The following is a 56,380-nucleotide window of genomic DNA, read 5'->3' on the forward strand; positions in this document are numbered from 1 at the left end:
TATTTGCTTGAGTGGCTGCAAAAGCGTTGATACTTAAGAAGGTAACAATAGAAAGTTTAAAACAAAATTTCTCTATACCCCGCCCCCGTGAAGTTAAAAAGCTTAATAGCTGGCATAGATGTCCTTGGAAAATAAAATTAAAATAACAATGTTTTGTAACATCGCAAAAAACGAGTGCAATTCTAATTAAATTTAGCTTAATTATAAATTAAATTAAAATTTATTATTTTATTCTCATTGAAATATAATATCCATATTTTAAACAAAAAAATAAATACATGATTGGCTTTTAAATACTATAAAAACTACATTTAAAAGCCCTAAATAAAATGATTTATGTAATAAATATTACTTTTATATAAAAATTTAGGGTAAATGAAAAAACAATATCTAAAAGCCTAATTTACAATACTTTGAGAAATTAAAAAATAACAATTTCAAAAATAAAAAAGAAATTTGTGATTTTTTTATTTTTTTAAAGAAAATAGTATAATTTTTTTGCAAAGTGATAAAAAAATTAAATTAAAATGTAGTTTTTTAGCTTAAAATATCTTAAAATTTCTTCTTTAGCTTTTAAAATATCATCAGTATTTAACTCAAGATCAATCTTATCTGGTTTTTTATAAGTTTTATCATAATACTCCAAAAGCATAGTAATAAGCCTTTGCCATTCTTTTCTCTCATAACTTTGAAGCAAATCTTGGCGTAAATTTAAGCTGATATAAGGGCTGATTTTTTGCACACATTGTTGAAATTTTAAAGGAGTCATTTTCTCTTGATAAATTTTTTGTATTCTTTTAACGCGATTTTCCAAAGAACAAAAACAATAAATTTTAAAAGCCTTTTGCATTTTTTCATAAAATTTCAAAGGTAAGATGATATCCCCTATTTTGCGACTTTCACTTTCTATGAAAGCAAAATTTTCTAAATTTTGCATATTGTGAAAAAGTTCTGCTTCAAAAGCTTTTTGCGTAGGTTGTTTTCCTAAAATATCACCAAAAGACGAGCCTAAATGATTTGCTATTTTTTCCAAATTTATAGCTTGTGGGAGTTGTTCTAAAAGCTCTGTTTTTCCACAGCCTGTATTGCCGCAAAGAGTAAAAAAATCAAAATTTATTTCATTTTCAAAATAATGCGTTACAAAAGTTCTATAAGCTTTAAAGCCACCTTTTAAACGCACCACTCTAAAGCCAAGCTCACTTAAAATCACTGCGATAGACTTTGAACGCAAACCCCCACGAGAACAATAAATCCCCACCTTTTCTCCTATGCGAAAATTTTGGGTGATTTTTAATATATGCTTAGCGGTATTTTGACAAATATAACTCGCACCCCTAGCCTTGGCTAAAGCTTGATTTTTCTTATAAATCGTTCCTATTTCTTGATATTCTTCATCATTGAGTGCATAAAAATTTAAAGCTCCTATCAAATGAGAATGCAAAAATTCTCTAGGGCTTCTTGCATCGATTAAAAGAGAGAAATTTTCTTTTTGAAACTCTGCAAATTCAACTTCACTGAGCATTTTTAAAAGCCAAAACAAGTTTTTGATAAACTTGCTCGATATTAGTACCACAAACCCTAGTTTCTCCTATGGTTGTGATAAAATTTGTATCTCCTGCCCAGCGTGGCACTAGATGATAATGACAATGAGGTGCTATGCCAGCTCCTGCATCTTTGCTTAAATTCATACCGATATTGACCCCATTTGCATGAATTTGCTCTTTTAAAATTTTCACTCCCAAACGCACAAAATGGCTCATTTCTTGCCAAATTTCATCGCTTAAATTTTCTATATGCTCTTCATGTACATAAGGAATCACCATAAAATGCCCCACAGAATAAGGATAGCGGTTCATCACTCCAAAACAATGCTTTGCTCTAAAAATTACGCCTAAATCTTCATCGCTTTTGATCTTATTAGCACAATCACAAAATGGACAAATGCTTTTTTCTTTTTCAAAATACTCACTCCGCCATGGTGCATACAAATACTGCATTTTCCCTCCTTAAAGCAAAGCTTTTAAAGCCTTTCCTTCATCTTTTTCGCGCATAAAATATTCGCCGATTAAAAAAGCATCAACGCCTAAATTTTGCAAATGCTCTAAAAATTCTTTATTTTCTAAACCACTTTCTGCGATGATGATTTTTGAATTTGGGATTTGTGGGATAAGTTTTTCGCACAAACTCATATCCATAGTAAAATCCTCTAAATTACGATGATTGATACCGATAATATCCGCTCCAGCAAAAATAGCCTTACTCAAATCCTCTTTATCATGAATTTCAACCAAAGCCTCAAGACCTAAATGTCTTGCAAACTCAAGCAGTTTTTTAAGCTCTTTCATGCTTAGCATTTTAGCGATTAACAATACAAAGTCTGCCCCATAAACCAAAGCTTCTAAAATTTGATACTCATCAAAGATAAAATCTTTTCTAAGTAAAGGAATTTGTGTATAACGGCGTATAAGACTTAAGTATTCTAAAGAACCTTTAAAAAAATGTGGCTCAGTCAAAACAGAAATCGCCGCAGCTTTGTTCTTCTCATAATTTAAAGCAATACTCAAAGGATCAAAGTCTTCTCTAATGACTCCCTTGCTAGGGCTTGCTTTTTTTACTTCTGCTATGATTTTAACTTCTTTTTCTACTCTTTTTAAAGCTTTAATCACATCTTTTGGAAAGAAAGGATTTGAAGCTAAAGAACGCCCTAACATATCATAAGGAAGTTTTAGTTTGCGTTCTTTTAAATCTTCTTTTGTTTTTTCAAAAATTTTATCCAATATCATGGTTTTACACACGCCTTTATCGCTTTTATATGAGCTTTACTCTCATCAGAATTTGCAAATTCTTTATCATCTAATGTTTGTTTTAAAATTTCCCATGCTTGCCTACAATCGCCTAGTTTATAATACCCCCAAGCTAAAGAATCTAAATAATACAAATTCTGCGGATCTTTTTCTAAGGCAAGTTTCACAAGCTCTATACCTTTTTTAACATCTAAATCATAATCTATAAGCAAATATCCATAGTAGTTTAAATACAAAGCATTGCTATCTTTATCGATAGCTTGTTCGAATTTTTCTTTTACAGAATCAATTACTTTCGGAGTGATTTTTTTAGCTTCATTTGCAGCTTCAAATTCAAAAACTGCCGCTCGTAGAAGATATTCTTTATTTTTTGTTTTATGATAAAGAGCTAAACTCATTTTTTTAGCATCATCAAAGCGTTTTAAATTCTGATACAAAGCGAGTTTAATATCATCATCTAAATCATACTGCAAAGAAATTTTTAAAGCTTCTTCTGTTTTGCCTTGAGAATTTAAAAGCTCAACCAAAGCCAATGCAAAACTTTTATTTTTGGTAAGTTGATAAAGCTCTTTATATATACTTTTTAAAGCTTCGATATTTTTTTCATCAAAATAAATTTTAGCAAGCAAGACGCAAGTTTTGAGAGTGCAACCATTGGTTTTTCTTGAAAATTCTAAAACATTTTTAATATTTAAAGTATCATTTAAAATCGCATAAATTCCTATGAGTTTAAATAAAATTTCTTCATTTTGCACTTGATTATAAGCAGATCTATAGTATTTTGTAGCATTTTTTAAATCATTTTTTTTAACCAAAATATCCCCGTAAAGCTCTAAATTTCTAGGATCACTATCCTTTTTTGTTAAAAGCTCTTTCATAAGTTTTTGAGCATTGTTGATATCATTTGAATTTAAAGCATAAAGAGCACTAAGTCGCTTAAGATTGTCATTTTGATTTAAATAAGGCTTTGCTAGATTATTTAACTCTGCTTGCTTGTCAAGATTGTTTGCTAAAGTAAGTAAAAATGCATTTTCTAAAAAATTAGTATTATTATAATCTTGATAAAGACTTAAAAATTCATCTCTGGCTTCTTTGTATTGTTTATAATACTCATAATTATAAGCCTTCATAACCCTTAAATCAAAATCATTGCTTTTATATTTTGTATAATCAGGATAAACAACATTGATTTTTGAACTTCCACAAGCTGCCAAAAAAAAGGCTGCTAAAACAAATAACAAATACCTATACATTCTTTTTCTAATTCCTTTTGATGTGTTTTAAAATATTCCCAAAATGGAAAAGTTCTGCATTGTTTTGGACGAAAATCGTAGATACTGCAATTTCTTTTTTGAGTATCAAAAAAAATGCAAGCAAAGCCATCTTCAAATTCGACTTCCTTAAAACTCATTTTAAAGCCCACTTTTCTCAAGTATTTTTCAGCAAATTCTTTGCTTTCTAAATTTAAATGCTTTCTTAATGCTTCTAATTCTTCTTTGCTTGCAAAAATATTGCCACTTTCTCCAGTGCAACACTTTCCACCGCATTTCTCACAAGCATTTTCATCAAAAGCATAAGAAAAATTTTTATCAAATATCATAACTTTTTAACCTAAATCTTAAGTGAATTTCTTGCATTTGTTTGCTTAAAATTTCATTTTCATATACAAAAAAAGGAGGTAAAATCTCACAAGGCGATTTTGAACCTTTTTTTACCTGTATCAAAACAAGTCTTGCTTTTTTGTTTTGATGTGTATGTACAAAGCAAAGCTTTGTTATTTTTATTTTTATATCTTTTAAAATAAAACAAATTTCATCTAAAGCTAAAGCTTCATAGCAAAAATACAAAGTACCATTTGGCTTAAGCATAGAATTTGCTTTAGTTAAAAAGCTATGCAAGGGTAAAAATTCCTGAAATTTACTTATAGCTTTATGCTGATCTTCACTCTTGTAAGCTCCTTGTCTATAAAATGGAGGATTGCAAACTATGAAGTCAAATTTTTTTATGCTTTGAAATTGATTGAAATCATCATGAAAAATATCGCCTTGTATTTGGTTGGATTTTAAATTTTTTTCAATCAATTTTATATTTTCTTTTTGAATATCAATCAAAGATAAACTTAAATTTGCAATATTTTTTTTAAGTAAAATACCTATGATACCACAGCCCGCACCTACATCAAAAACAGCGCCTTTAATTCCTTGTTTTAAAATAAAATCAGCTAAAATTAAAGAATCACTATTATAACGATACCCTTGTGATAATTGTGCTAGCGTAATCAAATCTGACATATATTTTAATGCGTTGGAATTTTAATGCGTTTTGGAGGTTGTTCTTTAAATATATTTTGTTCTTTTGTTATATTATTATCTTCTTTAAAATTTACTGGGCTTTGTGCTGTCAAAAAAGAAATTACAAAAGTTATAAAAAAAGCAATTTTTATCATAATAACACCTCATAAAATGGTGTCCACGGCGAGATTCGAACTCACGGCCTCAAAATTAGGAATTTTGCGCTCTATCCTGCTGAGCTACGAGGACAGAAAGCGGGAAAAATCCCGCTAAAAATTTAACCGTTTCTTTTTTTGATGATTTCATCCGCAACATTTTTAGGAACTTCATCATAGTGATCAAATTCCATAGAATAAGTCGCACGACCTTGAGTTTGACTTCTAAGATCAGTAGAATAACCAAACATTTCAGCCAAAGGACAAAATGCTGTGATGATTTTATTTCCACCACGCTCATCCATGCTATTTACTTGACCACGGCGTTTGTTAAGATCTCCAATAACATCACCCATATAATCTTCAGGAGTTTCTACTTCAACTTTCATCATAGGCTCTAAGATCACAGCACCTGCTTTTCTAGCACCTTCTTTAAAGCCCATAGAAGCAGCAAGTTTAAATGCCATCTCAGATGAATCCACCTCGTGATAACTTCCATCATAAACAGTTACTTTAACATCTTCCACAGGATAACCTGCTAAAACACCATTTTGTAATGCTTCTTGAACACCTTTATCAACTGCAGGAATGTATTCTTTTGGAATTACCCCACCTTTGATATCATTAACAAATTCATATCCACTACCTGGCTCAAGTGGTTCAAGGCGTAAGAATACATGTCCATACTGACCACGACCACCTGATTGTTTAGCGTATTTGTATTCTTGTTCAACAGTTTTTCTAATAGTTTCGCGATAAGCAACTTGTGGTTGACCTACTTCAGCTTCAACTTTAAATTCACGAAGCATTCTATCAACGATAATTTCAAGGTGTAACTCACCCATACCTGAAATGATAGTTTGACCACTTTCTTCATCTGTAGAAACTCTAAAACTTGGATCTTCTTGTGCTAATTTATTTAAAGCAATAGACATTTTTTCTTGATCAGCTTTAGTTTTTGGCTCAACTGCAACAGAAATAACTGGATCTGGAAAATCCATTCTTTCAAGGATTACCTTATCTTTTTCACTTGCAAGAGTATCCCCTGTTAAAGTATCTTTAAGTCCTACAACAGCACCAATTTCGCCTGCGTAAAGCACTTTAATCTCTTCTCTTTTGTTAGAGTGCATTTTTAACAAACGACCAATTCTTTCTTTTTTATCTTTAGTTGAGTTATATGCATAAGAACCGCTTTCTAAACAACCGCGATAAACACGCACGAAAGTAAGTTGTCCTACAAATGGATCTGTCATGATTTTAAATGCAAGCCCTGCAAACTCGCCATCATCAGTTGATTTTACAGAAACTTCTGTGCCATCTTCATATTCACCCTTGATATTTGCCACTTCATCAGGAGCTGGCAAATAAGCCACAACAGCATCAAGTAAAGGTTGAACCCCTTTATTTTTAAACGCTGTACCGCAAAGCATAGGAACGATAGAAAGACTTAAACATCCTGCTTTAATCCCTGTTTTAATCTCTTCAAGGCTTAATTCTTCTCCGCCTAAATATTTTTCCATCAACTCATCTGAAGTTTCAGAAACTGCTTCTATCATTTTTGTGCGATATTCTTCTGCCTTTTCTTTAAGTTCAGCTGGAATTTCTTTTTCTACATAATCCGTTGGCTTAGTATCATCTTCCCAAACTAAAGCTTTCATAGTTACAAGATCGATTACGCCTTTAAAATTATCCTCAGCACCAATTGGAATTTGAAGTGGAACTGGATTAGCTTTTAAACGGTTGCGAATTTGATCTTCTACATTATAAAAATTTGCACCGATTCTATCCATTTTATTTACAAATACTATTCTTGGAACACCGTATTTATTTGCTTGTCTCCAAACTGTTTCACTTTGAGGCTGCACCCCACCCACTGAACAAAATACCGCAACAGCACCATCAAGAACACGCATAGATCTTTCAACTTCAATTGTAAAATCCACGTGGCCTGGAGTGTCAATAAGATTGATTTGATGATCTTTCCAAAAACAAGTTGTAGCCGCAGAAGTGATAGTAATCCCACGCTCTTTCTCTTGTTCCATCCAGTCCATAGTTGCAGCACCATCATGAACTTCACCGATTTTATGACTCATACCTGTAAAGAAAAGAATTCTTTCAGATGTAGTCGTTTTACCCGCATCAATGTGAGCAGCAATACCGATATTTCTAACTTTTTTTAAAGGAGTACTTCTTGACATACACACTCCTTCTTACCAACGATAGTGAGCAAATGCTTTATTTGCTTCAGCCATTTTATAAGTATCTTCTTTCTTCTTAAATGAAGCACCTTTGCTATTTGCTGCATCTAAAAGCTCAGCTGCAAGTTTATCAATCATAGTTCTTTCGCTTCTTTTTCTTGCAAAAGAAATAATCCAACGAATCGCCAAAGCTTGTTGTCTAGCAGGACGAACTTCAACTGGAACTTGATAAGTTGCACCACCTACACGACGAGATTTTACTTCTAATAAAGGCTTAATATTTTCAATCGCATCATTAAAAATATCAATACCTTTTTTCTCGCCACCTTTTTTATCAATAGCTTCCAAAGCACCATACATAATTGTTGTAGCTGTGCTTTTTTTACCATCATACATTAAAGAATTAATAAATTTTGTGATTACTTTATTACCATAAATCGGATCAGGCAAGACTTCTCTTACCGGAGCTTTTCTTCTTCTCATTATTTTTCCTTCAAATTTTAAATTTTACTCAAACAAAATCAAATCTAACGGATTTGTCTGTATGAATGATTATTTTGCAGTGCCTGCTTTAGGGCGTTTAGCACCATATTTAGAACGAGAAACTGTTCTTTTTGCAACACCTGCTGTATCAAGAGCACCACGAACGATGTGATATTTAACCCCTGGTAAGTCTTTTACCCTACCACCACGCACTAAAACAATGCTGTGTTCTTGCAAGTTATGACCTTCACCGCCGATATAGCTGATCACTTCAAAGCCACTAGTAAGTCTTACTTTGGCAACTTTTCTTAACGCTGAGTTTGGTTTTTTAGGTGTTGTAGTATAAACCCTAGTGCAAACTCCCCTTCTTTGTGGACAATTTTTAAGCGCTGGAGATTTAGATTTTTCTAAAACTTTTTTGCGCTCTTTTCTAACCAATTGATTTATGGTAGGCACAATAATTCCTTTCTTTAAAAATGTAATAAACTTTGGATGATATCTAAATTTTGCTTATATTTTAGTTAAAAAGATTGAAAATGAAGAAATATAGCCCAGAAGGGCTATAAAATAGAGTTTTATTCTTGTTCTTTAAGTTTTAAATTTTGTTCACCATAAAGCCCTGTTCCAACAGGTATCATTCTACCTAGAATAACATTTTCTTTTAAATCTTCTAAGTAGTCAAATTTACCCGCTATACTTGCTTCGGTTAGAACTTTAGTAGTTTCTTGGAATGAAGCTGCAGAAATCACACTATCGCTTCCAATCGCTGCTCTTGTTACACCTAAAAGCACAGGCTCAGCAATAGCAGGTTCTCCACCCATTCTAATGATTCTTTCGTTTTCTTCACGGAATTTACGTCTTGAAACCAAATCACCCTCGATAAATTTCGTATGTCCACTATCTACAACTTTTACTTGTCTTAGCATTTGAGAAACGATAACTTCTATATGTTTATCAGAAATCACAACACCTTGTCCGCGATAAACTTGTTGAATTTCAGAAATCAAATAATAATGCAAGGCTTTTTCACCCAAAATTTTAAGCACATCATGACTTGAAACAACTCCATCTGTAAGTTTTTCACCTGCATGGATAAACTCGCCATCTCTTACTTGAATATGTTTTGATTTATCGATTAAATACTCAGCGCTTGTTCCATCTTCTGCTTGGATAATGATTCTTTCTTTAGAACGCAAAGGTTTATCAAAACGAACAACACCATCAATTTCTGCAATCACAGCCGCATTTTTTGGTTTTCTTGCTTCAAAAAGTTCAGAAACTCTTGGAAGACCTCCTGTAATATCTTTTGATTTAGCTGCAGCTTTTGGAGTTTTTGCTAAAATATCTGCTTGAGCGATTTTATCACCATCATGAACAAAAATAACGGTTTTTGGTTCAAGCTGATAACGCACAGCCTTATCACCTTTTCCTGCGATTACCAAAGTTGGTCTAACTCCGCTTGGCAAATACTCATTAATCACTAAAGAACGCTTACCTGTAGCTTCATCAATTTGCTCATCAGCACTATAACCTGCTTCAATATCCTCAAAGCTTACAACACCATCAATTTCTGCAATGATAGTATTATTATAAGCATCCCATTCTGCAATCACTTTTCTTTCTTTTTTAGGAGCACTTGCAATGATAGTATTTGCATCATCGATTTTTTCACTATCGTTAAATTCTATCTTAGATTCTCTTGGAATATAGTGTCTTTTTGCTTCTCTATCATTTTCATCAGCAATCACTACAAAGAATCCTTTTTCTTTAACAATATCGCCTTTTTTAACATTTTTTACCCTATCTAAACCATCGCCTTTAAGGATATAAAATTTAAGCGTTCCTTTTTCGCCTGCTTTGATATTTTGAACTACAGGCTCACCATCTTCTACTAAAATTTCACTCGCAAAAGGGATACGATTTGGTACATTCCAACCCTCTTTAATCACTTCTACGATACTTTCATTTTCTTCTACTTGCATACCACTTTGATATGGCAAATAAAGTTTTCCATCTATACTGCCACTTACACCTGCTAATTCATTTGGTTTAGCAAGATCGTATTTTCTTAGTATGTATTTTACTTCTTGTTTTTTATTTTTAATAGAAACAATCACATCTTCATGAATATTTTCTATATTAATCACACCTTTAAATGGAGTTTTGATTTTTGGCTCCACAAGTAAAATTGCCGCATTTCTACGATTTGCTACGATATTTTTACCTTCTTTATTTTTATAAGTTTTAAGATTATAAAATCTGATAAAACCTTCTTTTTGTGCGCTTACTTGTCTATCTTGTAAATCCGTACTTGCAGTTCCCCCACTGTGGAAAGTTCTTAGAGTTAGCTGCGTTCCTGGTTCACCGATAGATTGAGCGGAAATAATTCCTACTGCTTCGCCTGGTTTTACCAATTTACCTTCACCAAGATTGATACCATAACATTTTGCACAAATTCCTTTTTTAGCTTTGCAGGTAATAGGAGTGCGGATATTGACACTTTTTATACCGCTTTCTCCAAGAATTTTTGCTTTTTCCTCATCCATTAAAGTACCTTCTGCAAAAAGCACAGAATTTGTAATAGGATCAATCACATCTTCAGCTAAAACCCTGCCTAAAATTCTTTCTTCTAAAGTTTCTATAATAGAGCTATCTGCGGTAATTTCATTGATTTCAACACCCTCATGCGTTCCACAATCTTCAATGGTAATTTTTACATTTTGCGCAACATCGATGAGTTTTCTTGTCAAATAACCCGCATTTGCTGTTTTAAGAGCGGTATCTGCTAGACCTTTTCTAGCACCGTGAGTTGAAATAAAGTATTCAAGAACATTCAACCCTTCACGGAAATTCGAAATAATAGGAGTTTCGATAATAGAACCATCAGGTTTAGTCATAAGTCCTCTCATCGCAGCAAGCTGAGAAATTTGAGCCGCACTACCCCTAGCACCAGAATCTGCCATCATATAAATAGAGTTAAAACCTTCTTTATCTTTTTCTACAAGCTTCATCATCTCTTTTGAAAGGACATTATTTGTACTCTTCCAAATATCGATGATTTTGTTGTATCTTTCCCCTGAAGTAATCAAACCAAGATTATAAGAATTTTGAATTTCTCTTACTTGTTTTTTTGCTTCATCTATAGCTTTTTGCTTGTCATTAGGAACAATAATATCTGCAATTGAAATTGAAATACCTGCTTTAGTTGCATACTCAAAACCTAAATTTTTGAGTCTATCTAAGAAACTTGCTGTAATCTCCAAACCACCTTGTTTATAAACATAATCCACAAGCGCGGCAATGTCTTTTTTCTTTAAGACTTTATTCCAGCTATTTTCAGGCACAAAATCAGGTAAAATGGATTTAATAATCAATCTTCCTGCTGTAGTGGTAATCTTTCTACCATCTACCATGGTTTGTATACTCGCATGAATATCTAAACACTTACTTTCAAGTGCCATCATCACTTCATCAATGCCTGTACAAATTTTATGCGAACCTTTAGCACCTGCTTTTTCTAATGAAAGATAATAAATTCCTAAAACCATATCTTGCGATGGAACGGTTACAGACTTACCGCTTGCTGGCAAAAGAATATTCATTGATGAAAGCATAAGCACTTTACATTCTGCAATAGCCTCTTGAGAAAGCGGTACATGCACTGCCATTTGATCCCCATCAAAGTCTGCATTAAATGCTGCACAAACTAAAGGATGAAGTTGTATAGCCTTACCTTCCACCAAAACAGGATGAAAAGCTTGAATAGAAAGTTTATGTAAAGTAGGTGCACGGTTTAGCATAACAGGATGCCCTTTTACCACTTCTTCTAAACATTCCCAAACTTCATTAGTTTTATTTTCTATCATTTTTTTAGCTTGTTTTACTGTGGTTGCATAACCTTTTTCTTCAAGTTTAGCTAAAAGATGTGGTTTAAAAAGTTCTAAAGCCATTTTTTTAGGCAAACCACATTGATCCATTCTAAGTTTTGGACCCACAACAATAACGCTACGACCTGAGAAATCCACCCTCTTACCTAATAAGTTTTGTCTGAAACGTCCCTGTTTACCTTTAATAATTTCACTTAAAGATTTCAATGGGCGTTTATTTGCTCCCTTTACAGCATTAGCACGACGACCGTTGTCAAAAAGTGCATCAACAGCCTCTTGAAGCATTCTTTTTTCATTTCTTATAATGATTTCCGGTGCATCAAGTTCCATAAGTTTTTTAAGACGTGTATTTCTATTGATAACGCGACGATATAAGTCATTCACATCAGAAACTGCAAATTTTCCACCATCTAAAGCCACTAAAGGACGCAAATCTGGCGGTAAAACTGGAAGATTTGTAATCATCATCCATTCAGGACGATTTGGTACGGCTTCATCGCTATCGGCATTGGCGTTTAAATTTGAATTTAAGAAATTTTCTACAACTTTTAAGCGTTTAATGATAGTTTTTTTCTTAGCCTCTGAATTTGTAGCCGCCATTTCTTCTTTAAGCTGATTTAAAAGTGCTACAAGATCTAAATTTGCAAGTAAATCACGAACAACTTCTCCACCCATTCTTGCTTTAAAGCCACTATTTTCATAGCGTTGCATTAAATTTTGATATTGCTCTTCGTTTAAAACATCACAATATTCTACTTTTTTGGTGCTTTCATTATCATAGAAAGCATCACCTGGGTTTTCAACGATATAAGCTTCATAATAAAGCACACGCTCAAGATCTTTCATCTTAACACCCAAAAGCGTTCCTATACGACTTGGAAGAGAATTAACATACCAAATATGAGCCACAGGAGTTACAAGCTCGATATGTCCCATTCTAGAACGACGCACTTTTGAATTTGCTACTTCAACGCCACATTTTTCGCACTTAACACCTTTAAAACGCATTTTTTTATACTTGCCACAAAGACATTCATAATCTCTTATAGGTCCAAAAATCTTTGCACAAAAAAGCCCATCTCTTTCAGGCTTTAAGGTTCTATAATTGATAGTTTCTGGTTTTTTTACTTCTCCATAAGACCATGATTTGATTTTTTCAGGACTTGCAAGTCTTAGTTGAAACGCTTCGAAATCCCTAGGTCTTGCATCTTCTTTGATTTCTATTACTTTAAATTTACTCATTATCTTCATCCTTATCAAAAATCTCAACATCTAAAGCAAGAGATTTAAGCTCATTGGTTAATACAAAAAATGTTTCAGGAATTCCTGTTGCTGGAACATTTTCACCTTTTGTCAATGCTTTATAAGCACTAAATCTACCTTCTACATCATCTGATTTGATAGTTAACATTTCTCTTAAAGTATGAGCCGCTCCATAAGCTTCAAGTGCCCAAACTTCCATCTCCCCAAATCTTTGTCCCCCAAAGAGTGCTTTACCACCCACAGGTTGTTGGGTAACTAAGCTGTAAGGTCCTGTACTTCTTGCATGAACTTTCTCATCAACTAAGTGGTGGAGTTTTAGCATATACATACATCCCACATGAACACGCTCTGCGATTTTCTCACCCGTGCGTCCATCATAAAGTTCTGTTTTGCCGTCCATATCTATCTTGGCCATTTCAAAAAGCTTGCTAAATTCTTCTATATTTACACCTTCAAAAACAGGAGTAGCAAATTTAACTCCTTTACTCCAGTCTCTAGCATAGTTTAAAAGCTCTTCATCGCTTAAGCTTTTAATAAATTCTTTTTCGCTTGCAAGTCTTGGAATAGAACAAATTTCAAGCATTTTTGCTCTTAATTCTTTAAGAAAATCTTTTTGCTTTCTGTCAAAAATTTCTTGAATCTGATCTCCGAGTCTAAGTCCAATTAAACCCAAATGGCTTTCTAAAATTTGGCCTATATTCATACGACTTGGAACGCCAAGTGGATTAAGCGCAATATCCACGCTTTTGCCATTTGGTAAATAAGGCATATCCACTTCAGGAACTATAGTTGAAACTATACCTTTGTTTCCGTGGCGTCCTGCCATTTTATCACCGACTTTAAGCTTTCTCTTTGTAGCAATATAAACTTTAACAAGCTTAATTACCCCACTTGGTAAAATATCATCTTTTTCTAAAATTTCAAGCTTTTCATCGTGTTCTGCTTTTAATTTTTTCTTCTCATTTTGGAAATGATTTTTTAAATCATCGTATTCTTTTTGAATCTCTTTAGAATAAGCTTTAATCAAAGTTGTTAAAGTAAAACGATTGATTTTTTCAAGTTCGCTAATATCTGCAGTTTGTCCTTTTTTATAATTTTTATCTCCAATTTTTTGATCACTATTTAAAGGGGCTTTGGAAAGAAGAGCGCAAACACGAAGCATTTCTTCTCTATCCATCATCAAAAGTCTATCATGATGTTCTTTTTCTAAAGCCATTTTTTCTTTATCATAAGATTTTATTGCGCGATCATCTTTTTCATAGCCTTTTTTAGTGAAAATTTTAACATCCACAACAACACCCTCTAAAGAAGCGGTTGCATAAAGGGATTTATTCACAACATGTCCTGCTTTTTCTCCAAAAATAGCTCTTAAAAGTCTTTCTTCAGGAGTTGGTTTAACCTCACCTTTTGGAGAAACCTTACCCACCAAAATCATACCTGGTTTGATATGAGTACCAATTTTTGCAATACCGCTCTCATCAAGATGTGCAACATCTTCTTCTTTTACATTTGGGATATCTTTGGTAATTTCTTCTATACCGTCTTTTAGTTCTCTTGCTTCAATTTCTTTTTCATAAATGTGCACGCTTGTAAAGGTATCTTCACGAATAATTCTCTCACTTACAACTATAGCATCCTCATAGTTATAACCATTCCAAGGCATAAAAGCGATTAAAGCATTTTTACCTATAGCAAGTTCGCCTTGATCCATAGAAGGACCATCTGCGATAATTTGTCCTGCTTTTACTATATCACCTTTTTTAACAATAGGATGTTGAATATAATTTGTATTTTGATTGGTTCTTAAATTTTTCTCCATAGTATAATGGTCAATAAATGGACCTTTATCATCTTCACCTAAAATGAAAATGCTTTTATTATCCACTTTCTCAACCACACCGCCACGCTTTGCTTTAACAGCTTCCCAAGCATCACGTGCAATAATTTGTTCCATGCCTGTTCCTACTATCGGAGCTGAAGCAGTAAGAAGTGGCACAGCTTGACGTTGCATGTTTGAACCCATTAGCGCTCTGTTTGCATCATCGTGCTCTAAAAACGGAATCAAAGAAGCCGCAACCCCAACAACCATACCTGAGCAAAGATCAATTAATTGCACTTCTTCGCGTCTTGCAAGTATAGTTTCACCATCTTGTCTAGCCTCAACAAATTCTTCTACTATATTGCCTTTAGCATCAACCTTAGTTGAAGCTGGTGCGATAAACAAGCCTTCTTCTTGTGTCGCTGTAAGATAAACAACTTCATTAGTCACTTTACCATTTACAACTTTTCTATATGGCGCTTCAACAAAGCCAAGTTCATTTACTTTTGCATAAGTAGAAAGAGTGTTAATCAAACCAATATTTTGACCTTCAGGTGTTTCAACTGGACAAATTCTACCATAATGTGTCGCGTGAACATCACGCACTTCAAAACCTGCTCTTTCTTTTACAAGTCCACCTTCACCAAGCGCTGATAAACGACGCTTATGAGTAACCTCGCTTAAAGGGTTGGTTTGATCCATAAATTGCGAAAGCTGACCTCCTGTAAAAAATTCAATGATAGTTGTAGTAATCATTTTAGGATTGATTAAATCATAAGGCATTACTTTATCAAGATCCGCATTTAAAGAAGTAAATTTATCTCTGATCGCCTTTTGCATTTTTGCAAGACCTAAATGAAGTTCATTGGCCAAAAGTTCACCTATAGAACGGATACGACGATTTCCTAAATGATCTCTATCATCAATATGTCCTTTACCATTTTTTACTTTAATTAAATATTTTGCAGTTTTAATAATATCTTCATTAGTCAAAACAGTAACATACTCAGGTACTTCAAGACCTAATTTATGGTTCATTTTCATACGACCTACCTTGGTAAGATCGTATCTTTCAGGATTGAAGAATAAATCATTTACAAAAGCCTTCGCTGCATCTTTTACCACAGGTTCACCTGGGCGCATAACTTTGTAAATTCTAATCGCAGCTAAATCATTTTCATCATCGATATTTTCACTTTGTTTAAGAAGTTTTAGAGTTTCTCCATCTTGAGCAAAGGAGTTAATAATCGCTGCATCAACGCCATTAGCCAAGTCATTTGCTATATCAAAACTTTTTTGCTCTTTAATCTTAGCAAGCTTACTCTCATCTAACAAAGTTAAAGAATCAAATAAAACCTCTCCACTTTCTTTATCAATAATAGGATTTGCTAAATAACGATTAAGTAAAATTTCTACAGGATATTCTATCCATTTTAAACCGTCTTTAATAAGCTGTTCTGCTTTTTTCTTTGTAAGTCTTTTTCCAGCTTGATGAACGATTTTTCCTTTTTCATCTTTAATATCATATTCTATTCTATCCATAAAATCATTTGGATTAAATTCTGTTAAAAATTTATCTTTTTTCACATGTATAGTCTGAATAGGATAAAACAACTTAATAATATCTTGTTTTTTATACCCTAAAGCTCTAAAAAGCATAGTTACAGGAACTTTTCTACGCTTGTTGATTCTTACATACAAAACATCTTTGGCATCGTATTCAAAATAAAGCCACGAACCACGATCAGGAATAATTTGTGCTGTATAAACAAGCTTATTTGCAACCGTTGAGCTTTCTTCTTCTTTAAAAATAACACCAGGGCTTCTATGTAATTGATTTACAACCACCCTCTCAACCCCATTAATGATAAAAGATACACGATCTGTCATTAAAGGAATTTCGCGGATATAAATTTCTTGTTCTTTAATATCTTTTACGCCAACTTTTTCCCCTGTTTTTTCATCTTTTTCATGCAGAGTAAGACGGATTTTCATTTTTAAATTTACAGAATAAGTCAAACCTCTTTCCATGCATTCGCGAATGGTATATTTTGGCTTGCCTATTTCACTACTAACATATTCAAGACTCAATCTATTTTGCGGATCATGAATAGGAAAAATTGATTTAAAAACTTTTTCTATACCACTTTCACCATTATCAAGATTTAAAAAATAATCAAAACTCTTTTTTTGTAATTGTAGAAGATTTGGGATTTCTATTTGTTTTGAAATGTTTGAGAAGTCTACTCTTAAACGATTTCCTAATTTATTATCTAACATATCGCACATACCTCATGGTAAATTTTGTAAATTTAAAAAAGAAGACCTAAAAATTAGGTAAAAATAAAAAAAGAAGACTTGCCTTGACAAATCTTCTTCTAACTTTAAAGCTTAAAATTACTTAAGTTCTACTTTAGCACCAGCTTCTTCAAGTTGTTTTTTAGCTTCCTCAGCTTCAGCTTTAGCCACACCCTCTTTTAGAGTTGAAGGAGTTTGCTCAACTGCATCTTTTGCTTCTTTAAGACCAAGGCCTGTAAGAGCACGAACGATTTTAATAACTTCAATCTTTTTAGCACCGCCATCAGTTAAAACGATATCAAATTCAGTTTTTTCTTCAGCAGCAGCTGCAGCACCACCAGCTGCAGCACCACCAGCTACCATTACAGGGGCAGCAGACACACCAAATTTTTCTTCAAATTCTTTTACAAGTTCTGATAACTCAAGAACACTTAAATTTGAAATATATTCTAATACATCTTCTTTAGAAATTGCCATTTTTTATCCTTTTATTTAATTTATTCAGATTCTTTTTTATTTTTAAGCGCATTTAAACCTATTGTGAAATTGGTAATTGGCGCATTCCAAACTTGCAAAAGCATAGCAAGCAACTCATTGCGTGAAGGCATTTTAGCAAGAGCTTTAACCTTAGCAACATCTGCAACTTCGCCTTCAATATAAGCTGTTTTGATTTCAAATTTATCGTTATTTTCTTCAAATTTAGCAGCTACTTTTGAAACACTTAGCTGATCTTCGCCCCAAAGATAAATATTTGTATCTTTAAGAACTAGACCTGTTTTACCGGAATTGTTAAGAGCAATGTTAGCCAAAGTATTTTTAACAATTTGAACTTTTACATTGTTTTCTCTTGCATTATTTCTAAGCTCTTCTAGTTTTTTTGTGCTAAGACCTCTGTAATTACAAACTACAATAGCTTCACTAGCTTTAAAACCTTCTTCAAGTTTAGCAATAATCTCAACTTTTTCGCTTCTAGTCACATTTTCTCCTTTCCGATTGAGATTTCAAGTAGAGTGGAAATCCAATTAAGCTTACGCCTCGACTATCTTCAATCTAAAATAAACATCTCAAAAAATCAAAAATTTTTTCAAATGTTTATTTTAGAACAAAAGAGTTGCAAAAAAGCAACTCTTATTTCATATCAAGCAATTCTTGTGTTTCAAGCTTTACAGAAGGGCTCATTGTTAAAGATAAAGCCGCATTTTTAATATATCTACCTTTAGCTGCGGCAGGTTTATGTTTGTTAATTGCCTTTACAAAAGTGCTAACATTGTCCCATAATTGTTCTTTGGAAAAACTTACTTTACCAAGACCTGCATGGATATTTCCTTGCTTATCAACACGGAAATTTACCTGACCACTTTTTGCATTATTAACTGCTTGAGCAACATCCATAGTCACTGTTCCGGTTTTAGGATTTGGCATTAAACCTTTTGGGCCTAAAATTCTACCAACTTTACCAACAAGTCCCATTAAATTTGGAGTAGCAATCAAAACATCAAAATTCATATTACCTTTTTGAATTTCTTCTACTAAATCATCGCTACCCACAATATCTGCACCAGCATTTTTCGCTTCATCAGCTTTTGCGTCTTTTGCAATTACAGCAACACGAACTTTTTTACCCGTTCCAGCAGGTAAAACGACAGATCCTCTTACCATTTGATCTGCATGTCTTGGATCAACATTAAGTTTTAAAGCAATTTCTACAGTCTCATCAAATTTAGCAGACTTTAAAGTCTTTATTGTATCAATTGCATCGCTTAAAGCATACTCTTTATTTGAATCAATTTTTTGTGATAATTCTTTTAATCTTTTTGCTATCTTAGCCATTTATTTTCTCCGCATTTTAAAGTGCTACCGCCTTTTACCTTGGCGGTGAAAGGATTAATCTACGATTTCAACACCCATAGAACGAGCTGAACCTGCAATAATTTTAGCAGCTTGATCTCTATCTTTAGTATTTAAATCTGCAATTTTCTTATCTACTATTTCTAAAACTTGAGCACGAGTTAACTTACCCACCTTATTTTTAAGTGGATTATCCGTACCTTTAGAAATTCCAGCTGCTTTTTTGATCAAATCCGTAGCTGGCGGTTGTTTTGTAATAAAAGTAAAACTTTTATCTGCATAAACAGTGATAACAACAGGGATATTAAAACCTGCCATATCTTTTGTTCTTTCATTAAAAGCCTTACAAAACTCCATAATATTAACACCTTGCTGACCCAAAGCAGGACCAACAGGTGGTGATGGGTTTGCTTTTGTGGCAGCAATTTGCAATTTAATTTCGCCTACGACTTTTTTAGCCATAACAAATCTCCTTACTTGATATAAATTAAATTATTTTCTCAACTTGAGAATATAAGATCTCCACTGGAGTTGAGCGTCCAAAAATAGAAACATTTAATTTTAATAAACCACGAACCATATCATACTCTTCTACAATTGCAGTAAAGTTTGCAAATGGCCCTTCTGTGATTCTCACATTTTCCCCTTCTTCAAAAGAAATCTTTGGTTTAGGCGCTGCACGATTGTGAACTTTTTCCAAAATCAAATTAATATCTTTTTCTGTTAAAGGGGTTGGCTTTTTGGATTCTCCAATAAAACGACCAACCTTTGGAAGAGATTGAATGCGATGCCAAAGCTCTGTATTTAAATCAAGAAGTGCAAAAACGTATCCTGAATACAAACTTCTTTCGCTAATCTTCTCCTTTCCATTCTTAAATTCAATAACATCTTCAGTTGGAACAACAATTTCTTTAAGTTGTTCTTCAATTCCGTTATCTTTTACTAAATTTTCAATGGCTCTTTTAACTGCCATTTCACTGCCAGCATAAGTTTGAATTGCATACCATTTATGAGTACTCATTTACTCTCCTTATACGATCGCAGAAACAATAGAGGACATAAGCCAATCCACTAACGCCAAAAACAAAGAAATCACCGCAACAACCACAAAAACTGTAATATAGGCATTTCTTACCTGTTCTTTTAAAGGAAAAATTACTTTCCTTAATTCGGCTTTTGATAATTTAAAATAAGTTATTAATTTTTCCATTTATTTAAACCTTAATTATGGCAGGGCAAGAGGGATTCGAACCCCCAACCATCGGATTTGGAATCCGGCGCTCTACCGTTGGAGCTATTGCCCTAAGGGCGCAAGCTTAACTTTTTAGCTTAACTTCTTTGTGAAGTGTATGTTTTTTTAATCTTGGGCAATATTTTTTTAATTCTAATTTTTCAGTAGTATTTTTACTATTTTTATAGGTGCTATAATTAATATCACCACATTCTTCACACTTTAAACCAACTTTAATTCTCATTTCAATTTTCCTTAAAAAATTAAAGCCAAGCTTTTAACTTGGCTTTATTAAATTATTTAATAATTTTAGAAACAACACCTGAACCAACAGTTTTACCACCTTCACGAATAGCAAAACGAGTTCCTTCTTCAAGTGCTACTGGAGCGATCAAGCTTACAGTAATTCTCACATTTTCACCTGGCATAACCATTTCAACACCATCAGCTAATTTAATCGAACCTGTAACATCAGTTGTTCTTACATAAAACTGTGGTCTATAGTTGTTAAAGAATGGAGTATGTCTACCACCTTCATCTTTATTTAAGATATAAACTTCAGCTTCGAAGTCAGTGTGTGGAGTAATTGATTTTGGTTTAGCAAGAACCATACCACGGATAACTTCTTCCTTTTTAGTACCACGAAGAAGAACACCTACGTTATCTCCTGCTTCGCCTTGATCCATTTCTTTTCTGAACATTTCAACACCTGTTACAGTTGTTGTTTGAGTATCTTTAATACCAACGATTTCGATAGTATCACCTACTTTTACAACACCTTTTTCAATTCTACCTGTAACAACAGTACCACGACCTGAAATTGAGAAAACGTCTTCTATTGGCATTAAGAAGTCTTTTTCAGTATCACGAGTTGGAGTTGGAATATAGCTATCAACTGCAGCCATAAGATCCATAATTTTTGCTGACCATTCACCATCTTGTCCAGCTTTAGCTTCTTCAAGAGCTTTTAAAGCAGAACCAGAAATAATAGGTGTATCATCGCCTGGGAAATCATAAGAGCTTAATAATTCTCTAATTTCCATTTCAACTAACTCTAGAAGTTCAGCATCATCAACCATATCTGCTTTATTCATAAAAACAACAATATATGGAACGCCTACTTGACGAGAAAGAAGAATGTGTTCTCTAGTTTGTGGCATAGGACCATCTGCAGCAGAAACAACCAAGATCGCTCCATCCATTTGTGCAGCACCTGTAATCATGTTTTTAACATAATCTGCGTGACCTGGGCAGTCAACGTGTGCATAGTGACGATTGTCTGTTTCATATTCAATATGAGAAGTAGCAATAGTAATACCACGCTCTTTTTCTTCTGGAGCATTATCGATATTATCATAATCTTTAAGCTCTGCTAAACCTCTTCTAGAAAGAACAGCAGAAATAGCAGCTGTTAAAGTAGTTTTACCATGGTCAACGTGACCAATAGTACCAATATTTACGTGTGGCTTATTACGTGAAAATTTTTCTTTAGCCATTTTTTTCCTCCGTATAAAAAATAAATTGAGCAAAGCAAGTCTTATATCTATATAATTTTTTCAATTCATGGAGCTCATAGCGGGAATTGAACCCGCGACCTCTCCCTTACCAAGGGAGTGCTCTACCTCTGAGCCATACGAGCGCTCAGAAAAATTATACATAATAATAGACAACAAAAACTCTTAAATGGGATATATACTGTAAGTTAAAGGTTTTAAAATACAGCTCCCAGTTCTTTTAAATTGTTGGAGCGGGAAACGGGACTCGAACCCGCGACCCTCAGCTTGGAAGGCTGATGCTCTAGCCAACTGAGCTACTCCCGCAAAGCATGGTGGTGAGTCGTGGATTCGAACCACGGAAGGCGAAAGCCAGCAGATTTACAGTCTGCCCTCGTTGGCCACTTGAGTAACTCACCATAAAAATATTGCTTTTTCAATATTCTGGTCAAACACTGCTAAAATAAATGGAGCTGGTTAAGGGACTTGAACCCCCGACCTGCTGCTTACAAGGCAGCTGCTCTACCAACTGAGCTAAACCAGCAAAAATAAAAGTGAGATTATAACTCAAAAAAAAATTTTTGTCAAGACTTTTTTAGTTTTTCTATAAAATTTTAGTCTTGTAAAGTTTATTATCATAAACCGATATTATTTTTATCTATTTATGATAATCAAACAAATTTAAAAATTTCTTTGCTCTTTCGCTTTTTGGATTTTCAAAAAAACTTTTAGGATCATTTTCTTCGATGATTTTTCCTTCATCCATAAAAATAATTTTATCTGCTACAGCTTTAGCAAAACCCATTTCATGAGTAACAATAAGCATAGTCATACCCTCTTTTGCAAGATTTAGCATTACCTCTAAAACTTCTCTAACAATCTCAGGATCCAACGCTGCTGTAACCTCATCAAAAAGCATTAACTCAGGATTCATACATAGACTTCTTACTATGGCAATTCTTTGCTTTTGTCCTCCGCTAAGTTCTCTTGGATAAGCATGAATTTTATGCAAAAGCCCCACCTTTTCAAGCCAAATTTTAGCCTCTTTTAAAACCTCATCTTTCTTTCTTTTTTGCACTTTCATAGGCCCTAAAAGTATATTTTCTTCAACACTTAAATGCTCAAAAAGCTCATAAGATTGAAAAACCATACCAACTTTTTGACGCATTCTTGGCCATTCTTTAAAATCTTTATCTATTTTCTCATTATCAATATAAATATTACCACTTGCAATCTCTTCAAGCCCATTAATACAACGCAAAAGCGTAGATTTTCCACATCCGCTAGGACCTAAAATCACCACAACTTCTTTAGCCTTAACTTCTAAATTAATATCTTTTAAGGCGTGATGCGAACCATAATACTTTTGTAAATTTTCTATTTTTAGTATGCTCATTTTAGCTCCATTTTTTCTCTAATTTTCTTGAATATAAAGTGATAGGATAACAAAGTATAAAAAAGATAAAAAAAATCAAACCATAAATAATAAAAGGTGCAAAATCATTTCTATTATGAAATTCTATAATTTGTTGCCCTACTTTTACAAGCTCTACCGCGCCGATTAAATAAGCAAAGGTTGTACTTTTAATCATACGAGTAAGTAAATTCATGCTCATAGGAGTTAAACGACGCATAGCTTGTGGAATAATAATATAAACAAAACTTTGCACCGTATTTAAACCTAAAGATGATGCACTTTCATACTGATGTTTTGGAATACTCTGCAAGGAAACACGCACCAAATCCATCATCTCAAAACAACCCCAAATGCTAAAAACAATAATAGCTGCACTTACAGAACTCAAATCCCACCCAAACCATCTAGGAAAACCAAAATACACCACAAAAAGCCATACTAAAAGTGGCATAACACGCACAAATTCTAAACCCAAACGACAAAAAGCATAGATATAGGTATTTTTAAAACTCATTAAAATTCCTAAAAATAACCCACCTATCGAAGTAATAATAATGCTGATAAATGAAATTTCAAGAGTGACAAAAAGCCCTTGCCAGAGTCTTAAAAGCGTATCGGTATTTAAAAGTTCAAGCATGAAGCAACCTTTTTTCAAACTTTAGCAAAATAAAAGACAAAGGTAAGATAATACACAAATATCCCATAAACAACAAAAACAATAGCTCATCTGTCTTATAGGTTAAGGAATTTAAACTCTTCATTAAATTCACCAAATCTGGCAAGGCAATAATACTAACGACTGAAGTTTCTTTGATTAAAAATATAATATTAGCACTAATACTTGGCATAGAAATAGCCAAAGCTTGCGGCAAAATCACATAACGCAAATTTCCAAATTTTGAAAAACCCAAAGAAAGTCCCGCTTCAAACTGCTGTTTTCTTATGGCTTCAAATCCCGCTCTTAAACTTTCAGCCATATAAGAACCTCCTAAAAAACTAAGTCCTACTATAGCACAAGCAAAAGAAGGCCTTAAAGTTTCTTCTACGCTTAAGCAAATCAAATCAAGCGGTGGAATTTGCTCTAAATGTATATTAAATTTAGGTAAAGCATAATATAAGAAAAAAAGTTGAATTAATAAAGGCGTATTTCTTGAAAACTCTATATAAAGCTTGCAAATATTTTCTAAAATTTTTATTTTAAAATAACTCATTAAAATGCAAAACAAGCCTATTATCAAAGAAAAAATAATTCCAAAAAAGCTTAGTTTTATCGTAAGCCAAGCAGCCGTTAAAAAAGCAGGAGCTTGAACTAATATAAAATCAAAATCCATTCTCTACCTTAAATTTTTACCAAAGTTCTTTCATGATCATATCTTTATTTAAAATTTCAATTCTACCTTTTTTTGTATCAATAAGTTCTGAAATTTTAAGTTCTTTTAACACTCGAGATAAAGATTGTGCTCTAACATTTAAATCAATTGCAATTTGTTTTTGTGAAATTGTATCTAAATTTTTTTCATTTTCCAAAAGATACTTTAATAATCTCGTCCTTAAATCTAATGCATTTTGAGATAATTTCTTTTCTAAAATTTTAATTTTATCAAAAAGTGAACTGATAAGTAAAAAATTGAATTCTTTATTTTCACTGCATAAATTTTGAAAATTAATAAAATCAATTTCCAAAATTTCTCCATCTTCCTCAAATATAGCATTAGCAGGATAATTTAATTTTTTAAAAGCAGGCATTTCTGCTATAAAATTTGGAGGATTAAAATAATGCAAAGTAATTTCTTTATCACTTGCTGTACTTTTATAAATGCGTATTTTTCCCTTGAGTAAAATAAAAAATTTTTTAGCCTCTTCGCCCTCATAAAATAAAATACTATTTTTTTGAATTTTTTTTAATTTTCCTACACTAGATAAAAGTTCTAAATAATCTTTCATTATATACATTTTCCATTCTTAACTTATGTTAAATTTAATTTATCTTATTTTTGCTATATTAACGCCATAAAATTAACATTTAAGAAAGGCTTATATGAAATTTGAAACAATTAATCAAGAAAGCATAGCAAAACTCATGGAAATATTTTATGAAAAAGTTAGAAAAGATAAGGATTTGGGCCCTATTTTTAACAATGCTATTGGAACAAGTGATGAAGAATGGAAAGAACATAAAGCAAAAATAGGAAATTTTTGGGCAGGCATGCTTTTAGGAGAAGGTGATTATAATGGGCAACCCTTAAAAAAGCATCTAGATTTACCTCCTTTTCCTCAAGAATTTTTTGAAGTTTGGCTAGGACTTTTTGAAGAAAGTTTAAATATGGTTTATAATGAAGAAATGAAAGCAGTTATTTTACAGCGTGCACAAATGATAGCTTCACATTTTCAAAATATGCTTTATAAATATGGTGGACATTAATTTGGCAATTTTTTTGCCAAATCTTTTTTCACCTTTTCTAAAATCTCCTCATCCTTGGAAAAATCAAAAAATTTAAACTCATTTCCATGTTGCATAAAACCATCGAGCAAATCTCCACTCAAACGATTTTTAAGATCAAGCTCTGCTATTTTAAACCCATCTAAAGTGCTAGCAAATTCTTTTAAACGACTCGGAATTTCTTTAAGTTTAGTATAAAGATAGCAAGTACTTTTAAGCCCTACACGACCTACACGGCCACGAAGTTGATGTAAGGTAGCAAGTCCTAAACGTTCCGCCCCCACAATCACTATCATACTCAATCTTGGCAAAGAAATACCTACTTCCACCACTGTAGTGCTTAGTAAAATATTTCCCTCATCTCTAAAACGCTCTAAAATTTCATCTTTTTGTTTATCTTTTCCATGAGTTACAAAAACTTTTTCATAATGACTCTGCCAATATTCTTTGGCCTGCTCTAAAGAAAGATAAGGAATATTATCACTAGCACTCACTAAGGGATAAATAATGATAATTTGATGATTTTTAGAAATTTCTTCCTTGATCTTCTCGCTAAGCTTAGAAAAACCTTCATTTTGTATGCAATAAGTTGTAATATCTTTTTTAAAAGGCATTTGTTTAATAAAGCTAAAATTTAAAAGTTCAGATTGTATCATGCTTAAAGTTCTTGGAATAGGCGTAGCTGAAAACTGTATAAAATGAGGGGCAAATTCTTGCTTATTTAAAGAATGAATTTTTTCACGCTGAGCTGATCCAAAACGATGTTGTTCATCTATCATTACAAGCACGGCATTATGACTTTCTAAATGAATTAAAGCATGAGTGCCTATGATAAGATTTGCTTTTTGGATATTTTGTTCTAAATCTTTTTCTTTTTTACCCCCTTTAATAAACAAAATATTCATAAAATCAGGTAAAAATTTCTTAGCCTCTTCATAAAGCTGATACGCTAAAATACTAGTAGGTGCCATTAAAATAGCTTGCTTAGGATAAACCATCAAAGCCGCACCGAGTAAAACCAAGGTTTTACCACACCCCACATCACCCATAATCACACGCCTTTTGGCTTCTTTTGAGTGTAAATCTTTTTCTATGTCTTTTAAGGCGTTAAGCTGATCTTTAGTAAGAGAAAAAGGCAAATCTTTAAGCCAATTAGCTATATTAAAAACATTGATTTGATGAGCTTTAAAATGCGTTTGTTTAGCTTTTAAACGCTTTAAAAAATTATATATTTCTATATATTTTAAATCTTTGCTAAAATTTTGCAAATTTTCAAACATAAAAAAACTTTTTTCATCATAAGCATGTAAATTTAAAAGAAAATGTATATATTTATCCTCTATGCCACTTTCTTTTAAATTTTCATAATTAAGATATTTATGTATAAAAGCGGCAATTTTTGTATCTTTTAAACCTAAAATTTGATACTTTGGACTAAAACCCTCAAAAGAAGTTAAAATTTTAGGATTGTTAAATTGCCAAGTGTGATTAAAACGCGAGAGTTTAGCATTAAAAATAAGCTCTTTTCCTACCTTGCAAACCCCAAAATGCCAAGCTCTAGGATGAAAAAATACAAAAGAAATATTTTCTTGCCATTCTTCACAAAAACCTAAACCAAAAAGTTGATTTTTTCTTGAACTAACGCTTTTTATAGTGATTTTTTGGGTGCAAATTTCATTTTCTTTGGGATTTTTACTTGGATTTAAATTTTCAATTTTTTTAGGTAAAAGAAGCGCTAAATCAATAGCACTTCTAATTTTTAATTTTTTAAAAAATTCAAAATCACTTTCTTTAATTTTCATTTTGTATGCTTGCAAAACTTATATTTAAAAGTTCTTGATGTTTTTTAATATAAGCATTTATGGTTTCAAGCTTAACCTTTTCCATAAGTTTTAATTCTTCTTTATAGTATCCCAAATTTAAACCTTGATAAAATTCATTAAAGGCTATAGATAAACGCTTACTTAAGCTTTCATAACGCAAAGGAGTTGATCCTATGAGAAAATTTTTAGCTTGATCAAGTTCGTTTTGAGTCATGCCATTTTTTATAAAATCTTCAAAGAGCTCTTTTACGATTTTCTTAGCTTCTTTAGCGCTTTCATTTTTAGTTTGTAAATATCCAAAAACTCTAGAAAAAGACATATTCATATCAAGCATAGCATAAGCTGAGTATGCAAGACCTCTTTTAACGCGAATTTCTTCCATAATCCTTGAACCAAATCCTCCTTGCCCTAGAACAAATAAAGCAATTTTTGCAAGATATAAATCCTTATCTTTAAAATCAGCAAAAAAAGGCGTAGCAAAATAAATATAAGCTTGTTCACTTTCTGGGCGTACCAAAATTTCATCTTTGATGTTTTTGCTTAACTCATATTTTTTTGGAGTATTTTTTTTACCTATTTGAAGTTTTGATAAGAGTTTTAAAAGATCTTCCTTGGCTTGTTTTTCTTCTAAATCTCCTCCTAAAATCACAACCAAATCACTAAGATGGATAAAATTTTTATAAAAATTTTGCAAATCTTTTAAAGACAAAGTTTCTATACTTTTTTCATCTCCATCATTTGGACTTTGAAATTCTTTACATTTAAAAATTTGAGCATTGAGTAAATTTTTTGCTAAATAATCAAAATTACTATTTTTACTCGCGAGCTCACCTAAGGCATTGATTTTTAATTTTTGCAAAGTTTTTTCTTCTATTCTTGGTTTTAAAAGCAATTTTTCTAAACTCTTTAAAGCAAAATCAAAATTTTCTTTCAAGCAAGAAAGATTGATTTCCAAACTTTCAAAACCACTACTTGCCTCTAAATTTATCGCTCTAAATTCTAAATCCTTAAAAAATTTATCATCCACGCCTTCATTTAAAATGCGTGAAAACATTTTAGCCAAACCTGCTATTTCATCATAACTTCTAGCGCAATTTCTAAAAACAAGCTTTAAAACAACAATAGGAAAATCAGAATTTTTTTCAAAAATAAAAGGGATTTTAACACCCCTACTCTCTAAATACTGCATTAAAACCTTTCTAAAATTTCATAAGCGGTATTGCGTTTAGCTGGATTTTCGCCTAAACTTCTAATCAGCCTTATCATCTCATCTTGATTCATTCTATAACTTGCTCCTGCAGCACTTACTACATTTTCTTCCATCATGGTTGAGCCTAAATCATTAGCCCCAAATTTTAAAGCAAGTTGACCTATAAGCGAGCCTTGAGTTACCCAAGAACTTTGTAAATTTTTAAAATTATCTAAATAAAGTCTTGCTAAAGCTAAAAGTCTTAAATACTTGTTAGAACTTTGTTTCATAATCTCTGGATGTTTTTGGATTAAAGCAGTATTATCACTTTGAAAACTCCATAAAATAAAAGCTCTAAAACCACCTGTTTCATCTTGTAATTTTCTTAAATGTTCAAAATGATCGATGATTTCTTCATCATTTTCAACCGTTCCAAACATCATAGTAGCTGTACTTTTCATACCGATTTTATGAGCTTGGCGATGTACTTCTAACCAAGTAGCTGTATCACATTTATTGGGTGCAATGATATCACGCACCCTATCGCTTAGCACCTCAGCACCTGCTCCTGGTATAGAAAATAAACCCTTAGCTTGTAATCTTTGAAGCACTTCAGTAATTGAAATTTTAGATGCTTTTGCAATATAAGCGATTTCAACCGCTGAAAAACCATGTACAGTGATATTTGGATAATGTTCTTTTATCCAAGAAACTAATTCTTCATACCATTCTATTTTTAATTTTGGATGCACCCCGCCTTGAAAAAGAATTTGTGTACCCCCAATAGCTTCAAGCTCCTCTATCTTTTTATCTATTTCTTCAAAACTTAAAATATAAGCATCATCTTCTTTATGATGACGATAAAAAGCACAAAAAGAACAATCAATACAACAAACATTAGTATAGTTAATATTTCTATCTACAACAAAAGTAGTGATTTTTTCAGGATGAAGTTCTAATTTTCTTCTATAAGCCATTTCTCCAAGCTCTGTTAAACTTGCATGATGTAATAAATCTAAAGCTTCTTTTTTATCCAGTCTTTTCAAAATTTTTCCTTGTTTTTTGCATAAATTAAAATAATTATAGCATTTAAAATATAAATTATGCTATAGTTTCGCTTATGAATTACATTGAACTATTAAAAAATAATAAAAATATCAGAATATTAGCTTCGGTTCAGTTTATAGTATATTTTGGAGCATGGTTTTCTCAAACAGGAGTTTTTACCCTTTTGGTTGAGCTTAATGCTCCTACTTGGGCAACAGCTACAAGTGCTATGCTTGCTTTTTTACCTGGAGTTTTGCTTGCTCCTATTAATGGCGTCATAGTAGAGAAAAATAAACCTAAAAAACTTTTACTCAATATGATTAGTATAGAATTAATTTCTATTTTTTGTCTTATTTTTGTCACAAGTCTTAGTATGCTTTGGCTTTTATTTATTTTAATTTTCATAAGACTTTGTGTTGCTTCGATTTATTTTCAAGCTGAAATGAGTTTATTGGCGAAAATTTTAACCCCTCAAGAACTTAAACTCGCTAATGAAATGCACAGTGTCATTTGGGCGATTTCTTATACAGCAGGTATGGCAAGTGCGGGAATTTTTATTTATTTTCTAGGAGTTAAAACCGCTTTTTTATTTGACTGCATGCTTATACTCATAGGCATTTCTTTTTTAGTAAGATTAAGCATTCCTGATTTTCATCAAAAAACACAAAGTCGCTTTTTTATCATGATAAAAGAAGGATTTTTCTATGTTTTAAATAATAAAATAATTTTTCATCTTATCTTGCTTCACGCTTTTATAGGTTTAACTGCTTATGAAACCTTAGTTACGCTTTTAGCGCAACATCAATATAAAGAAGTTTTATCTGCTGCTTTAGTAATAGGGTTTTTAAATGCGGTACGTGCTTGTTCTTTGGCTATAGGACCTATGGTTTTAAGCAAATTTATCAATGATAAAAATTTATTTTACATGTATCTTGGTCAAGGTTTTGGTATTATACTTTGGGCTTTAACTCAATTTAATTTTTATATTTCTTTTTTAGGATTAATTGGTGCAGGTTTTTTTACCTCAGCGCTTTGGGCTTATACCTACACTATGATACAAAAAAATGCCGACAAAGAATATCATGGTAGGGTGATCGCTTATACAGATATGATTTATCTTAGTTTTAGTGCTATTATTTCAATGCTTATGGGCTTTTTGTTTGAAATAGACCTGAGTTTAGAACTGATTACAGGCTTATTGGGTATGATTTTTATCTTTGCGGCATTTTATTGGAAGTGGTTTTATAAAAAATATTTGTGAAAATTCACAAATATTTTAAATTTTAAATAAATCTTGAAGATTTTTCATTGCTTCTTCATTACTGATGGCATTATTTAGCTGCGATGAGCTTAATTCATTGAGCTCTATTTCATAACCACTTAACATAGAAGCAAGGCGAATATTAATACCATTTTTTCCTATAGCTTTGCTTTTTTGTTCGCTATTTAAACTTACAATAGCTTTTTTATCTTCAATTTTTACAGAATTTACAATAGCAGGAGCCAAGGCACGAGAAATTAAAATTTCACTCTCATTTGTAAATTCTATACAATCAATATTTTCATTATGAAGCTCTTTGCTTACTGCATTAATTCTTACACCTTTAACACCTACTGTAGCACCTACAGGATCGATATTTGCTCCATTGGCCTGAAGAATGATTTTTGCTCTTTCACCTGGAATTCTAGCACATCCTATAATATTGACATAACCATCTTTGATTTCTGGAACCTCAGCTTCAAGTAAACATTCTAAAAATTTAGGACTTGTACGACTAAGCTCGATTTTAATACCCTTATCTGTATAAACACGGCGTATCACAGCTTTTGCCACATCACCTATTTTAAACTTTTCCCCTTTAATGCGATTTTTTCTCGGTAAAAAAGCTCTTAATTCATCTATTTCAATAAAAGTATTTTCTTCATTATCCACTCTAACAACTGTACCAAAAACCATTTGCCCTACTTTGTTTTTATATTTTTCAAAAATAGTTTGTTCTAATAATTTTTGTATATGATATTCAAGTTCTTTATGCAAGGTATTTACCGCAGTTCTTCCTAAATTTTCCAAAGAACATTCATAGGTTAATTCATCTCCTATTTCAACATCTGGAGCTTCTGATTTTGCCTTACTTAACGCGATAAAACTCTCACTTTTATTTTGCAATCTCTCGTCATTATCTGCTACTATGGTAATTTTTTGATAAAGATTTAAATTTTTAGGATCCACAAAAAACTCATATTCTTGTCCATAAATTCTTTTTGCAGTATTGATTAAAGCGGTAGCTACCTTTTCTCTTACATTCTCTAAGTTTAAATTTTTTTCATTAGCAATAGATTCGATAATATCTGCTATCTTTTCCATATTTTATAAAACCTTTTTTGTGGGAAATTTAAAAATGTAGATAAAAATTATATCCTTAATAAGTTTAATTAAAAGTAAAATTTGCTAAAATTATAGATTAAAATGAAAATTCTTAAGGATTTAGCTATGGAATTAAAATTGGCAAGAACTTTGATTAATGAAAAACCTAAAAATATTAGCCTAGAAAAAATCGAAGAGGCTATAGAAAAAGAAGGACAAAAGTTTTTTTATTTTGATAAAGATAATACACACAAACAACTCATTGCCCTTGTAAATCATTTTGAAAAAAAAGGAGTAAGCATTTATCATAGAACCGTAAAATACGGACTTGATGATAATGATTTTATGTATGAGGTACATATTCTTTGAGTGCTAAAAAACTTTTTATCCAAACTTTAGGTTGTGCGATGAATGTCAGAGATTCTGAGCATATGATCGCAGAATTAACACAAAAAGAAAATTACGCACTAACAGAAGATATCAAAGAAGCAGATCTTATTCTTATCAATACCTGTTCAGTGCGTGAAAAACCTGTGCATAAACTTTTCTCAGAAGTGGGTGGCTTTGAAAAAGTTAAAAAAGAAGGTGCTAAAATAGGAGTTTGTGGATGCACTGCATCACATTTGGGAAATGAAATTTTCAAACGTGCTCCTTATGTGGATTTTGTTCTAGGGGCAAGAAATATTTCCAAAATCACTCAAGCTATAAAAACTCCAAAATTTATGGGGGTGGACATAGACTATGATGAAAGTGAATTTGCTTTTGCAGATTTTAGAAATAGTATTTATAAATCCTATATTAATATCTCCATAGGTTGTGATAAACACTGCACTTATTGTATAGTGCCACATACTAGAGGAGATGAAATTTCCATACCTTTTAACATCATCTACAAAGAAGCTCAAAAAGCCGTTGAAAAAGGCGCTAAAGAGATTTTCTTGCTAGGACAAAATGTCAATAACTACGGCAAAAGATTTAGAAACGAACATAAAAAAATGGACTTTTCAGATCTTTTAGAAGAACTTAGCACTATAGAAGGTTTGGAACGCATTCGCTTTACAAGTCCACATCCTTTGCACATGGATGATAAATTTTTAGAAGTTTTTGCCAATAATCCAAAAGTTTGCAAATCCATGCATATGCCTTTACAAAGCGGTTCAAGTGAAATTTTAAAAGCCATGAAACGTGGCTATACTAAAGAATGGTATTTAAATAGAGCTTTAAAACTTAGAGAACTTTGTCCAAATGTTAGCATTTCTACAGACATTATTGTAGCTTTTCCAGGGGAAAGTGAAAAAGATTTTGAAGAAACTATGGATGTTTTGGAAAAAGTGCGTTTTGAACAAATTTTTTCTTTTAAATACTCCAAACGCCCTTTAACAAAAGCCGCAACCATGCCTAATCAAATCGATGAAGAAACAGCTTCAAGAAGACTTAGCACCTTACAAAATCGTCATAGTGAAATTTTAGATGAAATTGTAAAAAAACAAGAAAATAAAACTTTTAAAGTTTTATTTGAAGAATTAAGAGCAGGCAATAGCATTGCTGGAAGAACAGATAATAATTTTTTAGTTCAAGTTGAAGGTAGCGAAGAACTTTTAGGGCAATTTAAAGAAGTAAAAATCACTAATGCAAAGCGTATGGTTTTATATGGGGAAATCGTTTAAAATCCATTGCTTAACATATATAATTTTCATCTTGCAATGGCTTATTTTTTTAAGCTGTAAAAAGCACTATAAAGGTGAAAAAGTTGACCGTAAAGCTAGTGTGATACTTTTTTGGCATGGAAAATTAGCACTCATGCCTTTTGCGTTTAGACATTATAGACAAAAAAATAAAAAAGCCTATGTCATGATCTCCCACCATAAAGATGGAGAACAAATTGCAAAAATCATCAAGCTTTTCGGTCTTGATACTGTAAGAGGAAGCACTTCAAGGGGTGCTAGCAGTGCACTTAGAGCTGCATTTAAAGTTTTAGAACAAAATGACGATATAGTTATCACGCCTGATGGTCCACGTGGGCCTTATCATAGTATTTCAGATGGTTCTATCATTTTGGCTCAAAAAAAAGAACTAAAGATAAGAATTTTAAACTATGAAGCAAATCGTTTTTGGGAATTTAAAAGTTGGGATAAGATGATCTTGCCAAAACCTTTTAGTAAGATTACTTATAGTCTAAGTGAACCTTTGGATATTTTATCTTTAGATAAAGAAAAAGCTAAAGAATTTCTAATGGAACAATTTGATAAAATTAACTTAGCTGATCAATTTAAGGAATGAAATGTTATTTTTACTTAAAAAAATATTTCCACAACTTTTTATTAGTATTATTTTAGAAGATAAAAAAAATATTGTAAAAGCTTCTATTTACAGAGGAAATAAACTAATCAGTAGCAATGAAAAAACTTTTGATAAAAGTGAAAATTTATTAGAATACATAAAAAATTTAAGCAAGCATTTCTTATTTTACCACACTGCTTTATTTTTAGACGCCAAAGAACAAGGATTAATACCTAGTACAAATATTCAAGATTGTGAGCACTTTAATATAGGAAAAATCAGCTTACAGCATATTTTATTTAATAATGCCCTTGTTTATACGGCTACCGAACATGTGGAATATTATAGCGAGCTTTTTGAAGAATATAGAGGTTTAGATTTTTTATATTCCCCTTTTGCCCTTCTTTACTACAATATACAAAAAGAAAAACAGCCTGATGATCAAATTTTACTTTATGGATTTAAACAAGGACATCTTTTGGCAATTATTGTTGCTAAAGGCAATACTATTTTATACGGTGATTTTAAAATATTTGAGCAAGAATTAGGTTTAGAGCTTGAACTTCCATCAGAAGATAATCAAGAAATTGAAAACAACAACGATGATACTGAAGTTACCTTAGATAACTTCAATGAAGCCTTAAATAATAAATTTGATCTACTTGATCAAGAAAATAATCTTGAAACTTTGGATAATAATGATAATTTTAATCTTGATGAATTAAATCAATTTAGCAATGATATGGAACTTTGCCGTTATATTATTACGAGCATTGAAAAATTTTACAATGATGATAAATATGCTGGGGTATTTATCAATGGTATTTTATTATATAGCGAATCAGATATTAACATAAGTGCTATTGATTTTTTAGAAAGTGAAACTTTTTTAGAGATAAAAACGAAACAAATCAACACCTTAGATCTTATGATAGAATTGATGCAAAAGGAGCTTAAATGACTTATAGCTTCATACAGCCAAGAAAAAAACCTATTTTCACACTCTTTGATAAAATTTGGCTAGGACTTTTTGGTTTTAGTATATTATTTATCTTGCTAGTATATTTTACATATACAATAAAAATTGCATTAATCAATAGCTCTATCGATGATGAAAAACAACAAGTTATAGTGCTTCAAAATCAAACTAAGCAAAATGAAATGCTTTATGAAATTTTATTTGATCAAAGCCAAATAGCGAAAAATTTTAACACTCAAAATCAAATTGTTAAAGAAAGCTTAAGAAATCTATTTGATATTATTGTAAAAACTGATAATATTACTCTTGAAAGTGTTGAACAAGACGAATATTCCTTAAAACTTATCGGAGTCACTCCTACAAGAGAAATGTTTACTCTACTTTTAGAAACCCCTTTAAAAAGCATCTTTGATCAAAGCTATACAACCTATTATCGCTTAGATAATGGGTGGTATCGTTTTGTTAGTATTAGTAAACAAATTCCAGGAGTTGCAGATGAAAGATAAAAGTCTAGAAGAAATTGATTTATTAAAGCTTATCATTTGCGCGTTAAGTTTTATAAGCGTTTGCACAGCCTTGATCTTATTTTTACTTTTACCGACATTAAAAAACTACAAACAAGCAAATCTTAGAGAAAACTCACAACTTGCTATCTTAAAAGCCGCTAAATCAAAATTTGACTTTAGTGAAGATAAAATATCAACTCTAAGAAGCGAAAACAACAAAAGTTTAGAGCAATTTGAGCAAAATTTTAATATAGGAAATTTTGATATTTTTTTACAAAAATATTTTCAAAATGTAAAAATTCAAGAAACTAAGCCCAAAAAACAAGAAAAATATCTAAAAAACCGCTTAGCCATTAAAGCGACAATGAACAATCCTAGAAGACTTTATGATTTTATTGATGCTCTAAAAAACTATAATAATTTAATCAAGCTTGATTATCCACTTAATCTTAAAGCAGGAGAGCAAGGTATCTCTATAGATCTTACTCTCAAAGTTTATTCAAGCTAAACTCACATCTTCGCCTTTTAAAATTTGATTCATAGTATTCATTGCACACATTTTTCCACACATGGAACATGAGTTTAAATCATCAGGGCGACGCTCATTAAACATTTTTTTAGCCTTTTCTCCATCAATAGCAAGTTTAAACATTTTCTCCCAATCTATCTCTTGTCTAGCCTTACTCATCTCATCATCTCTTGCTCTTTCTTTTGGAAGTTTAGCTATATCTCCCGCATGAGCTGCAATTTTAGTCGCAACTATACCCTCTCTAACATCTTCTAAATTTGGAAGTCTTAAGTGTTCAGCAGGTGTTACATAACACAGCATATCAGCACCGCTAGCTGCAGCCACAGCTCCTCCAATAGCACCACTAATATGATCATACCCTGCACCAATATCTGTTACCAAAGGTCCTAAGACATAAAAAGGCGCTCCTTTGCATAAACGCTTTTCTAATTGCATATTTACCTCTATTTCATTAATAGCCATATGCCCTGGACCTTCTATCATTACTTGAACCCCAACATCCCAAGCCCTTTGGGTAAGAAGCGATAATTCTATAAGCTCTGAAATTTGCGCCCCATCACTTGCATCGTGAGTAGAGCCAGGACGCAAAGCATCGCCCAAAGATAAAGTTACATCGTATTTTAAACAAATGTCAAGCAAATCATCATAATACTCAAAAAAAGGATTTTCAGCATCTTTCATCATCATCCAAGCATAAAGCACAGAGCCTCCTCTTGAAACTATATTTGTAAGTCTTTTACTTTGTTTAAAAATATGCGCTGCGCGAGAATTAATACCTGCATGAATTGTCATAAAATCAACCCCACTTTTAGCATGATGATATACAACATCTAAAAAGTCTTTAGCACCAATTTGTTTTAAATCTTTTTCTAAAAATCCTACCGCATCATATACAGGAACTGTTCCTATCATAGCTTTTGAAACATTAACAAGCTCGTCTCTAAAACGACTTGTTTTGCCATAATTGCTTAAGTCCATAATCGCTTCTATGTCAAATTTATGAGCGAGCTCTACTTTTTTCATTTCCTCGCTATAATCAACGCAATCATTTGAAACTCCTAAATTTACATTAACCTTAGTACGCAGTCCAAAACCTATACCATTTGGATCAAGACTTTTATGATTAATATTTGCAGGGATAATAATTTTACCGCAAGCAATATTTTCAAGCAAAAAATCTTTACTTAAATTTTCTTTTTGTGCAACAATCTGCATTTCTTTAGTAAAAACACCTTCTTTGGCATAATTCATTTGAGTTTTCATAAATTTATCCTTTAAAAAATTTGGATAAATGAAGGGTGAGTATAAATTTTTAAAGTATTGAAATTTATAAATCTTCCCGACGCTGGCATTATCCAGATCCGGTTCGGTCTAAGCTTTTAGCTTACTCTCAGCCTGTTACACAAGCTCCCGTCATTTATGTTTTAATTATACACTTTAAATATTTATTTTTGCTTTATGCGTGCAGTTTTTGTAAAATTTATAAGTTCTTCTGTAGTTTTTATATGATAAGGAAGTTTTCCAAGGCAATATTTAAAAATTTCAGCAGCTGCCAAAGCATCATCTAAAGCCCTATGATGCGTATTTTCCACGCCCAGAAATTCTTTCAAAACCTCTAGTTTATATTTTGGACTTTCTATACAACATTGTGCAAATTCTATAGTGCAAATACGACGATTAAGCAAAATGCCAAAACCACACTCATTTAAAGCCTTAGAAATAAAACTATAATCAAAACGCACATTATGCGCTACAAAAATACTGTCTTTTAAAAAAAGCCTAAAATCACTTAAAACCTTTGCTAAACTTGGAGCATTTTCCACCATCTCATAAGTAATACCCGTAAGTTCGGTTATATTTTCTGGAATTTCTTTTACTTTAACAAAACTTTGAAAGCGTCCAATTTCTTTAGAATTTTGAATTTTTACTGCTCCAATTTCTAAAATTTCCCCCTTACTTACGCCGCCAGTACTTTCTATATCTACTATACAAAAAATTTCATCTTTAATTTTTGTTGTGCGTGTTTTAAGGGTAAAAATATTATCTTTATTCAAAGTTAAGCCCAAACCCAAAAGCTCAAAAGTTTCCAAATCTAAATCAAAATTTTTTAATTCTTCAACTTTGGCAAACTCTTGCATCACCCAATCATAAGGCTTGCTTTGCTTATTTAATATAGAAATAATCTGATCAATTTGCTGTGAACTCAAAATTCAAGCTTTAAAGATGAAATTGCAGTTTTATAATCATTAGAAGAAAAAATATAACTTCCAGCCACCAAAATATCAGCTCCGGATTCCTCTAAATCGCTAGCATTTAAACCATTAACACCACCATCAACCTCTATAAAAACTTTAGCATTTTTTTTATCAATCATTTGGCGCAATTCTTTGATTTTTTCATGTACCAAAGGTAAAAATTTTTGTCCACCAAATCCAGGATTAACACTCATTAAAAGTACCATATCTACAAATTCTAGCATGTGTTTAATAGAATCAATAGGAGTGTGCGGATTTAAAACAATAGCAGGATGGATTCCTTGACTTCTTATATATTCACAAAGTCTTATAGGATGAACTTCGCTTTCCATATGAAAAGAAATGAATTTTGGTTTCAAAGGGATAAAAAGATCTATAAATTTACTTACATCTTTAACCATCAAATGCACATCTAATGGCAACTTACTAATAGTTGAAATTTTTTCGATCACGCAAGGTCCAAAAGTCAAATTTGGAACAAAGTGTCCATCCATTACATCAATATGTAAAAGATCTGCACCTGCAGCTTCAATAGCTTTAACTTCTTCTTCTAATTTCAAAAAATTTGCAGACAATAAACTTGGAGCTACATACATGATCAAAACCTTAAAGTATATATAAATGTGATAAATAATATTTTATCGACTTATATATTAAAAAAACTATAAATTATGGAATATTTTAAGCTTAATTTTGATAAAATCTCCATTTAAAAATTTTCATAAGGACAAGAAAATGGCAAGAGTATGTCAAATCACAGGCAAGGGTCCAATGGTGGGTAATAATGTCAGCCATGCTAACAATAAAACAAAAAGACGCTTTTTACCTAATCTCAGAACAGTTCGTGTAACTTTAGAAGATGGCACCACGAGAAAAATGAGAATCGCAGCTTCTACTCTAAGAACTCTAAAAAAACAAAATTCTAAATAATTTTGAGGATTTATTCCTCAATTTTAAAATTTCCAATTTAAAAATAAACTTTAATAAATCACTTATATAACACACATTTAAAAATTATTATTAATTTTATTATTTTTTAAGCCAAAAATATCTTTTAATAGTGTAAAATACCTTGTTAAATGAATTTTAAATTTCACTAATACAAGGAGAGTTTATGCTACATGAATATAGAGAATTAATGTCAGAGCTAAAAGGTAAAGATGCTCATTTTGATAAACTATTTGATCGTCATAATGAACTTGATGACATGATTAAAGATGCAGAAGAAGGTAGAACTTCTCTTAGCAGCATGGAAATTTCAACTTTAAAAAAAGAAAAGCTTCATGTAAAAGATGAACTTAGCCAATATCTAGCAAATTATAAAAAATAAGGCAAAACAATGTTTGGAAGTAAAATAAACCATTCTGATCTTCAAAAACTTGAAGAAGAAAATAAAAATCTTGCACATAAAATTGAAAAATTTCAATCGGAAAATTTAGAATTAAAAAATAAAATTACATCATTAGAACAAGCGGCTTTAGAGTCTAAACTTAAAACAGATCTTTTAAATGTTTTATTAACTGGGGTTTTAAAAAATATTACTATTGTTCAAGGCGATATGTTAGAAAATGTAAATAAGGCAGAAGTTATCTCTAGCTATTCTAAAACTTCTCTTGCTGAAATGGATGAACTTAACCATATTGCTAATTCTATCAATGCTTCCTTAGGGAATATTACAGAATCAGCCAATAAAACAAGAGATGTTGCAGGAACATTGCATAGAAGTGTAGATGAAATTACTAATGTAATTAATCTAATTAAAGATGTTTCCGATCAAACCAATCTTTTAGCTCTTAACGCTGCCATAGAAGCTGCACGCGCAGGTGAACATGGGCGTGGTTTTGCTGTTGTTGCCGATGAAGTAAGAAAACTAGCTGAAAAAACACAAAAAGCAACCACAGAAGTTGAAATGAATATCAACCTTCTAAAGCAAAATGCAAATGAAATGTATACTCAAAGTGAGCAAGTTGAAAAAATTTCTATAGATTCTAATGCTCATATTATGAGTTTTTCCGAAAAATTTACCCACTTAGTAAATGAAGCGCATTCTACTAATTCAAATGCAGTTGGTATCGCTTCAGAAGCTTTCGTATCTTTAGCAAAACTAGATCATATAGCTTTTAAATTAAATGGTTATAAAGAAATTTTTTCCAAATCAGGAAAGCAATTAGCCGATCATACATCTTGTCGCTTAGGAAAATGGCTTGCTAGCACAGGAAAAGAAAGATTTGGGCAAAATAAAAGCTTCTTAAAAATTAACGAGCCACATGAAAAAGTTCATGAAAATATGAATAATGCTATAACAATAGCAAATACAGAAGATATTAGCAAAGATATTACTCAACACAGCATAATTAATAAATGCGAAGTTGCTGAAAATGCATCGCTTGATCTTTTCAATGTATTTAAAGAAATGCTTGATGAATCAGATCATTAAATCCTAGGTTGAACCTTTTTAAGGTTTAACCTAAATAATCTTTAATATTTTTCCCACTTCTCCTTTAAAAACCACATATAAGCAAAATCAAGCAAAGGCGTTCTTATTATATTTTTACATTTTTTTTCAAAATCCTGCACCTTAACATAAACAGCTTCAATCTCTTCATCATCAACTCCACCTCCTGAAGAAATTTTATCTTTTTCATCAACTTCTGCGAAATAAAAGCTTTGCTTGCTTACACCTGAACCAAACCCTGTATAAAAATCTCCTATTTTTTCTAAATTTTTAGGAGCATATCCTAGTTCTTCTATACATTCTTCTTTTGCTATTTCCTCTAAAGATAATTTTTTATCCACAAGCCCAGAACAAAGCTCTATAGTATAGCCCATATTATCATCTTTTACATAATCTTTATCATGCATTTGATGATACCAAAGTGGTATACGAAATTGGCGTACAAAAATAAAACTTTCTAATTCTTTATGATACAAAAGCACTGAAACACTATCTTTAGATTCTATAAAATCCCAAGTACAAAACTTACCATTACTTTCATAAGCAAATCTCTTAGGCTTAATATAATTTGATTTTTCAAAAGAAAGTTCTTTTAAATTTTTAAACGCCATAATAAAACCTTTTATTTATTTTTCACATTGTACTTTATTTTTGCTTTTTTGAAAATATAAAGGTAATTAAAGCCTTAAAAAATTAAAAATCATATTTATAACTCAACCAAAAACTCCTTCCTTCTGTATAGTCTTGATAACGATTTGCATATCCAGCAGGATTGGCTCCAGCCCATTTAGTAACTTGCGGATCAAAGAAATTTTTATCAAAAAGATTTTGTACTACAAAACTTAAGCTAGATTGCTTATTGATTTTATAATTTATCCCTAAATCTACTATATAAAAAGGCTTATATTTTTGCCATGGCAAACTACCATTACCGCCACCTTTTGCTTTGGCTATAGTATCAAGTCTTGCTCGTGTTTTTATATAGGAGCTAAATTTACCTCGCTCATAGTTTAATTTTAACATTGCTATATGCCTTGGTAAATTCTCTATTCTATCACCACCAAACCAATTTTTTTGACCATCTTTGTAGCGATTATCCATAAAAGTATAACTTGAATTTAGGCTAAAGCCATTGTAAGTTTTGGTATTAAATGCAAATTCTATACCTTTAGTCTGTGTTTTTCCAAGATTAATAGGACGCGTACAAACAGTGCCATTGCTACAATTAATACCATTTTGCATACCTGTTAAATCTTCACTACTGATTTGATTTGTAAAATCAGTAATAAATCCTGTGATAGAATAATGTGCAAAATCAAATATCCTAAAATCAACACCCAATTCATAATTTATACTTTCTTCTGGTTTTAAGTCAGGGTTTCCAAAATAAGCATTGTCATTGCTATAATTATAATATCCATTTGTCAACTCCTTAGCAGCAGGAGTTTTATAGCCTTTTGAAACACCTCCTTTAAAGGCTATATTATCATTTAAGTGATAAACCAAATAAACCCTAGGCGTAAATTCAGAATCAAACAAATCGCTATAAATATAACGCAAACCTGTAGTAAAAATCAAATCATCTGTTATAAAATACTCATTTTCCCCATAAAGCGCAACCGTGGTTTGATCAAGATTTTTACCTCTTATTTGACTACCTGCGCTTGCTTGATCATTTTTTAACATCTCATAATCAATCCTTGCACCAAAGGTATTTACTAAATTACCGTATTGACCTAAATTCCAAGGTAAAACAACCTTACCTTCTCCTACCCAAATTTGGCTATGCAGCTCCTTATCCTTAGTGCTACCATATTGTAAATATGAGTTAGTTGAACCAAAATCATAGTTACCATCATGATTTAAAACAATATTATCCTTAAAAAGTTGTCTTTCACTTTTAATAGCCCTACTACTTGTAGAATTCACTGAAATTTCATTAATATATCGTTCTATATCAAAATATATATTATTTTTATCATCTACTGTCCAATTAAGCCTAGAACCAAAACCTAAACTAGTAAAAGCACCTGGACTATGGCTAGCAATTTGATAATTATCAGGTCTTTGTTGACTATTATTCCAAACCGGTGTAGGCCATTTTAAATCAGAAGCTGCCTTATCATAATACTTCAACCTTGCAGAAATTGATAATGTATCTTCAATCAAAGGAGTTGCTACATAAGCATTAAATCCCCCAGCATTGCCATAGTGATTAGAGTGCTGTTGCAAAAGAGTGTTAAATTCTATATTCGCCTCAGTCTTATCAGGATTTTTCTTAGTGATAATATTTATCACACCGCCTACAGCATCACTGCCATAAAGCGTAGAAGCTGGACCACGTATAACCTCAATACGCTCTATCATAGATAAAGGTGGAAGATAACCTGACTCACTGCCACTAAAGCCATTATCATAAAATCCATTTGCAACACTTTGACGTTTTCCATCAATTAAAACTAGAGTATAAGAACTACCAAAACCTCGTATGCTAAAATCATAAGTGCCTGTTTTATTCATAGTCACATCTACACCTGGAATATCTCCTATAGCCTCCCCTATATCCTTAATTGGCTTTTTTTCAAGCTCTTCTTTTGTAATGATAGAAATACTAGCAGGCGCATCAACCAAATCTTGTTCAAAACCACTAGCACTAACCACAACATCATTAAGTTGATATTTTTCTTCTGCTTTTAACAAAGCTCCAGATAAAATTAAAAAACACAGTAAACTTTTTTTAAATTTCATATTTTTAATTTGAGTCAAATTAATTCCTTTAAAAATAATTATTTTGATATTTAAAATCATTTTTGAAGTATAAAAAAAGAATACTTTTAATTAACTTAATTTTGATAACAATTATAAATAATAAAATTATTTAAAAAAGCGAAGTAAAAGCCTAAGCCTCTTGATAGGCTCCAAGCTTTAAAATTTTCTGCATACGATTTGCAGAAAGTTCTCGTACGTCAATATTTTCAAGTTCATTTAGAGATTTTTTTACATAATCAGCAATAGCTACTGCTGCAGCTTCTTTATTGCGATGTGCACCATTTGTAGGCTCATCTATAACATCATCAATTAAACCTTGAGATTTTAAATCATCAGCCGTTACCTTCATAGCCTTGGTTGCAGCTTCACTTTTTGCAGGATCATTCCAAAGTATTGCAGCACAACCTTCAGGAGAAATTACTGAAAAAACAGAATTTTTCATCATTGCAAGTCTATCTGCAACCCCTATAGCTAACGCCCCGCCACTACCGCCTTCTCCGATAACTATAGCAATGGTCGGTATTTTCAAATCACTTAATTCATATAAATTTCTAGCGATAGCTTCACTTTGCCCTCTTTCTTCAGCACCTATTCCAGGATAAGCACCTGGAGTATCTATCAAAAATAAAATAGGAATTTGAAATTTCTCTGCAAGTCTTGCTACTCTTAAGGCTTTACGATATCCTTCAGGATGTGGCATCCCAAAATTTCTAGCGATTTTATCTTTTGTTCCACGTCCTTTTTGCTCACCAATTACAATTATTTTTTTCTCTCCTAAATAACCCATAAAACAAACAATAGCAGGATCATCTCTAAAGGCACGATCACCATGTATTTCGTGAGCGTCATTTAAAATAAGTTCAATATAGTCAAGAGCATAAGGGCGATCTGGATGACGCGCTAATTGCAAACGTTGAAAATCACTTAAATTCTTATAAGTTTTAGAAATTTCTTTTTCAAGATTTTTCTTTAAAATCGATACAGCTTCAGTATCTCCTTTAATCTGAGCATTGATAATATCCTCATCAATTTGCTGAATATTTTTTTCAAAATCTAAATAAGAAGCCATATTAATCTACTTTTTTAAATACAACACAGCCATTTGTGCCACCAAAACCAAAAGAATTACTCATCACCACTTTTAAATCTACTTTTCTTGATATATTTGGAACATAATCAAGATCACATTCATCATCTTTTACGAGCTGATTGATTGTAGGTGGAACTACCCCATCTCTTAAGGCCATAACACTAATAACTGCTTCAATTGCACCTGCGGCACCCAAGCAATGACCTGTTTGTCCTTTGGTGGAACTTATAAGCGGGATATTATTGCCAAAAAGCTCTTTAATTGCTGCTGTTTCATTTTTGTCATTTACAGGGGTTGAAGTTCCATGTGCATTGATATAATCTACCTTTGGATTCCCTGCCATATTTAAAGCTTTTTTCATAGCTCTTAAAGGCCCATCTAAAGTTGGTGAAGTAATATGATGTGCATCTGCACTTTCTCCAAATCCAATTAATTCAGCATAAATTGTAGCACCGCGTTTTTTAGCCTCTTCATATTCCTCAAAAACTAAAGCTCCAGCACCTTCTCCCATGACAAAACCATCTCTTTCTTTGTCAAATGGTCTTGAAGCATGCTGTGGATCTTCATTTCTAGTTGATAAAGCTTTCATTGAAGCAAAACCACCTATACCCACAGGACAAATCGCAGCTTCTGCACCTATGACTAACATCTTTTTAGCATTTCCCAAAGCTATACTTTTATAAGCTTCTCCTATAGCATGAGTTCCTGCTGCACAAGCTGTAACACAAGAAATATTTGGCCCTTTAAGTCCATGCTCTATAGAAATCAAACCTCCTAACATATTTACAAGTGCTGAAGGTATGAAAAAAGGGGAAATTTTACGCGGACCTCGCTCGGAACAAATAATGGAATTTTTTTCTATGTTAGGCAAACCTCCGATACCAGCAGCCGAAACAATGCCAAATTCTTCTTTGTCTAATTCTTCGCTAAATCCAGCATCCTGCATTGCTTCTCTTGCTGCTTTAATTCCAAGTTGTATGAAACGGTCAATTTTTTTTACTTCTTTGCCATCAACAACCTCTAATGGATCAAAATTTTTAACTTCAGCTGCAATTTGAACAGGAAAGTCTGTGGCATCAAAAAGAGTAATTTTATTTACTCCGCTTTCTCCATTGCAAATTGCTTTAAATGAACTTTCTTTATCTAAACCAAGGGCATTGATCATGCCAATACCTGTAACTACAACTCTTTTCAAGAATAAGCTCCTTGCAAGAAAAAAATTATTTTTTTAGATTGTCAATATAATTTACAACATCTTCAATTTTAATTAATTTTTCAGCATCACTATCTGGAATTTCTACTTCAAATTTTTCTTCTAAAGCCATAATAAGCTCTACAACATCTAAAGAATCAGCACCTAAATCTTCAATAATTTTTGATTCCATTTTAACTGCATCTGCATCAATACTTAATTGCTCTACTACTACTGCTTTTACATCATCAAATGTTGCCATTTGCTCTCCTTCAAAAAATTAAAATAAAGCGTATTTTACTATAAAAAGCTTAAAATATTTATAGTTTTTCATTATACTTGAAAATAAAATATTAAAACATAAAGGAAAAATGATGCTTTTCTCTAATTTAATCAAAGAAAATCAAAAAATTTGGAATGCTTATCTACATCATGATTTTGTTAAAAAATTGGAAGATAAAAGCCTAAAGCAAGAAAATTTTCTTTTTTATCTCAAGCAAGATTATATTTATTTGCTTAATTACGCAAAATGTTATGCAAGATTAGCACTTAACTCAAATACCGCAAAAGAACTTCGTTTTGCTATGAAATTTCAAAATTATATAGTTGAAGGAGAAATGGAGCTTCATCGTGCAATTTTATCTCTTGGCATTAATGCAGATGAACTCAATATAAAAGATGAAAGTTTAGTCAATATAGCCTATTCGCGTTATATGTTAAGCGTAGGTGAAAATGGAGATTTTTTAGATATGTTAGTTGCTCTTAGTGCTTGCGCTATAGGCTATGCAAAAATAGGTGCTGAAATTATAAATCGTTTAAAAAATGAAAATTTAAAAGATCATCCTTACAAGGAATGGATTTTGACCTATGGAAGTGAAAATTTTCAAAATGAAGCTAAAGAATTTGAAGATTTTGTTAATTCTTATACTTCAAGTGTTAGTGCACAAAAATTCCAAAAACTCAGCGAAATTTTTCATACTGCAACACGCTTGGAAGTGGCTTTTTGGGAGCATTCTTTAAGAATGGAATTAAATCTTTAAACATGGGCTTTTTGCCCATGTTTTTATGCAATTTTACTTGCATCAATAATATTATAATCTAAACCAACCATTTCTTTAGAAAGTCCTAATGCAAGTCCTACTAATTGTGATAAATGAATCATCGGCAATCTTGCTTTAGAACTAGTATAATCTTGAAATCTTTCTTGATAGATATCAAGCTGCATTTGACAAAGTGGACAAGGTGTTACAACACAATCAGCTTGATTTTCACTTGCATTATTGACAATTTGACTAGACATTTTTTTCACAGATTTTTCTGCAGGATAAGAAGCATGAAAACCACAACAATCAAGGCGTTTTTCAAAAGGAACTATTTTAGCCCCTAAAACTTCTACTACACTTTCAAAACTTTTTGGATTGGTTGAACTTTCTTTTTTACCGAAAGCATCTTCAGGTCTTAAACTATGGCAACCATAAAATAAAGCTACTTTTAAATTTGAAAGCGGCTTTTTCACCTTGCTTTTTAAATTATCCAAATCCTCATAAAGCTCCCACAAAAGACTTGTAATAGGCGTTGAACCTTGATATTTCATTCCACCTTGTGCTAAAAAAGTATTGATGCGTTCTTTTGCACCCTTATCAAGAGTATTTTTTGCTTTAGTTAAAGTTAGCATACAAGTACTACAAGTTGTAAGCATTGGCATTTTCATCTCTTCTGCTAAAGCAATATTTCTTGCATTAGCTACCAAAGTCGCAATAGGATCAACACACTGCGCTTGAGAAGCCCCACAACAACTCCACCCCTTAATTTCATTCAACTTCCAACCCAAAATAGGTGCAATAGCTTCAAGTGAAATTTTAGATTCTTTTGCAGCTTGAGATAAAACACAACCTGGAAAAAAAGCGTATTCTTTTTGCATATTTTACTCCTTAACAGCAGCTTCTTGTGCCGCCTTTATCATTTTAACCAAATCTTTATGTCCTTCTATTTCATCCTCGCCAAAAACATGCATAGGATTCATTTTTCCTGCACGCATAAGTTTAAAAGCTATATCTGTTTTACCCATAGAACCTATAACACCCTCAGAACGCAAAGCAAGATAAATTTCATTCAAGCGTCCTGAACCTTCAACTAAATCTTTATAAAAAGCTTCAGCATGATCAGGCCCTAAGCCTTCATTTAAACCTTTTTTAATCGCCATCACTCTTAAATTTGCTATATCACTTACTGAACTTATACCCTTTGGACAACGATCAGCGCACTCTTGACAATGAACACAAAGCCAAAGTCCATTCATTACGCTGGGTTTTACATGCAACATAGGATCCTTACCTCGAGAGTCTGCCGCTGCACGCCAAGCATGAGTAAAAACAAAAGGTTGCATATAATCGCTACTATCTGCTTCTAATTTATTACACTCTGAAGCACAGCTACCACATAAAATACAATCCCATTGCTTGCTAATACGATCAAATTCTTCTTGACTTTGTTTACAGCCCTTTTCCGCTGAAAATTCATTTTTTGCCACCATGGCAGGACGAATTTTTCTTAAATTTTCTATAGAAGGCTCCCAATCCACAATTAAATCAGAAATTACTCTAAAATTTCCAAGCGGAGAAATGCGTATACTTGAAGGATTATCATATTCTTTTAACAAATCTTGCATTTTAGTATCACAAGCAAGATAAGAATGCCCATTCACACGAACTGCACAAGCCCCACAAATCGCAGATTGACAAGAGGCGGTAAAATTTAAAGTAATATCTTTTGTTTTTTTAATAAAAAGCAAAAGAGAGAGCAGAGTTTTTCCTTGTATATCCTTATCATCAATATCATAACTTTGTTCATATTTTTCCTTGCCATTAAAACGATCTATGATGATTTTCATTGTACTCTCCTTCCATCAAGTGAAAACTCAGTTACCACGACATCTTTATAACTAAGTTTTAATTCATCATTTTCTAAATTTACAATGCTATGTTTTAAGAAATTTTTATCATCTCGCTTTGGATAATCTTCTCTAGTATGAGCCCCACGACTTTCAAGTCTATTTCTAGCTGCTAAACAAGCACAGCGAGAAAGTAAAATCAAATTACCAAGCTCTACATAATCTGTAAAAGCAGTATTCATCACTTCATTAGGATTTGGAATACGAATTTTTTCATATCTTGCTTGTATATCTTCTAAATTTTTTGCTAGAAGATCGAGTTTTTCTTGAGTTCTAAAAATCCCCATATTATCCCAATTTTGACTTCCTAGCTCTTCTCGCAATTCATACATTTCTTGACCATTTCCGCCATTATTTGTAATTTCTTTAAATCTAGCCTGCCATTTTTGAGCAAGTTCATGAGTTTTTGCCCCTTTTCCAAAACTTGCATCTTTGGCATAATTTGTCGCACCAATGCCTGCTAAATGCCCAGTTACAACTGCATCGGCTAAAGAATTTCCCCCTAGTCTATTGGCTCCATGTATAGAAATACAAGAAGCTTCTCCACCTACATAAATTCCAGCAATTTTAGTACTCATATCTTCAAATTTAGCCACTTCAATTCCACCCATAGAATAATGTGCCGTTGGACGGATAGGTACAGGAGTATCCACTAAATCAATATTTTCAAAAAGCATTGCAGTGTGACGAATTTTTGGTAAATCTTTTAAAATTTTTTCTTTTCCTAAGTGGCGTACATCGCACAAAACATAAGCTCCAAGTCCCTCGCCATAACCTCTACCTTCGCGAATTTCTGTTTCTATAGCACGCGCAACTACATCTCGCGGGGCAAGCTCCATTTTTTCATGGTAATTTTTCATAAAACGCTCACCACGATTATTTAAAAGATATCCCCCTTCACCGCGCGCCGCTTCTGTAATAAGAGTTCCACCATTTGCAACTCCTGTTGGGTGAAATTGTATCATCTCAGGATCTTCAAAACCAAGTCCTGCTCTAAGAGCAGCTGCCACACCATCTCCTGTGGCAATAAAAGGAGTTGAAGTTCTATTATAAAATATCCTTGTGTATCCCCCTGTAGCAATCACCAAAGCTTTGCATAATACAGGATAAATTCCACCGCTTTGTATATCTCTTAAAACGACACCCTCGCATTTTCCATCCATAACACCTATATCCAAAAGTTCATGATCCATTAAAAATTTCACACCACTACTAATAGCATCATCTAAACAAGAATGCATTAAAATATGACCTGTTTTATCTGCAGAATAATTACAGCGTTTCTTAGAAGCTCCTCCCATTAAACGCTGAGCTACTCCACCTTGCTCATTTCTTGAAAACAAGGTTCCTATAAAATCCATATTAAAAATAGCCTTTCCAGCTAATTCACAAAATTTTAAAGCCGCGTCTTGATCTACCAAATAAGCTCCGCCTTTGATAGTATCATAAGCATGTAATTTATAGGAATCTCCATTAGAAAAATCAGTAACTCCATTAATTCCACCCTCTGCCATACAAGTTGCGTTACGCGATGGCATCATCTTTGTAGCTACTACAACGCTTAATTTTGGATTTTCTTTTCTCACTGCGGCTGCAGCACGCAAACCTGCTCCACCTGATCCAATTACCAAAACATCACAAGAAGGTAAATTTGTATCTTTATCCATCTTAGATGAATCATCTAAGGCATAAACTCCACTTGAACTTGCAGCTAAAGCTCCTACACTAATACAGGCTGTTTTTATAAAATCTCTTCTAGAAAATTCACCCATATCATTCTCCTTATTTAAAAAATTAATAATAATTTTTAATGTAAGTCAATCTTACATAACCGCATGCCAAAAATCCAAAAACAAACTCTCCTTTCAATATAAAATGGATTAAAAATAAATTTATAATTTAATAAATATAAAAAAGCATAAGATAAGCAATCAAAGAAGATAGATGAATATAATAAAATAAATATTAAAAATTTTTGCAATATATCATAATCTATTCCTTGCAAATTAAACGGAATGATTATACCTTAAAAAAATAACAAAAAGTTAATATTAATTAAGATAATATTTATCTTAATTAATATATAGTTAATAAAATTATCAAATCATTAAGCCTTAAAAAGCTTAAATTCTCCATTCATAAATTGCATTCTAGCGCTTAAATGATCAAGATAAAAAACTTCAAATTTTGGATTTTGCGGAGTTTCATAAAGATTTACAAGATAAGGATATTTTTCAAACATCATTTTTTTAACTTCTAAATTTGGTTCAAAAACCGCATTAGCCCTAAGTCTTAAAAAAGTCCCATCTTTTGCACAAGAACAAAATTCAATACCATTATAATTTTTTATATGCTTAAAAAGTCCTTTTGTATTTGCTGTGCAAAAATAAATTTTATCTCTCACAAGCAATGGACTTTGTATAGGACGCACTCTAGGATTTCCACAAGTTCCTAAAGTGGCTAAAAATGCTGGTACATTATCATCTAAAAATTGTGCTATTTCTTTTAAATCCATCATTTTTCCTTACATATATAAACCACCATTGATCTTAAGCACATCGCCTGTCACATAAGAGGCATAATCACTAAGTAAAAACGCTACACAATTAGCCACTTCTTCAGGTTCTGCAAAGCGTTTTAAAGGGATATTGTCTTGATAGGTTTGTTTGATTTCATCACTTAAAACTTCAGTCATATCGCTTTTTATGAAACCTGGAGTTACACAGTTAAAGCGTAAATTTCTACTTGCTCCTTCTTTAGCAAAAGATTTAGTCATAGCTATCATTCCACCTTTACTGGCAGAATAATTTACTTGTCCAGCATTGCCCATTTCTCCGACAATAGAAGCGATATTTACAACAGCACCAAAGCGTTTTTTACTCATGGTTTTTAAAGCTTCTCTACAACCTAAAAAAGCTGAACTTAAATTTGTATCCACAACACTGCTAAAGTCCTCTAATTTCATTCTTAAAGCAAGTTTATCATTTGTAACGCCTGCGTTATTTACAAGATAACCTAACTCTCCATCGCTCTCCACTATGGTTTTTACACCATTTTCAAACTCATCTTCTTTGCTTGCATCAAATTTAATCACAGCAGCAACGCCACCACTTGCAATAATTTCATCTTTTAAAGCATCTGCAAGTTCAGGTTTTGAACGATAATTGATCCAAACTTTAAGTCCAAAACCCGCCAAAGTTTTTGCAATAGAAGCACCTATTCCCTTACTTGCTCCGGTAATTAAAACATTTTTTCCGCTAAATTTCATTATCTATCCTTAATAAGTTTAATTTTAAAAATTGCAATCTTAACAAATTTCTTATAAAAAAGGCAAACAAACTAAAACAAAGCCTCATTCATTTCTTTTGGAATTTCTAAGTCTAAAATTTTAAGCACACTTGCAGCGATATTGCTAAGCCCCATATTATCTTTAATCTTTGAAACTCCCTTTGCTTGCACAAAAACAAAAACATCAAAAGTAGTGTGATTGGTAAGCAAATTTCCTTTTTCATCTTGCATAGCTTCGCAATTTCCATGATCGCTTGTAATGATAAAAGCATAATCATGCTTTTTTGCACATTCTACAATCTCGCCCAAACAAGTATCCACCGCTTCAACAGCCTTTATAGCAGCATTAAAATCACCTGTATGCCCAACCATATCTCCATTTGCAAAATTTACCACTATAAAATCCTCACCCTTTTCTATGCCTTTTTTCACTGCATCACACACTTCAAAAGCACTCATTTGGGGTTTTTCATCATAAGTTTTTACCTTGGGGCTTGGGATTAAAACCCTTGTTTCATTTTCTAAAAGCTCTTCTTTTCCGCCATTAAAAAAGAAAGTTACATGGGCATATTTTTCGGTTTCTGCGGTATGAAGCTGACTAAGCCCTGCTTTAGAAATCACTTGGGCTAAAGTATTTTCAATTTTTTCTTTTTCAAAAAGCACAGGGAGTTTAAATTTATCATCATAAACACTCATAGTAAGTAAATTTTCAAAGATTTTTTCGCGTTCAAACTCTTTAAAATCCTTAGAATTTAACACTTCAACAAGTTGTTTCATTCTATCATTTCTAAAATTGATAAAGATAATGCCATCTTCTTCTCTCATGCCCTTGTAATTCTCATTTTGAGCTGCTTTGATAAACTCATCAGTAACATTTTCATCGTAAGATTTTTGTAGGTATTCTAATAAATTTGGCACTTTATAAGCCTTACCTAACAAGCACTCATAATACTCTTTTACCCTATCCCAACGCTTATCTCTATCCATAGCATAAAAACGCCCACAAAGCGTAGCAAAATGCACGCCTAAGTTTTCACAAAATTCTTTTAAATCTTTTATGAAATTTAAGCCACTTTTTGGACTTACATCACGCCCATCAGTGATTGCGTGAGCAAAAACTTCATTGCCATTTTTCGCACAAATTTCAAGCATGGCTTTAAAATGCGTATCCATAGAATGCACCCCGCCATCACTATAAAGCCCTATAATATGCACTCTTTTACATTTTGCTAAAAGTTTTTGTAAATTCTCATTTTTTTCAAGTTCTTTGTTTTCAATGGCTTTATTAATACGCACTAAATTTTGATAAATAATACGCCCACTTCCTATACACATATGCCCTACTTCACTATTTCCCATCTGCCCTTCTGGCAAACCTACAGCTAAACCACTCGTTTTTAGTAAAGAATTTGGGACTTCCTTAAAAAGCTTTTCATAACTTGGTTTTTTAGCTGCTTCAAAAGCATTAAACTTACTATTCTTATTATACCCTATTCCATCTGTAATAATTAAAACGCATTTTTGCTTCATTTTTCTCTCTTTTATAAGAATTTTTTTGGTTAGATTTTACTAAAATTAAACTTTTAAAAACCAAAAAGAAGGCTAGGTTTTGTATTATCTTTCAGATTTAAGTCATTATGCTTTTTTTACTTATATTAGTGTGCGTGCAGGATTTGCATTTTTTATCGCTTTATGTTTATCTTTATTTTTAATGCCTAAATTTATTACTTGGGCAAAAGCTAAAAATGCTAGTCAACCTATTTACGAATACGCCCCAGAAACTCATAAAACCAAATGCCATACTCCAACCATGGGTGGGCTTATTTTCATCAGTTCTGCAGTAATCGCAAGTTTATTTTGTATCAAATTTGATAATATTTTTGCTATAAGTGCTTTACTTTGTTTGATACTTTTTTGTTTAATAGGACTCATAGATGATTTAGGCAAAGTTCTAAAAAAAGATAATCATTCAGGACTTAGTCCAAGAATGAAGCTTTTAGCACAAATCATCGCTGGACTTATTTGCATCTTACCTTTATATTTTAGTTCAGAGCTTAGCACGGAACTTTTTATACCTTTTTACAAACACCCTCTTTTTGATATGGAAATTTTTGCCATTGTTTTTTGGATTTTGGTTTTAATTTCTAGCTCTAATGCTGTAAATTTAACCGATGGACTTGATGGCTTAGCTACAGTTCCAAGTATTTTTTCTTTATCTACTTTAGGGATATTCTTATATTTGAGCGGAAATTTAAATTATAGTGAATATTTACTTTTGCCAAAAATTCAAGGACTTGGTGAAGTAGTGATTATTTGTGCTGCATTAATCGGTGCTTTAATGGGATTTTTATGGTACAACTGTTATCCTGCGCAGGTTTTTATGGGGGATAGCGGGAGTTTAGCTTTAGGTGGATTCATAGGATTTTTAGCTATCATTAGCAAAAATGAAATTTTACTTTTACTCATAGGTTTTGTTTTTGTTCTTGAAACTGTTTCTGTAATTTTACAAGTTGGAAGTTTTAAAATTTTTAATAAAAGAGTATTTAAAATGGCACCTATTCATCATCATTTTGAAAAAGTTGGCTGGGTAGAAAATAAAATTATAGTGCGTTTTTGGATGATAGCCTTACTTTCAAATTTACTTGCACTTGCATCAATAAAGCTAAGATAATGAAAATTTCACTTTTTGGATACGGAAAAACCACACGCGCTATTGCTGAAAATTTGGTAGATAAATTTGGGCCTTTTGATATCTATGATGATCATTTTACAGAAACAAAAAAAGATACACTAGGAAATTTACTTTTAAATCCTAATGATTTTGATGATAATTTAAGCGATATTGAAATTCCTAGTCCAGGTTTTCCACCAAAGCACAAACTCATTCAAAAAGCAAAAAATTTACAAAGCGAATATGACTTTTTTTATGATATCATGCCAAAATCCGTTTGGATAAGCGGAACCAATGGCAAAACTACTACCACTCAAATGGCTACACATTTATTATCACACATTGGTGCTGTTATAGGTGGAAATGTTGGAACTCCTTTAGCAGAGCTTGATCCTTATGCAAAACTTTGGATACTTGAAACTTCATCTTTCACCCTACACTACACTCATAAAGCTAAACCTGAAATTTATGCACTTTTACCTATAAGTCCTGATCATCTTTCTTGGCATGGAAGTTTTGATAATTATGTTCAAGATAAGCTAAGCGTTTTAAAAAGAATGAATGAATGCGATGTAGTAATACTGCCTAAAATTTATGCAAATACTCCAACAAAAGCTCATAAAATAAGCTATAAAGATGAAAAAGATCTAGCTGTTAAATTTGGCATTGATACGGAAAAAATTTCCTTTAAAAGTCCTTTTTTACTCGATGCTATCATGGCTTTAGCTATAGAAAAAATTCTACTTGATACTTTAAGCTATGAGCTTTTAAATAGCTTTGTAATGGAAAAAAATAAACTTGAAGAGCTTAAAGACAGTCAAAATAGACTTTGGGTAAATGACACTAAAGCCACAAATGAAAGCGCGGTAATGGCTGCACTTAATCGCTATAAAGATAAAAAAATCCATCTTATCATAGGGGGAGATGATAAGGGTGTAGATCTTAGCAATTTATTTGATTTTATGAAAAATTTTAACATAGAACTCTATGCTATAGGTATTAGTACCGAAAAAATGCTTGATTATGCAAAAAAAGCGAATTTGAAAGCCTATAAATGTGAAGTTTTATCTAAAGCTGTAAATGAAATTTCAAATCACTTAAGAGTCAATGAAGTGGCTCTTTTAAGTCCCGCTTGCGCAAGTTTAGATCAGTTCAACTCTTACGTAGAGCGTGGAAAAGTCTTTAAAGAATGTGTGAATAAAATTTAATTTATTATACAATCCATACAAATATATTAAACCTTCCAAACCCTAAAAACACCCTATTCTCTCTAAAAACCCTAACCAGCAGCAAACTCTTTTTTAAACACTATTTCAAACACCATCTAAAACAACAATAAAAATAAACATAGGATTTATATATAAA

At 32.1% G+C, this 56,380-nt stretch carries 57 protein-coding genes, 6 tRNA genes, 2 pseudogenes and 1 riboswitch; of the genes and pseudogenes, 15 read left to right on the forward strand and 50 right to left on the reverse strand.

Annotation, left to right across the window (positions count from 1 at the left end; all coding sequences use genetic code 11):
* The 31 genes and pseudogenes from SR63_RS08705 to nssR all read right to left on the reverse strand — a co-directional run.
* A partial coding sequence (locus tag SR63_RS08705; protein ID WP_370870670.1) for a hypothetical protein occupies nucleotides 1-76 on the reverse strand: 76 nt, incomplete at its 3' end.
* A 441-nt stretch (nucleotides 77-517) separates the two neighbouring features.
* The gene (gene mnmH, locus SR63_RS00010) at nucleotides 518-1,522 is read right to left on the reverse strand and encodes a tRNA 2-selenouridine(34) synthase MnmH (protein WP_012006655.1); all 1,005 of its coding nucleotides are present in this window, start codon (nucleotides 1,520-1,522) and stop codon (nucleotides 518-520) included.
* Complete coding sequence (locus SR63_RS00015; protein WP_012006654.1) at nucleotides 1,512-1,997, reverse strand: HIT family protein; 486 nt, start codon at nucleotides 1,995-1,997, stop codon at nucleotides 1,512-1,514. Before SR63_RS00015 ends, mnmH begins: the two co-directional genes overlap by 11 nt.
* Before the next feature lie 9 nt (nucleotides 1,998-2,006).
* A complete protein-coding gene (trpC, locus tag SR63_RS00020) occupies nucleotides 2,007-2,783 on the reverse strand; it encodes an indole-3-glycerol phosphate synthase TrpC (RefSeq protein WP_002854779.1) in 777 nt (258 codons plus the stop codon).
* Nucleotides 2,780-4,057, reverse strand: a complete 1,278-nt coding sequence (locus tag SR63_RS00025) for a tetratricopeptide repeat protein (protein WP_012006653.1) — start codon at nucleotides 4,055-4,057, stop codon at nucleotides 2,780-2,782. The genes trpC and SR63_RS00025 overlap by 4 nt, the downstream gene beginning before the upstream one ends.
* A complete protein-coding gene (locus SR63_RS00030) occupies nucleotides 4,030-4,404 on the reverse strand; it encodes a YkgJ family cysteine cluster protein (RefSeq protein ID WP_002866971.1) in 375 nt (124 codons plus the stop codon). Before SR63_RS00030 ends, SR63_RS00025 begins: the two co-directional genes overlap by 28 nt.
* Nucleotides 4,394-5,095, reverse strand: a complete 702-nt coding sequence (locus SR63_RS00035) for a tRNA1(Val) (adenine(37)-N6)-methyltransferase (protein WP_002866972.1) — start codon at nucleotides 5,093-5,095, stop codon at nucleotides 4,394-4,396. Before SR63_RS00035 ends, SR63_RS00030 begins: the two co-directional genes overlap by 11 nt.
* Before the next feature lie 5 nt (nucleotides 5,096-5,100).
* Nucleotides 5,101-5,250, reverse strand: coding sequence for a hypothetical protein (locus SR63_RS00040; protein ID WP_002857548.1), 150 nt, complete (start codon nucleotides 5,248-5,250; stop codon nucleotides 5,101-5,103).
* A 17-nt stretch (nucleotides 5,251-5,267) separates the two neighbouring features.
* Nucleotides 5,268-5,344, reverse strand: a tRNA-Arg gene (locus SR63_RS00045).
* A 28-nt stretch (nucleotides 5,345-5,372) separates the two neighbouring features.
* Nucleotides 5,373-7,448, reverse strand: coding sequence for an elongation factor G (fusA, locus tag SR63_RS00050; protein ID WP_002779472.1), 2,076 nt, complete (start codon nucleotides 7,446-7,448; stop codon nucleotides 5,373-5,375).
* A 12-nt stretch (nucleotides 7,449-7,460) separates the two neighbouring features.
* Complete coding sequence (rpsG, locus tag SR63_RS00055; RefSeq protein ID WP_002779471.1) at nucleotides 7,461-7,931, reverse strand: 30S ribosomal protein S7; 471 nt, start codon at nucleotides 7,929-7,931, stop codon at nucleotides 7,461-7,463.
* A gap of 69 nt (nucleotides 7,932-8,000) precedes the next feature.
* Nucleotides 8,001-8,387, reverse strand: a complete 387-nt coding sequence (rpsL, locus tag SR63_RS00060; RefSeq protein WP_002866973.1) for a 30S ribosomal protein S12 — start codon at nucleotides 8,385-8,387, stop codon at nucleotides 8,001-8,003.
* A gap of 119 nt (nucleotides 8,388-8,506) precedes the next feature.
* Nucleotides 8,507-13,060 carry a DNA-directed RNA polymerase subunit beta' gene (gene rpoC / locus SR63_RS00065; RefSeq protein WP_002866974.1) on the reverse strand — a complete coding sequence of 1,518 codons (4,554 nt, stop codon included), beginning with the start codon at nucleotides 13,058-13,060 and terminating at the stop codon, nucleotides 8,507-8,509.
* Nucleotides 13,053-17,189 (reverse strand): DNA-directed RNA polymerase subunit beta, encoded by a 4,137-nt coding sequence (rpoB, locus tag SR63_RS00070; protein WP_072225851.1) that lies wholly within the window; start codon nucleotides 17,187-17,189, stop codon nucleotides 13,053-13,055. Before rpoB ends, rpoC begins: the two co-directional genes overlap by 8 nt.
* 108 nt (nucleotides 17,190-17,297) lie before the next feature.
* Nucleotides 17,298-17,675, reverse strand: coding sequence for a 50S ribosomal protein L7/L12 (rplL, locus tag SR63_RS00075; RefSeq protein ID WP_002854820.1), 378 nt, complete (start codon nucleotides 17,673-17,675; stop codon nucleotides 17,298-17,300).
* Between the two features lie 20 nt (nucleotides 17,676-17,695).
* A complete protein-coding gene (gene rplJ, locus SR63_RS00080; protein ID WP_002866976.1) occupies nucleotides 17,696-18,175 on the reverse strand; it encodes a 50S ribosomal protein L10 in 480 nt (159 codons plus the stop codon).
* Between the two features lie 151 nt (nucleotides 18,176-18,326).
* The gene (gene rplA, locus SR63_RS00085; protein WP_002854928.1) at nucleotides 18,327-19,028 is read right to left on the reverse strand and encodes a 50S ribosomal protein L1; all 702 of its coding nucleotides are present in this window, start codon (nucleotides 19,026-19,028) and stop codon (nucleotides 18,327-18,329) included.
* 54 nt (nucleotides 19,029-19,082) lie between these two features.
* Entirely contained in the window at nucleotides 19,083-19,508 is a 426-nt protein-coding gene (gene rplK / locus SR63_RS00090; RefSeq protein WP_002779452.1) for a 50S ribosomal protein L11, read from the reverse strand.
* Between the two features lie 25 nt (nucleotides 19,509-19,533).
* On the reverse strand, nucleotides 19,534-20,067 hold the full coding sequence (nusG, locus tag SR63_RS00095) for a transcription termination/antitermination protein NusG (RefSeq protein ID WP_002851098.1): 534 nt from the start codon (nucleotides 20,065-20,067) through the stop codon (nucleotides 19,534-19,536).
* Between the two features lie 9 nt (nucleotides 20,068-20,076).
* Entirely contained in the window at nucleotides 20,077-20,256 is a 180-nt protein-coding gene (gene secE / locus SR63_RS00100; RefSeq protein ID WP_002854985.1) for a preprotein translocase subunit SecE, read from the reverse strand.
* Between the two features lie 18 nt (nucleotides 20,257-20,274).
* A tRNA-Trp gene (locus SR63_RS00105) sits at nucleotides 20,275-20,350 on the reverse strand.
* A gap of 12 nt (nucleotides 20,351-20,362) precedes the next feature.
* Nucleotides 20,363-20,521, reverse strand: coding sequence for a 50S ribosomal protein L33 (gene rpmG / locus SR63_RS00110; RefSeq protein WP_002793551.1), 159 nt, complete (start codon nucleotides 20,519-20,521; stop codon nucleotides 20,363-20,365).
* Nucleotides 20,522-20,573: 52 nt separating this feature from the next.
* Complete coding sequence (gene tuf, locus SR63_RS00115) at nucleotides 20,574-21,773, reverse strand: elongation factor Tu (RefSeq protein WP_002855271.1); 1,200 nt, start codon at nucleotides 21,771-21,773, stop codon at nucleotides 20,574-20,576.
* Between the two features lie 68 nt (nucleotides 21,774-21,841).
* Nucleotides 21,842-21,916: transfer RNA gene (locus SR63_RS00120), tRNA-Thr, on the reverse strand.
* Between the two features lie 104 nt (nucleotides 21,917-22,020).
* Nucleotides 22,021-22,097 (reverse strand) — tRNA-Gly (locus tag SR63_RS00125).
* A gap of 6 nt (nucleotides 22,098-22,103) precedes the next feature.
* Nucleotides 22,104-22,189 (reverse strand) — tRNA-Tyr (locus SR63_RS00130).
* A gap of 49 nt (nucleotides 22,190-22,238) precedes the next feature.
* A tRNA-Thr gene (locus SR63_RS00135) sits at nucleotides 22,239-22,314 on the reverse strand.
* A 91-nt stretch (nucleotides 22,315-22,405) separates the two neighbouring features.
* Nucleotides 22,406-23,166: pseudogene (locus SR63_RS00140) on the reverse strand (amino acid ABC transporter ATP-binding protein).
* Between the two features lies 1 nt (nucleotide 23,167).
* A complete protein-coding gene (locus tag SR63_RS00145; RefSeq protein ID WP_002861208.1) occupies nucleotides 23,168-23,824 on the reverse strand; it encodes an amino acid ABC transporter permease in 657 nt (218 codons plus the stop codon).
* Entirely contained in the window at nucleotides 23,817-24,518 is a 702-nt protein-coding gene (locus tag SR63_RS00150; protein ID WP_002866979.1) for an amino acid ABC transporter permease, read from the reverse strand. Before SR63_RS00150 ends, SR63_RS00145 begins: the two co-directional genes overlap by 8 nt.
* A gap of 16 nt (nucleotides 24,519-24,534) precedes the next feature.
* The gene (gene nssR / locus SR63_RS00155) at nucleotides 24,535-25,131 is read right to left on the reverse strand and encodes a nitrosative stress-sensitive transcriptional regulator NssR (RefSeq protein WP_002866980.1); all 597 of its coding nucleotides are present in this window, start codon (nucleotides 25,129-25,131) and stop codon (nucleotides 24,535-24,537) included.
* Nucleotides 25,132-25,225: 94 nt separating this feature from the next.
* On the opposite strand from nssR, the gene ctb reads away from it, so the two are divergent.
* A complete protein-coding gene (gene ctb, locus SR63_RS00160) occupies nucleotides 25,226-25,609 on the forward strand; it encodes a truncated hemoglobin Ctb (RefSeq protein WP_002866981.1) in 384 nt (127 codons plus the stop codon).
* Here ctb and recG read toward each other — a convergent pair.
* Genes recG through SR63_RS00175 form a run of 3 tightly spaced genes read right to left on the reverse strand, consistent with a single transcriptional unit; the run spans nucleotide 25,606 to nucleotide 29,685 of the window.
* On the reverse strand, nucleotides 25,606-27,429 hold the full coding sequence (recG, locus tag SR63_RS00165; RefSeq protein ID WP_002866982.1) for an ATP-dependent DNA helicase RecG: 1,824 nt from the start codon (nucleotides 27,427-27,429) through the stop codon (nucleotides 25,606-25,608). The two genes, ctb and recG, sit on opposite strands and share 4 nt — an antisense overlap.
* Nucleotides 27,419-28,639, reverse strand: coding sequence for a M16 family metallopeptidase (locus SR63_RS00170; RefSeq protein ID WP_002866983.1), 1,221 nt, complete (start codon nucleotides 28,637-28,639; stop codon nucleotides 27,419-27,421). The genes recG and SR63_RS00170 overlap by 11 nt, the downstream gene beginning before the upstream one ends.
* On the reverse strand, nucleotides 28,639-29,685 hold the full coding sequence (locus tag SR63_RS00175; protein ID WP_002866984.1) for a dehypoxanthine futalosine cyclase: 1,047 nt from the start codon (nucleotides 29,683-29,685) through the stop codon (nucleotides 28,639-28,641). Before SR63_RS00175 ends, SR63_RS00170 begins: the two co-directional genes overlap by 1 nt.
* Nucleotides 29,686-29,759: 74 nt before the next feature.
* Between SR63_RS00175 and SR63_RS00180 the strand changes: the two genes are divergently transcribed.
* The gene (locus SR63_RS00180; RefSeq protein WP_002866985.1) at nucleotides 29,760-30,947 is read left to right on the forward strand and encodes an MFS transporter; all 1,188 of its coding nucleotides are present in this window, start codon (nucleotides 29,760-29,762) and stop codon (nucleotides 30,945-30,947) included.
* Nucleotides 30,948-30,962: 15 nt separating this feature from the next.
* On the opposite strand, the gene nusA is transcribed toward SR63_RS00180, so the two are convergent.
* Nucleotides 30,963-32,051 carry a transcription termination factor NusA gene (gene nusA / locus SR63_RS00185; protein WP_002866986.1) on the reverse strand — a complete coding sequence of 363 codons (1,089 nt, stop codon included), beginning with the start codon at nucleotides 32,049-32,051 and terminating at the stop codon, nucleotides 30,963-30,965.
* 126 nt (nucleotides 32,052-32,177) lie between these two features.
* On the opposite strand from nusA, the gene SR63_RS00190 reads away from it, so the two are divergent.
* The 6 genes from SR63_RS00190 to SR63_RS00215 are packed head-to-tail and all read left to right on the forward strand — an operon-like array spanning nucleotide 32,178 to nucleotide 36,324.
* On the forward strand, nucleotides 32,178-32,420 hold the full coding sequence (locus SR63_RS00190; RefSeq protein WP_002851103.1) for an HP0268 family nuclease: 243 nt from the start codon (nucleotides 32,178-32,180) through the stop codon (nucleotides 32,418-32,420).
* Nucleotides 32,417-33,718 carry a tRNA (N6-isopentenyl adenosine(37)-C2)-methylthiotransferase MiaB gene (gene miaB / locus SR63_RS00195; RefSeq protein ID WP_002857621.1) on the forward strand — a complete coding sequence of 434 codons (1,302 nt, stop codon included), beginning with the start codon at nucleotides 32,417-32,419 and terminating at the stop codon, nucleotides 33,716-33,718. Before SR63_RS00190 ends, miaB begins: the two co-directional genes overlap by 4 nt.
* Nucleotides 33,702-34,331 (forward strand): lysophospholipid acyltransferase family protein, encoded by a 630-nt coding sequence (locus tag SR63_RS00200; RefSeq protein WP_032603127.1) that lies wholly within the window; start codon nucleotides 33,702-33,704, stop codon nucleotides 34,329-34,331. The genes miaB and SR63_RS00200 overlap by 17 nt, the downstream gene beginning before the upstream one ends.
* Nucleotide 34,332: 1 nt before the next feature.
* Nucleotides 34,333-35,292 (forward strand): hypothetical protein, encoded by a 960-nt coding sequence (locus tag SR63_RS00205; RefSeq protein ID WP_002866989.1) that lies wholly within the window; start codon nucleotides 34,333-34,335, stop codon nucleotides 35,290-35,292.
* Nucleotides 35,289-35,816 (forward strand): hypothetical protein, encoded by a 528-nt coding sequence (locus SR63_RS00210; RefSeq protein ID WP_002858498.1) that lies wholly within the window; start codon nucleotides 35,289-35,291, stop codon nucleotides 35,814-35,816. The genes SR63_RS00205 and SR63_RS00210 overlap by 4 nt, the downstream gene beginning before the upstream one ends.
* Nucleotides 35,806-36,324, forward strand: a complete 519-nt coding sequence (locus SR63_RS00215; RefSeq protein ID WP_002855018.1) for a hypothetical protein — start codon at nucleotides 35,806-35,808, stop codon at nucleotides 36,322-36,324. Before SR63_RS00210 ends, SR63_RS00215 begins: the two co-directional genes overlap by 11 nt.
* Here the strand turns inward: SR63_RS00215 and thiC are convergent.
* The 3 genes from thiC to rpe all read right to left on the reverse strand — a co-directional run bounded on the left by thiC (nucleotide 36,316) and on the right by rpe (nucleotide 39,196).
* Nucleotides 36,316-37,608: a phosphomethylpyrimidine synthase ThiC gene (thiC, locus tag SR63_RS00220; protein ID WP_002866992.1), complete on the reverse strand. Its 1,293-nt coding sequence runs from the start codon at nucleotides 37,606-37,608 to the stop codon at nucleotides 36,316-36,318. The genes SR63_RS00215 and thiC overlap by 9 nt on opposite strands.
* 56 nt (nucleotides 37,609-37,664) lie before the next feature.
* Nucleotides 37,665-37,769, reverse strand: a riboswitch (TPP riboswitch).
* A gap of 21 nt (nucleotides 37,770-37,790) precedes the next feature.
* The gene (locus SR63_RS00225) at nucleotides 37,791-38,552 is read right to left on the reverse strand and encodes a 3'-5' exonuclease (protein WP_002866993.1); all 762 of its coding nucleotides are present in this window, start codon (nucleotides 38,550-38,552) and stop codon (nucleotides 37,791-37,793) included.
* A complete protein-coding gene (gene rpe, locus SR63_RS00230) occupies nucleotides 38,549-39,196 on the reverse strand; it encodes a ribulose-phosphate 3-epimerase (protein ID WP_002859889.1) in 648 nt (215 codons plus the stop codon). Before rpe ends, SR63_RS00225 begins: the two co-directional genes overlap by 4 nt.
* A gap of 139 nt (nucleotides 39,197-39,335) precedes the next feature.
* On the opposite strand from rpe, the gene rpmB reads away from it, so the two are divergent.
* The 4 genes and pseudogenes from rpmB (at nucleotide 39,336) to SR63_RS08715 (ending at nucleotide 41,037) form a co-directional block, all read left to right on the forward strand.
* Nucleotides 39,336-39,530: a 50S ribosomal protein L28 gene (gene rpmB / locus SR63_RS00235; protein WP_002854974.1), complete on the forward strand. Its 195-nt coding sequence runs from the start codon at nucleotides 39,336-39,338 to the stop codon at nucleotides 39,528-39,530.
* Nucleotides 39,531-39,714: 184 nt separating this feature from the next.
* On the forward strand, nucleotides 39,715-39,930 hold the full coding sequence (locus tag SR63_RS00240; protein ID WP_002855201.1) for a YdcH family protein: 216 nt from the start codon (nucleotides 39,715-39,717) through the stop codon (nucleotides 39,928-39,930).
* A 420-nt stretch (nucleotides 39,931-40,350) separates the two neighbouring features.
* Nucleotides 40,351-40,596 (forward strand): annotated as a pseudogene (locus SR63_RS08710) (methyl-accepting chemotaxis protein); the annotation flags it as partial.
* A gap of 6 nt (nucleotides 40,597-40,602) precedes the next feature.
* Nucleotides 40,603-41,037 carry a CZB domain-containing protein gene (locus SR63_RS08715; protein WP_370651196.1) on the forward strand — a complete coding sequence of 145 codons (435 nt, stop codon included), beginning with the start codon at nucleotides 40,603-40,605 and terminating at the stop codon, nucleotides 41,035-41,037.
* Nucleotides 41,038-41,078: 41 nt separating this feature from the next.
* Here SR63_RS08715 and SR63_RS00250 read toward each other — a convergent pair whose 3' ends face one another.
* The 5 genes from SR63_RS00250 to acpP form a co-directional block, all read right to left on the reverse strand.
* Complete coding sequence (locus SR63_RS00250; protein WP_002866995.1) at nucleotides 41,079-41,666, reverse strand: NUDIX domain-containing protein; 588 nt, start codon at nucleotides 41,664-41,666, stop codon at nucleotides 41,079-41,081.
* Between the two features lie 82 nt (nucleotides 41,667-41,748).
* Complete coding sequence (locus SR63_RS00255; protein WP_032603130.1) at nucleotides 41,749-43,803, reverse strand: TonB-dependent receptor domain-containing protein; 2,055 nt, start codon at nucleotides 43,801-43,803, stop codon at nucleotides 41,749-41,751.
* Between the two features lie 151 nt (nucleotides 43,804-43,954).
* Nucleotides 43,955-44,893, reverse strand: coding sequence for an acetyl-CoA carboxylase carboxyltransferase subunit alpha (locus SR63_RS00260; RefSeq protein ID WP_002854780.1), 939 nt, complete (start codon nucleotides 44,891-44,893; stop codon nucleotides 43,955-43,957).
* Between the two features lies 1 nt (nucleotide 44,894).
* Entirely contained in the window at nucleotides 44,895-46,109 is a 1,215-nt protein-coding gene (locus tag SR63_RS00265) for a beta-ketoacyl-ACP synthase II (protein ID WP_002866997.1), read from the reverse strand.
* A 25-nt stretch (nucleotides 46,110-46,134) separates the two neighbouring features.
* Complete coding sequence (gene acpP / locus SR63_RS00270; RefSeq protein ID WP_002854831.1) at nucleotides 46,135-46,368, reverse strand: acyl carrier protein; 234 nt, start codon at nucleotides 46,366-46,368, stop codon at nucleotides 46,135-46,137.
* 109 nt (nucleotides 46,369-46,477) lie between these two features.
* Between acpP and tenA the strand changes: the two genes are divergently transcribed.
* Nucleotides 46,478-47,146: a thiaminase II gene (gene tenA, locus SR63_RS00275; RefSeq protein WP_072238621.1), complete on the forward strand. Its 669-nt coding sequence runs from the start codon at nucleotides 46,478-46,480 to the stop codon at nucleotides 47,144-47,146.
* A gap of 23 nt (nucleotides 47,147-47,169) precedes the next feature.
* Here tenA and sdhE read toward each other — a convergent pair whose 3' ends face one another.
* The 7 genes from sdhE to gpmI form a co-directional block, all read right to left on the reverse strand.
* On the reverse strand, nucleotides 47,170-48,027 hold the full coding sequence (gene sdhE, locus SR63_RS00280; protein ID WP_002866999.1) for an 8-methylmenaquinol:fumarate reductase membrane anchor subunit: 858 nt from the start codon (nucleotides 48,025-48,027) through the stop codon (nucleotides 47,170-47,172).
* A gap of 3 nt (nucleotides 48,028-48,030) precedes the next feature.
* Entirely contained in the window at nucleotides 48,031-48,996 is a 966-nt protein-coding gene (gene sdhB / locus SR63_RS00285; protein WP_002854950.1) for an 8-methylmenaquinol:fumarate reductase iron-sulfur subunit, read from the reverse strand.
* Nucleotides 48,993-50,828, reverse strand: coding sequence for an 8-methylmenaquinol:fumarate reductase flavoprotein subunit (sdhA, locus tag SR63_RS00290; RefSeq protein WP_002867001.1), 1,836 nt, complete (start codon nucleotides 50,826-50,828; stop codon nucleotides 48,993-48,995). Before sdhA ends, sdhB begins: the two co-directional genes overlap by 4 nt.
* Before the next feature lie 335 nt (nucleotides 50,829-51,163).
* On the reverse strand, nucleotides 51,164-51,574 hold the full coding sequence (locus SR63_RS00295) for a pyridoxamine 5'-phosphate oxidase family protein (protein WP_072238622.1): 411 nt from the start codon (nucleotides 51,572-51,574) through the stop codon (nucleotides 51,164-51,166).
* A gap of 6 nt (nucleotides 51,575-51,580) precedes the next feature.
* Complete coding sequence (fabG, locus tag SR63_RS00300) at nucleotides 51,581-52,324, reverse strand: 3-oxoacyl-ACP reductase FabG (RefSeq protein WP_002867003.1); 744 nt, start codon at nucleotides 52,322-52,324, stop codon at nucleotides 51,581-51,583.
* Complete coding sequence (locus tag SR63_RS08675; protein ID WP_032603128.1) at nucleotides 52,314-52,412, reverse strand: hypothetical protein; 99 nt, start codon at nucleotides 52,410-52,412, stop codon at nucleotides 52,314-52,316. Before SR63_RS08675 ends, fabG begins: the two co-directional genes overlap by 11 nt.
* A complete protein-coding gene (gpmI, locus tag SR63_RS00310) occupies nucleotides 52,396-53,874 on the reverse strand; it encodes a 2,3-bisphosphoglycerate-independent phosphoglycerate mutase (protein WP_002867004.1) in 1,479 nt (492 codons plus the stop codon). Before gpmI ends, SR63_RS08675 begins: the two co-directional genes overlap by 17 nt.
* A gap of 79 nt (nucleotides 53,875-53,953) precedes the next feature.
* On the opposite strand from gpmI, the gene mraY reads away from it, so the two are divergent.
* Together mraY and murD are read left to right on the forward strand one after the other, a co-directional pair.
* On the forward strand, nucleotides 53,954-55,015 hold the full coding sequence (gene mraY, locus SR63_RS00315) for a phospho-N-acetylmuramoyl-pentapeptide-transferase (RefSeq protein WP_002867005.1): 1,062 nt from the start codon (nucleotides 53,954-53,956) through the stop codon (nucleotides 55,013-55,015).
* The gene (murD, locus tag SR63_RS00320; RefSeq protein ID WP_002867006.1) at nucleotides 55,015-56,223 is read left to right on the forward strand and encodes a UDP-N-acetylmuramoyl-L-alanine--D-glutamate ligase; all 1,209 of its coding nucleotides are present in this window, start codon (nucleotides 55,015-55,017) and stop codon (nucleotides 56,221-56,223) included. Before mraY ends, murD begins: the two co-directional genes overlap by 1 nt.
* The last annotated feature ends 157 nt before the right edge of the window (nucleotides 56,224-56,380 follow it).

The sequence above is a fragment of the Campylobacter sp. 2014D-0259 genome (assembly GCF_008000505.1).
GTDB lineage: Bacteria > Campylobacterota > Campylobacteria > Campylobacterales > Campylobacteraceae > Campylobacter_D > Campylobacter_D jejuni.

Bases quoted from the DNA above. Each gene is read 5' to 3' on its own strand.
- SR63_RS00040 (WP_002857548.1), bottom strand. From the start codon at position 5,250: ATGATAAAAATTGCTTTTTTTATAACTTTTGTAATTTCTTTTTTGACA.
- SR63_RS00145 (WP_002861208.1), bottom strand. From the start codon at position 23,824: ATGCTTGAACTTTTAAATACCGATACGCTTTTAAGACTCTGGCAAGGG.
- rpsG (WP_002779471.1), bottom strand. From the start codon at position 7,931: ATGAGAAGAAGAAAAGCTCCGGTAAGAGAAGTCTTGCCTGATCCGATT.
- rplK (WP_002779452.1), bottom strand. From the start codon at position 19,508: ATGGCTAAAAAAGTCGTAGGCGAAATTAAATTGCAAATTGCTGCCACA.
- secE (WP_002854985.1), bottom strand. From the start codon at position 20,256: ATGGAAAAATTAATAACTTATTTTAAATTATCAAAAGCCGAATTAAGG.
- acpP (WP_002854831.1), bottom strand. From the start codon at position 46,368: ATGGCAACATTTGATGATGTAAAAGCAGTAGTAGTAGAGCAATTAAGT.
- rpoC (WP_002866974.1), bottom strand. From the start codon at position 13,060: ATGAGTAAATTTAAAGTAATAGAAATCAAAGAAGATGCAAGACCTAGG.
- murD (WP_002867006.1), top strand. From the start codon at position 55,015: ATGAAAATTTCACTTTTTGGATACGGAAAAACCACACGCGCTATTGCT.
- tenA (WP_072238621.1), top strand. From the start codon at position 46,478: ATGATGCTTTTCTCTAATTTAATCAAAGAAAATCAAAAAATTTGGAAT.
- rpe (WP_002859889.1), bottom strand. From the start codon at position 39,196: ATGTATGTAGCTCCAAGTTTATTGTCTGCAAATTTTTTGAAATTAGAA.
- SR63_RS00030 (WP_002866971.1), bottom strand. From the start codon at position 4,404: ATGATATTTGATAAAAATTTTTCTTATGCTTTTGATGAAAATGCTTGT.
- nssR (WP_002866980.1), bottom strand. From the start codon at position 25,131: ATGAAAGATTATTTAGAACTTTTATCTAGTGTAGGAAAATTAAAAAAA.
- SR63_RS00025 (WP_012006653.1), bottom strand. From the start codon at position 4,057: ATGTATAGGTATTTGTTATTTGTTTTAGCAGCCTTTTTTTTGGCAGCT.
- SR63_RS00260 (WP_002854780.1), bottom strand. From the start codon at position 44,893: ATGGCTTCTTATTTAGATTTTGAAAAAAATATTCAGCAAATTGATGAG.
- rplL (WP_002854820.1), bottom strand. From the start codon at position 17,675: ATGGCAATTTCTAAAGAAGATGTATTAGAATATATTTCAAATTTAAGT.
- SR63_RS00035 (WP_002866972.1), bottom strand. From the start codon at position 5,095: ATGTCAGATTTGATTACGCTAGCACAATTATCACAAGGGTATCGTTAT.
- SR63_RS00240 (WP_002855201.1), top strand. From the start codon at position 39,715: ATGCTACATGAATATAGAGAATTAATGTCAGAGCTAAAAGGTAAAGAT.
- SR63_RS00170 (WP_002866983.1), bottom strand. From the start codon at position 28,639: ATGCAGTATTTAGAGAGTAGGGGTGTTAAAATCCCTTTTATTTTTGAA.
- mnmH (WP_012006655.1), bottom strand. From the start codon at position 1,522: ATGCTCAGTGAAGTTGAATTTGCAGAGTTTCAAAAAGAAAATTTCTCT.
- SR63_RS00255 (WP_032603130.1), bottom strand. From the start codon at position 43,803: ATGAAATTTAAAAAAAGTTTACTGTGTTTTTTAATTTTATCTGGAGCT.
- thiC (WP_002866992.1), bottom strand. From the start codon at position 37,608: ATGAAAACTCAAATGAATTATGCCAAAGAAGGTGTTTTTACTAAAGAA.
- sdhE (WP_002866999.1), bottom strand. From the start codon at position 48,027: ATGCAAAAAGAATACGCTTTTTTTCCAGGTTGTGTTTTATCTCAAGCT.
- SR63_RS08675 (WP_032603128.1), bottom strand. From the start codon at position 52,412: ATGAGGCTTTGTTTTAGTTTGTTTGCCTTTTTTATAAGAAATTTGTTA.
- tuf (WP_002855271.1), bottom strand. From the start codon at position 21,773: ATGGCTAAAGAAAAATTTTCACGTAATAAGCCACACGTAAATATTGGT.
- SR63_RS00190 (WP_002851103.1), top strand. From the start codon at position 32,178: ATGGAATTAAAATTGGCAAGAACTTTGATTAATGAAAAACCTAAAAAT.
- SR63_RS00200 (WP_032603127.1), top strand. From the start codon at position 33,702: ATGGGGAAATCGTTTAAAATCCATTGCTTAACATATATAATTTTCATC.
- SR63_RS00250 (WP_002866995.1), bottom strand. From the start codon at position 41,666: ATGGCGTTTAAAAATTTAAAAGAACTTTCTTTTGAAAAATCAAATTAT.
- fabG (WP_002867003.1), bottom strand. From the start codon at position 52,324: ATGAAATTTAGCGGAAAAAATGTTTTAATTACCGGAGCAAGTAAGGGA.
- SR63_RS00150 (WP_002866979.1), bottom strand. From the start codon at position 24,518: ATGGATTTTGATTTTATATTAGTTCAAGCTCCTGCTTTTTTAACGGCT.
- SR63_RS00205 (WP_002866989.1), top strand. From the start codon at position 34,333: ATGTTATTTTTACTTAAAAAAATATTTCCACAACTTTTTATTAGTATT.
- ctb (WP_002866981.1), top strand. From the start codon at position 25,226: ATGAAATTTGAAACAATTAATCAAGAAAGCATAGCAAAACTCATGGAA.
- sdhB (WP_002854950.1), bottom strand. From the start codon at position 48,996: ATGAAAATCATCATAGATCGTTTTAATGGCAAGGAAAAATATGAACAA.
- rpmB (WP_002854974.1), top strand. From the start codon at position 39,336: ATGGCAAGAGTATGTCAAATCACAGGCAAGGGTCCAATGGTGGGTAAT.
- gpmI (WP_002867004.1), bottom strand. From the start codon at position 53,874: ATGAAGCAAAAATGCGTTTTAATTATTACAGATGGAATAGGGTATAAT.
- recG (WP_002866982.1), bottom strand. From the start codon at position 27,429: ATGAAAATTAAAGAAAGTGATTTTGAATTTTTTAAAAAATTAAAAATT.
- trpC (WP_002854779.1), bottom strand. From the start codon at position 2,783: ATGATATTGGATAAAATTTTTGAAAAAACAAAAGAAGATTTAAAAGAA.
- SR63_RS00180 (WP_002866985.1), top strand. From the start codon at position 29,760: ATGAATTACATTGAACTATTAAAAAATAATAAAAATATCAGAATATTA.
- SR63_RS00295 (WP_072238622.1), bottom strand. From the start codon at position 51,574: ATGATGGATTTAAAAGAAATAGCACAATTTTTAGATGATAATGTACCA.
- rplA (WP_002854928.1), bottom strand. From the start codon at position 19,028: ATGGCTAAGATAGCAAAAAGATTAAAAGAATTATCACAAAAAATTGAT.
- rpmG (WP_002793551.1), bottom strand. From the start codon at position 20,521: ATGAGAATTAAAGTTGGTTTAAAGTGTGAAGAATGTGGTGATATTAAT.
- fusA (WP_002779472.1), bottom strand. From the start codon at position 7,448: ATGTCAAGAAGTACTCCTTTAAAAAAAGTTAGAAATATCGGTATTGCT.
- SR63_RS00215 (WP_002855018.1), top strand. From the start codon at position 35,806: ATGAAAGATAAAAGTCTAGAAGAAATTGATTTATTAAAGCTTATCATT.
- sdhA (WP_002867001.1), bottom strand. From the start codon at position 50,828: ATGGGTGAATTTTCTAGAAGAGATTTTATAAAAACAGCCTGTATTAGT.
- nusA (WP_002866986.1), bottom strand. From the start codon at position 32,051: ATGGAAAAGATAGCAGATATTATCGAATCTATTGCTAATGAAAAAAAT.
- SR63_RS00210 (WP_002858498.1), top strand. From the start codon at position 35,289: ATGACTTATAGCTTCATACAGCCAAGAAAAAAACCTATTTTCACACTC.
- nusG (WP_002851098.1), bottom strand. From the start codon at position 20,067: ATGAGTACTCATAAATGGTATGCAATTCAAACTTATGCTGGCAGTGAA.
- SR63_RS08715 (WP_370651196.1), top strand. From the start codon at position 40,603: ATGAGTTTTTCCGAAAAATTTACCCACTTAGTAAATGAAGCGCATTCT.
- rpoB (WP_072225851.1), bottom strand. From the start codon at position 17,189: ATGTGCGATATGTTAGATAATAAATTAGGAAATCGTTTAAGAGTAGAC.
- SR63_RS00015 (WP_012006654.1), bottom strand. From the start codon at position 1,997: ATGCAGTATTTGTATGCACCATGGCGGAGTGAGTATTTTGAAAAAGAA.